We start from the raw sequence: 52,576 nt of genomic DNA on the forward strand, positions 1-52,576 counted from the left end.
TGCGGCCAATCCGTGGCGAAGAAGCGGGAATAATCCTGCGCGCGCTTGTCCTTGTTCCAACTGTCGAAGGCCTCGTCGATCACCAGCATGCCGAGTTCGTCGGCGGCGTCGAGCGTGGCCTGGCTTGCCGGATTGTGCGCGCTGCGGATGGCATTGTAGCCTGCCGCCTTCATCAGCGCGACTTTGCGCCGGTCGGCATCCGGAAACCCCGCGGCGCCGAGCATATAATTGTCGTGGTGAATGTTCCCGCCGCGCAAGACCACCCGCTTGCCGTTGATCCGAAGACCGTTCGTCGCATCGACGGTGATGGTGCGGATGCCGACCCGGGTTTGGTGCCTGTCGGTGACGACGCCGCCCATCCGCGTCTCCTGCACCAGCGTGTAGAGATTGGGAGAAGCGGGCGACCACAAGGCCGGGCGCGGGATCGCGAGCGATTGGTCCCATTCGCCGCTCGCCCCTGCTCCTAGAGCTTGGCGCCGACTGGCCTGCGCCACCACCCGGCCATTCGCCGCGACTATCTTGGACACGAGTTCGACCGATTGCGTCCGGGCCGCGCAGTTGCTCGCCGACGCCCGGATCGCGACCATACCCATGTCCGGCGCCGCCTTGGGCGTGGTCACGAAGACCGAATCCGGATCGATATGAACGCAATCGAGGATCTGTAGCGTGACCGGCCGGATGATGCCCGATCCCGCATACCAACGCGACGATGGGTCCGCGTGATTGACGCGCAGAGCGATTACATTGTCGCCGGCCCGCAGCTTGCCGGTAAGATCGACCGTGAACGCGGTGTAGCCATAATGGTGCTTGGCAATCCGGCGGCCGTTCACCCAGATCGTGGCGTCCATATAGACGCCCTCGAATTTGAGCCGAACGATCTTGCGCATCGCGGATGCGTCGAGTTTCAGATGGCGGCGATACCAGCCGATGCCGCCCGGCAGATAGCCCGAATCCTGGCCGGCGGTGGCGCGTCGATCGAATGGCCCGGCGCCGTCGCGCCCGTCCATGATCGACCAGTCATGCGGTACCACGACCGGCTTCCAGTCGCGATCATCGAAAGCAGGGGCTTCGGCACCTTGCACCTCGCCCCGGGCAAACAGCCAGTTCTGGGACAGGCTGCGCGTCTCCGCGAACGCCGGAGTTGCCAACGCCCAGACGAGCCACGCGACGGCAAGCCCCCATACTACCCCCAGCGGTCGCAACATTTGTTTCCTCCAACGGTGCTGGTCTGCGCCGCGGCCTGGACCAAGCCGTGTCCGCGGATTCGTAGTACCGGGATAGAGACGCCGCTCTGCCGCAGAGGCACCGCGCATCGCTTCTGATAGCTTTATCGTACTTGGCCATCTGGCCCGGACAAGCTGCCGGGTTCCAAATAAGAACGAAATGTTGCGAACCGGACCAGAAGGGGGTGAAGCGGTCTTCCAAGCACCGACTTCGCGGACGCCGTGCTTGTCCGCGAGCAAAGGCGCAAGTTCGTCAGTTATCACGGAATGGATGAACGTTGCGCCCGCGACCTACCGCCCAGTCGCCTCGCGCTGCGTTTCCAGCACATGCGGATCGCTGGCCAGTTTGTGGATATAGGCGCGCCGCGCGTCGGCTCCGCCCTTGATCCCGTCATAGTCCTTGCGCTGAGCGTCGGTCAGGACGATCTTGGCATAGCCGCGATCGATCATGCAACGACGTATGTCCTGGAACATCATTTCCTTGATACCTGCATATTGCTGGGCAGGTCTGGCGGCGGCTATCACCCTCTGCTCGTCAGCGGACCTGCTCATCGCACCCGATAAGTCCGGCTGGCCCATGGGTCCGGCGGCGGGGACGGTAGCCTGAGCGCTGGCGTCGAGTGCTTCCAGCTGCTTGGATGCGCGAGCCAGGGTCTTCACCTCCTCGGAATTGGCGACGTTTCTCGCCAGACCTTTCTTCCCGCATTCCAGAGCATCGCCGCGATATTGCTCGTAGGTGACGCCCGCTTTGGCCCAGATGGACTCTGGCGCCGCCTCCTTCGCGCTCGCGTTACCTGCCTGCACGCTCAGGAGAATGGCGCATCCCGCCAATACGCGGCCAAAAGGCGTGGGCGTTTTCTTTCGATTACCGTTCGCGACTGTCTTCATGATTTCGTTCTGCAATCTCATCGAGCGCCAGCCCCACGTTGAGCCACCGAAATTTCCGGCGCCCCGGCGAATGCCCGGAGATACTCCCCATGGAGAGGCATTGCATTGACGGCCGAACGCACCCTACCGTTGAAGGCGTCGAAATATGCGATGATCTCTTCGTCTGTCAGACGATCGATTTGAGGAACGAGGCCGTTCGCTCGGAGCCCCTGCCCATGCATTACCGACAGCCAACTGTTATAGGTGAAGAACTCTCCCGGTCGAATGAATAGTCTGCCATGTGGGGCGAACATATCTATTCGCCTCTGAAGTGAATCCGGAACGGACATATATTTGCAATATTTCCAGAATGACGTGTCTTCTCGCTCAGTTACCTTGTAGTGGAGAACTATGAAATCTCTGATCTGCTCGATTTCGAGCTCCACTTCCGAGTTGTAGGAGTCGATTTCGGACTGGTCGAAATTTTTGTCGGGAAAATAGGTTAGAAGTTTGAAAACGGATGTTTGAACGAGGTGAATGTTCGTGGATTCCAGCGGCTCGAGAAATCCCGAGGCTAGTCCGATTGAGACGCAATTCTTGACCCAGACCTCGCGGCGACGCCCAGGCGTAAACTTGATGCGCCTGGGGGGAGCCAACGGTTCTCCATCAAGCGCGCCGAGCAGCTTCTTTTCTACCGCATCGTCACTTTCGGCGAAGGCGCTGCTATATACCATCCCGTTGCCGGTGCGATGTTGCAGCGGAATGCGCCAACGCCAGCCCGATCCCTCGGCGATCGCTTTGGTATAGGGGGTCGGCGCCTGCACCCTGGCGCAAGGAACCGCAATCGCCCGATCACAGGGGAGCCAGTGCGTCCACTCCTCGTAAGGGCTGTTCAAGGTCTTTTCGATAAGCAGGCCATGCAGGCCCGTGCAATCGATGAAGAGATCGGCCTCGAACTCGCGCCCATCCTGTAAACGAACCGATTTGATAAATCCGTTTTCGGCATTCTGCTCGACATGCACGATCCGGCCACTCACATGCTGCACGCCGCGCTTGATGGCATAGGTGCGAAGATAGTCGGCATAAAGTGCCGCGTCGAAATGGAAGGCATAGAAGTGCGACGGCAGGCCGGTCTGCTCGACCGCTTGTGGATGACGAAACCGATTATGCCGTGCCGCTATCGCGCCAACGTTGCTGTCTTCGAGCAGCGTGTCGGTGCCTTGGGCCGCCATGAGCTGGGCGTACCGCAAGTACATGTGATAAAAGGAAACGTCTTTGTAATTGGGACCGAAATGAGCAAAAGAGTGGAAATAGCTATCTCCGACATTGCGCCAATTGACGAACTCGATCCCGAGTTTGAATGTCGCGTTGCAATGCCTCATGAAATCGGCCTGATCGAGACCGAGCATCTGATTGAATACATGGATGAACGGGACGGTCGCCTCGCCAACGCCGATTGTGCCGATTTCGGGAGACTCGATAAGCTCTATTTCGAGGCCAGCATCGGCCAAATCGGCACTGAGGGCCGCCGCTGTCATCCAACCCGCCGTACCTCCGCCGGCGATCAGCACCTTACGTACCGCGTTCGAGTTATGGGGCGCTTTCAAATCCTTTTCAGACATGCTCGTCCTTTCACATCGGCCGGACCATGGCACACCGAAACGGTCTGCCATGGCCCAGCGGATGTCCAATCAGAATTTTGCCCGGAGGGTCGCGTTTATGCGGCGATCGCTCATGTTGGTGTCATAGGGCAGGAAGACGCCGGCCAAGGGCTCCTGAACCGTCTTGGACTTTGTATTAAGAAGGTTTCCGACCGAGGTGTTCAATACGAATCTGTCGTTGATCTTAAAGTCGAAGCTAAAGTCGACATAGCCCGCCGCCTTTGCCCACAATGGAACCATGTTGTATACCTGAAAATTATACGTCGACGAGAAGTCAGTCGGACTTAAAATTACGTTATATGGGTTCCCGCCTGAAGTCGCCCAAGACAGGGGGTTGACGTTGGTGGACAGTAGTTGCTTGGAGCGCCAGTTATAAGCCAGACGCATGTTTACACGGCCACGGCTGTATAGCAGTTCGGCATTATACGAATATTTTGATAAATTGAAGAACGGCAGGCCTTTGATATCGTTGCCGAGAACGTCCGTGGCCTTGGGTCCCGGATTCGTGCTGTCGACGAAGGTGAAGCTGCCGTTGATGCCAAAACCGCTGAGAAGGCCCGGCAGTTTGTCGAAGAAGGTGCGTGCGCCCACTTCGAAGCCCTTGATGTTCACGCCTTTGGTGGAAGTCTCGTTCTGTAGATACGTCCATGGCAGATCGTGCATAGATACCTGATTGTTGCCATCAACCAGCGGAGTCGGCTGGTTCTGCACGAACGACGTAAATATGGGTTGGTCCTTGATCTGCTTGGCAAACAAGCTGAGATAGACCATCGAGCCGTTCCGGGGATACCATTCGAGCGATAGATCTTCGCTCCGGATCATGGTCGGCTTCAGCCGGGCCCCCGCAGCCGTGATGCTGAAGTTCGTTAGGTACGGAAAGCTGATGGGGGTGCCGCCGCCCGGAGGCGTAACGGAGTAGTTCAGAGTATTCGCGCCAATGGAGCCACCGGCCCGGACGTCGTTGAGATTGGGCGGCGAGACTGCTTCCGCAGCCGCAGCCCTCATCACGAAGTTCGGCGTAACATCGAATTTGATGTTGAACGCGGGTAGAACACGGAAGAACGAATAGTCGAGCGACCGGGGAGTACTGGACGACGGGCTAGAATAGATCGTCGAAGGGTCGCCCGTTCCGCCAGCGAGTTGCGCTTGGATATAGGCGTCCGCGGCGGCCTGGCTCAGGAAAAAATTGGTAATCTGGTTTTGGCTGAGCTGTCCCGAGCTGTGGATTTCCGCCGCGACGAATCTGACACCAATGCTGCCAGAGAAACGAGGGATGATGCCCATGTTATCGTGTCCGAACTTCAGCTGGATATAACCCGCGTAGTTCTTGATTCTGGTGTTGACCGGCCCATTTGTATTAAGAAGATGGGCATTATAATAATCCTGCGGCGTTCCGCCAGGAATTCTTTGGCCATAAGTACTCAGCAGATGATACCAATCATAATTTTTCATGACACTTTCGGATGGCATCAACACCGCGCCCGGTGACGGGACTCTCCCTCCGAAGTATTGAGGGAAGTTATAGAGTTGATAGTCGTTGGGCGAGCCATCCGGCGCCACGGTGTGGGTTGGAGTGTTGTCGCCACTGAGATAATATTTAATGCCCGCCCAAGGCTGAGCCAGCGGAGCCCAATAGGTTCCAGTGTCGACATCACTTTCGTTGCGCACCGACGCCCGGGCGCCGACCGAAACGCTTCTGAAGAAAGAATCGCTGCCGAAATCGTAATCCACGTCCACATTGGCGGCGAACATGTGTCCTTTATTGTCGATCCCGTGATTCGCCAACGTACTCCAATAGGCGGCTGTCGTATCCGCCAGAGCGGCAGCATCGAATCCGCCCACCACCGGAATGGACTTCCTCAAATCGAAGCTGGCGGACGCGAGATTGTTGGCTTCCTGCACGATCGAGGCGTACAGGCTTTTGCTTTTGGCCTGTGACGAAACATACTGCAGTCCGCCGCGGACCCGCACCTTATCGCCGGGCGTCCACAAGAACGTTTGCGAAATATCAAGCGTTGAACTCTTGCTGTGGCTGACGGAGCGAGAGCCGGTAAATCCTTGAATGTTGTCCAGCGGTGCGGTGCAGCCATAGATGCCGTTAGCCCAGTCGGCGGTGGTTTGAGAAACCGGCCCGCCATATCCTGCCTGGGAGCCACAATCGGTCGTCGGCGCCGGCGACCATCCTGGCGAATATTGTTGGAGCCAGGTATTTCCGGGCGTGCCGTAAACGATCTGTCCAGTCGCTCCATAGCGCAGCGAACCGGCGATCATCGCACCATTTGAGTCAAACGTGGGATTGACCGGAATATAGACTGCGTTTTGCTGGGGTGACGTCCCGAAGCCGGCTTGAGCAACTTGGCTATCCTGAACGTATTGGGAATAGAATACCGTGTTGGTAAAGGTCAGATTAGGATTCGGTCTCCATTGCAACGCCTGATAGGCGCCATAACGGTCTCGCTTAAAGCTACTGTTGCTCCAATTATACCCATAAGGGATCAGGCCCACGTTAGGCACCTTGACGGTGCCCCCCGCACCGTCCGGGACGGTGGCGACGTAGGGCGAACCGGGAGCATATTCAGCATAGAAGGGGCGTATCGCCAGATCGCTGCTCTGCGAGTCGTAACGCGAAAAGGCGAAGTCGTACAGAACGCCGAACTCGCCGATGCTCGTGTCCCATTTCTTCGTGAACAGAACGGACGCGCTGGGAGAGAATTTCCTGGCCATATCGCCATAGCTGCCACCGACCGTGAGGTCGATTTCCGGCTTGCTGTAATCAAACGGAAGCCGCGTCCGCAGATCGACCGCCGAAGCGCCGCCCTCGATGAGAGTGGCGAGCGAACCCTTGTAGACATCGACGGCGCTCATCAACTCAGGTGTTACGTCGCCCCAGCTAATCGCGCTGGCGCCGTTCGCGCTGAAGACTTGGCGCCCGTTGAGCATGCTGGAGTTAAAGGGCAAACCGCGCACGGAAATGCCGGTGCCTTCGATCTGGAAGCTCGGGTTACCCTGATCGGCCGAGAAGCGCGACAGGGTGACGCCCGACACGCGCTGAAGTACTTCGGTGATCGACGTGTCGGGGAGCTTGCCAGCCTGATCGGCAACGACGGAGTCGACGATAGTATCGGAATTTCGTTTGATCTCGATCGCATCGTTCAGCGCCTTCCGGCGTGCGGTGACGATGATGTCGGTCACGGCGTCGTCGCTCTTATCTTTCTTATCTTTCGCCTTGGCGGGCTTATCCGCGGCGGCATCGTCGGAGGTCTTCGCTTCGGTGCTTTGGGCCCATGCGGGCTGAGCCAGGCCGAGGCCTCCCAGGATCAGTGCCGAAATGCTGGCCTCGATCAGCAGGTTACGTGATTTCATCTACCCCTCCCATTCATCTTATTGATTAAGTTTGAATATTCCTCGCGGACCTGCCCGACAGGTGAGCGGCCTCTTGCCGCTTCATTCCGTTCGCCCGCGCGTCGATCACGGGACATTTGCTGCGATGATCTCTCGCCCGTCACGGCTTCAGGCCAACCCGCCCGAGGCGACCGCGGCTCCGCGCTTCAACCATGCGCGATCGCGGCATCCGACCTTGGTACCGCTACCATTTTTGGGCGCGAAAATCGGCGTCGCCGGTTTTGAAGCCCATCCTTGCGAGTTAAATCTGATCTGGGCGGCGCAGGGATAATGGCGCACCAGCGCTTGGGAGCGTGTGCCGGAGATCGCCTGGTCAATCCTCACTTTTCGACCCCTCCATTCAGATGGTAAGGGGGGAGGTGTCGCTCTGATCGGCATCATCTCTCCCCAACACGGCTCGTCCGTTCTTCCGACCCGCGAGGGTCGGCGCGTCTTCGCCATTCCTTATCAAACGACACAATTTTTCCGCCGCGTCCATGTATTGGATCGGCGGGTGCGCCAAAATTGGCGGAAAATGGCAGTGAAGAAGGGGGTCAGAATCCGTCCTGCCAATCCTCAGGCCGGCTTGCTGTTGATGAGTCCGGTTTGCAACATTTCATGCAAATGCCGATCTGCCAGCCTTGGTCGGGGGCCGGTACGCCCATAAGCAGCCAGCATGCGATCTCAGGCATGGCGAATCGTCGAATCACCCGCCAGGGTCGCTCGTGCCATCAGTTAATACTATAATATTGCCATGGCGATACTTGGGCAGAAGTCATTGCATTCGTTCGGCGACGCGCAAGGATGGCTTGGCTGGATATTGTGTGACTAGAATGAAGAGCGCTGGGGAGTGAGAAGGAAGCCGCATGTCTTGCCCGCCGGGATGGCAGCATGCGCGACCCCCGGTGCCTGGAGTCCCTAGATGCTGTCCGGCGACGGGCGTGACGTAAACGCGCTTTCTCGCCGCGAATGCGGTATAGACCATATTCAATTATGAGCTCCGTGCAGTCCAACTCCTCGATCTTGGCCAATGACGTGCGACAGCGGGCCCAGTCCGTCGGAGCGGACGGCGCCTGGTATCGCGCTTGGCGCGCCTGGCTTCGCCCGGCGGCCCTTATCTTCGCGATCTGGACATCGGTCGGCCTATTCCTGTCCTTGCCGGATATGCTGAGGGGCTTTCAATGGGACCACTTCATCGGGAAGATAATCGATTCCTGGGCCTGGGCGCTGCTTACGCCGGCACTGCTGCTGATCGACAGAAAGATCGTGCCGAAGGACCAGAACATCTTCCGCCTCAGCCTGCTCTTTCTTCTCCTGAGCGTCCCTTTCAGCCTAGTTCACACGTATCTCTCGGGACTTCTTCTTCTTCCGGTACCTCAAGTCTGGTGGAATCCGTTAACAAACAGCGAGTTCGCAGTGTATTATTTCCTGGGCGGCTGGCAGACTTACTGCGCCGCCGTAGGCATATTTCAATCATTCAGATACTATAACCGCTATTTGACAGGACAGCTCGAATTGGGGCGCGTGGAGACGAACCTGCTTGAGTGGCGTTTGAATGCGTTGCGCCTCCACCTCGAGCCGCATTTTCTCTTCAACACGCTGAATGCCATTTCATCAGAAGTCGGCACGAACCCTGAATTGGCGCGCAACATGATCGGTGATCTGGCCGCGCTGCTCCGGCGCTCGCTCGATTGCAAGGACATGCTGGAAATACCGCTGGCGCAGGAATTGGCGCTTCTGGAACATTATATCTCGATCCAGCGATTTCGCTTCGGGGACAGGATCCAAATCGAACTGGACATGGAGCCGGAGGCGCTAACGGCGATGGTCCCCTCGATGCTGCTCCAGCCCCTGGTCGAAAACGCCATTCGCCACGGTCTGGAAGGTCGCCTTTCTGGAGGAGCAATCGATATTTTGGCCCGGCGGACTGCGGGGCAGCTGCAAATCCGGGTGCTTGACGACGGGGTTGGACTGCCCGCGAACTGGCGGAAGGAGACCTCGACCGGCCTGGGTATCCGTGTGACGTGTGAACGCCTTGCTGCGCTCTATCCAGACCTGGGTGAACAAGCTCTCATAATCCAGCCTCGTCCGGGTGGTGGAACCGAGGTGGCGATCTGCCTGCCACTAAGCGAAGGGCGGCGATAAGGGGATGAAATCGCAACTTGGACCGATCACCGCTCTTGTCGTCGATGACGAGGCGCCGGCGCGCAAACGGCTGACGGATCTGCTGGCCAAGGACCGTAGCGTCGGCAAGATTCTTGAAGCAAGGAATGGCGTCGATGCGGTTGCGTTGATCCAGGACATGCGCCCGGACATCGTATTCCTCGATGTCCAGATGCCCGGTGTTGATGGCTTTGGCGTGATCGACGCCCTGGGTGCTGAAAACATGCCGTTGACGGTATTCGTCACGGCCTATGACCAGTTCGCGCTTCAGGCGTTCGATGCGGAGGCCGTCGATTATCTGCTCAAGCCGTTCGGCGACTCTCGCTATGAGAAGATGATGGAGCGCGTCAAAAAGCGGTTGGGCGAATTGCGCGCGGAAAATGCGGACGACGCAAATTCCTTTGGCCCGGAACTCCTCAAGCTGGCTGCAAAGCGTGCGAAGCCGGGCGAGATTTGGGAATGGATGGTCGTCAAGAAGCGGGACGCGACCCAGTTCGTGATGACGCAGGACATCGACTGGATCGAAGCGGCCGGTGTGTATGTGACACTGCACGTAGGGGCAGAGGAATTCCTCTACCGGGCCGGGCTGACCACAGTTGTGAATCGGCTCGACCCCTTTCGGTTCATCCGCATCCATCGATCCAGTGTCGTGAATCTAAGGTCGGTCGCGTTTCTCGAGCGCCGTTCGCATGGCGAGTTCGAGGTGGTGCTGAAGGATGGCACGCGCCTGATGCTCAGCCGGAGTTACCGGGATGAGGTCGAAGCGATGCTGGGGCAATCGCTCTGAACTAGCTAAATTTCCTATGCGCGGATGAGTGTCCGCCGAGGACGGTGGCAAGAGCGTGCTGCGAATAGGGCGGATCCGGCTATTCGCAATCAATACGCGATCGCCGAGAACCTGAAGTACGCCATGTCTCCGTCAAAGAGCAGCGCGATTGAGCCCCGATTCGCGTTTTGCCCGCGGCTATTCTTACCGGCTTGCCGTCACCCGAGCCGTTTTACCCGACCAATTTGCCGGTCGAGAACAATCTCTGCAAAGCTGTCTGCGTTTCGCTATAACTCCTTGGGAGCGGCGTTGCGACAAATCGTCGTAGCTGCGATGAGTAACAAATTTCTCGGGACAATATTTAGATGTAACCTAGTTGATCTAAGTATCCCCAGAGCATAACTTGCATGGTATTCGCGCTATCTTTGGTAAATCTGAGTTGGCGATGAAGGCTGATCAGATAGATCCGGCTGGCGCGCACAATTACATGAGTTTGGACGAGCCTTCCTCTTGGGCCGGGAATAACATCCCGGCCCAGCTTTTTGCCCATCGGGCTCTGACGAGGTGGGACGTGGCGGCGGCTGGGAAGACAGGTCGGCCCCATTCGGTGTGTAAGAGCGCGCGCAGGAACGACAGAAGCCGCTGAAGCGGATAAAGCGGATAAACAACTCTGGGAGAGAATTTCGTGAAGAGATGCCGGTACGTCGTCCTTTCCTGTGGAGGTCTGGCGCTTGCGAGCCTGACATTGTCGGCGTTCGCGCAGTCCGCAGCGCCTGCGCCGCGCGTGCTGCAGGTGGATCGGGCGACGGCAGATGCTCCGGTCGATCGCTTTTTCGATCTTTCCGTGGGATCCGATTATCCCGGAACGCTGATCCGCGACGACAGCATGGCCCAGCTCAAGACCGCGACGGGCGAACTGGGATTCCGCTACATTCGCTTCCACGCCATCTTCCATGACGTGCTCAAGACGGTGCAGGTGAAAAACGGACAAATCGTCTACGACTGGACGCGTATCGACGAACTTTACGACAAGTTGCTCGCCCGCAACGTCAAGCCTTTCGTCGAGCTCGGTTTCACCCCGGAAGCGCTCAAGACCTCGGACAATTCGATCTTCTATTGGAAGGGCAATACGTCGCATCCGAAGCTCGATGCCTGGGCACACCTGATCGACGCGTTCGCTCGGCATATTCGGCAGCGTTATGGCGACGACGAGGTACGGAGCTGGTATTTCGAAGTCTGGAACGAGCCCAATCTCGATGGTTTCTGGGAAAAGGCCGACCGCGACGCGTATTTCGCGCTTTATGACGTGACGGCGCGTGCGCTGAAGGCGGTGGATCCCGCGCTCCGCGTGGGCGGCCCATCGACCGCCGGCGCGGCCTGGGTGCCCGAATTCCTCGATCATGTCGCTGCGAACCGGGTGCCGGTCGATTTCGTCACCACGCACACTTATGGCGTGGACGGCGGCTTTCTCGACGAACAGGGCAAGGGCGACACCAAGCTCTCGTCTTCACCCGACGCGATCATCGGTGACGTTCGCAGGGTGCGCGCGCAAATCCAGGCGTCGCGCTTTCCCAATCTGCCGCTTTATTTCACCGAGTGGAGCACCAGCTACACGCCGCGGGACGCCGTGCACGACAGCTATGTGAGCGCACCCTATATTCTCACCAAGCTCAAGGGGGTCGAAGGTTCGGTCCAGGGCATGAGCTATTGGACCTATAGCGACCTGTTCGAAGAACCCGGTCCGCCCACGGCGCCGTTCCAGGGAGGCTTCGGGCTGATGAACCCCGAGGGAGTCCGCAAGCCCGCCTGGTTTGCCTACAAATATCTCCATGCACTCCGGGGCCAGAAGATATCGGTGAGGGATCCCTACAGCATGGCCGCGGTCGATGGATCCGGACTAACCTTGCTGGTGTGGGATTGGCACCAGCCCGACCAGAAGCTCAGCAACCGCCCGTTCTACAGCCGATTGGTGGAGTCATCGCCCGCCGCGCCGGTCAGCGCGCGCTTCGTGCATGTCCAGCCGGGGCGGTATCGTCTGCGGACCTACCGGACCGGCTACCGCCATAACGACGCCTATTCGGCCTATATCGATATGAAGATGCCGCAGAAGCTTTCGGCGGCCCAGCTGGAGCAATTGCAAGGGCTGACGCGGGACGTGGCCGAACGCGACGTCATCGTCACTGTCCCCAAAAGCGGATCCCTGAATATCGAGGCGCCCATGCGGACCAACGATATCCTGCTCATGCGGCTCGAACGCGTCGGCGCTAAGCAAGCCCAGTAGAACCTTGGGGGAAGGCGGGGGGATGGGGGCGCCGTGAGATGCCGGTCGCCCCGCAAATCACTGTGCTTGGCCCGTATTTAGCGCTTGCCCGTAATCGTCCCCCTGGCGACGACCGAAACGGCTGACGGCGAGGTAGAGAAAAGAATGACACGCAACGCCCATCGACTTCTCGTCCTGCTTGCGGTCCCGGGCATGGCAGCGCTCGGCGCCGCGCAGGCGCCGGCGAACGATGAGGCGCAGACCCCAGCGCGGCACTATCTCTCCCAGCCGCTCGTCACCTCGCCCTATACCGCGGATCCCGCGGCTCATGTGTTCGACGGCAAACTCTATGTTTATGCCAGCCACGACACCGAGGAGGGGCCGCCGCTCCCCGACGTCGAGCCCTTCAAGAACAGTGAGGGCGGGGCGTTCAAGATGCGCGACTATGTCGTGCTGAGCATGTCGCGTCCCAACGGGCCGGTTCAGGTGCATCGCAATGTGCTCGACATTGCGAACGTACCCTGGGCGGCGCGACAGATGTGGGCGCCCGACGCTGCCTATCGCAACGGGACCTATTACCTCTATTTCCCGGCCAAGGACCGCGCCGGCGCCTTTCGTATCGGCGTCGCTACGTCGAAGCAGCCGGCCGGACCGTTCAAGGCCCGGCCCCAGCCAATCAAGGGCAGCTTCTCGATCGATCCCGCGGTGTTCGTCGACGATGACGGCAGCAGCTATATGTATTTCGGCGGGTTGTCGGGCGGGCAGCTTCAGAAGAATGTCGGCGGCGTCTACGATCCGAACGGCCCTGCCGGCGATCCGCGGGGCCAGAACGAGCAGGCCTTCATGCCACAGGTGGCGAAGCTTCGCGGGGACATGCTCGAATTCGCGGAAAAACCGCGCGAGGCGCTGATCGTCGACGAACATGGCAAACCGCTCACCAGCGGTGATGGCACGCGGCGCTTCTTCGAAGCCTCGTGGATGCACAAATATCGCGGGAAATATTATCTCAGCTATTCCACCGGAGGCTCGCATCTCATCGCCTATGCGGTGGGGACGTCGCCTTACGGGCCCTTTACCTACAAGGGCAATGTCCTGCTGCCCGTGCAGGGCTGGACCACGCACCACTCGATCGTTCAGTATAAGGGGCGTTGGTGGCTATTTTATGCGGACACCCAGATCTCGGACAAGACCTGGCTGCGCAACGTCAAAGTGACCGAGCTTTTCTACAATCCCGACGGCACGATCCGCACCATCGATCCGTTCGGGATGCCTAAATGATACGTTCCGCGCACGAGCGGGCAGACGGAATATTCTGTAGCGGCGTAGGAGCGCCGGCCAACGCGCTCCAGCATAGAGGAGATTAATCGCCTTGAGGTCCCAGCCCGATCGCGCCCGCCACTCGCGCCGCCAATTCCTCGCCAGTGCCGGCGCTGGCGCGTTGGTTGCAGGCTGGACCGGAACTATATCCGCCGTGGCCTTGGCGGATGCGCCGCAAAATCCCGTCGGGCGGCCCGTGGCCAAGTTGCAGCCATTCGACATGGCCGACGTGACGCTGGGGGACGGACCTTTCCTCCATGCCCAGCGAATGACCGAGGCGTATCTCCTGAAGTTGCAGCCCGACCGGCTGCTGCACAATTTCCGGTTGAACGCGGGCCTGCAGCCCAAGGCCCCGATTTATGGCGGCTGGGAGTCCAAGCCCGAATGGGCGGAGATTAATTGCCACGGGCACACTCTCGGCCATTACCTCTCGGCCTGCGCGTCGGCCTATCGCTCGACCCGCGACAGGCGGTTCAAACAGCGGATCGACTATATCGCCGGCGAACTGGCAGCGTGCCAGAAGGCGGCGGGCTCCGGCTTGGTCTGCGCATTTCCGAAGGGTGCGGCGCTGGTTTCGGCGCATCTGCGCGGGGAAAAGATCACCGGAGTTCCCTGGTACACGCTGCACAAGGTCTATGCGGGCTTGCGCGACGCGGCGCTGCTCGCAGACAGCGAGGCGTCCCGGGCGGTGCTGGTGCGGCTGGCGGACTGGGGTGTGGTCGCCACCCGCCCGCTGACCGATACGGAGTTCGAGGCCATGCTCGGTACCGAGCATGGCGGCATGAACGAGATCTATGCCGACCTCCATTTCATGACCGGCAATCCCGAATATCTTACCATCGCACAGCGTTTTTCGCACAAGGCAATCATGGAGCCGCTGGCGGAGGGCCGCGACTATCTGGACGGGCTGCACGCGAACACGCAGGTACCCAAGATCGTCGGTTTCCAGCGCGTCTATGAGGCGACCGGAGATACCAAATATCGCGCCGCCGCCGCGTTTTTCTGGGAGACGGTGACACGCACGCGCTCATTCGCCAGCGGCGGACATGGCGACAACGAGCACTTCTTTGCGATGGCGGATTTCAGCAAGCACGTCTTCTCGGCCAAGGGATCGGAGACATGTTGCCAGTATAACATGCTCAAATTGACCCGGGCCTTGTTCCTGCACGACCCCCGGGCAGAATATGCCGATTACTATGAGCGTACGCTCTATAACGGGATCCTCGCCTCTCAGGACCCGGATTCCGGGATGGCCACCTATTTTCAGGGCGCCCGCCCGGGTTATATGAAGCTCTACCACACCCCCGAGGATTCCTTCTGGTGCTGCACTGGAACGGGCATGGAAAATCACGTCAAGTATCGGGACGCGATCTACTTCCACGACGGTGACGCGCTCTATGTGAATCTTTTCGTGCCATCCTCGGTGAGGTGGAAAGAGAAGGGAGCGGTGCTGTCCCAGGCCACCACCTTCCCCGAGGCGCCGACGACCACGCTGCGCTGGAAGCTGCTGCGACCGACACAACTGGCACTGAAGCTGCGTCACCCACGCTGGAGCCGAACCGCGATCGTCCTCATCAACGGCGTGGAGGCTGCACGCTCGACTACGCCCGGTAGCTATGTTGAGTTAAAACGCACCTGGAGGAGCGGCGACGAGGTCGAACTGCGGCTTGCCATGGAAACATCAGCTGAGAGTGCGCCTGCGGCTCCCGACATCGTCGCATTCACTTACGGACCGTTGGTACTTGCCGGCGCATTGGGGCGGGAAGGGTTGGCGCCAGGCACGGACATCATCGTGAATGAGCGCAAATATGGCAGTTATAACGATACCCCCTTCACGGCGCCGACCCTTGCCGGCGACCCACGGGCGCTAGCAAAAGGGATCCGCGCCGGGGATAAACCGCTGGAATTCACGATCGCCTCGGCGGAAGGGGAGCCGGTACGGCTGATCCCATATTACCGTATCGCGCACGAGCGATACGCGACCTATTGGCAGGTCAGGCCTGGCAGGGCCTGATCGGCGGATCAGTTCCGTTCTCGCGACTCCTATTTGACGAGTTCTACGCCATACGGGGCCAGCGCGACGGTGCCGGCATAGCGCTTGTGCGACAGCATGCCCGTCTTCACGCCATGGAACGACACGGTGATCGGGCCCTGGGTCGTGTTGACGTAAAGCGTACGCCCATCGATCTCACGCGCAATCACGCCGGGCGGCGTCGAAGGGCCGCGTTTTATGCCAAGGGCGGGATAGAGCGACCGCACCAGCGGCCCGAGCAGTTCGGCTTGCGGCGCGGTGGCGACGTAGATCGCCTCGCCCTTGCCGAAATGATTGACGGTGATCGCGGCGCTCTTTTGCGGCGTGCTCTCGAATGTCGCCAGCGGCTTGGCGGTGCCAAGCTCGAGCACTTCATAATAAGGGTCGCTGCCGGTCAGCGTCTGCCCCTTGAAGGTGACCTTCAAGGGCTGATCAGCGCGATAGAACGCGTTGGTCCGCAGCCCGAAAACGTCGCTCAACCGACCGGGCAAGGATGTTTCGAACCATTTGCCGGTCTCATCGACCTTCGCCGAATAGCCGGTCATGATCACCGTGCCGCCATTGGCGACATATTGTCGCACGGCCGCCGCGGTCGGCTCGTCCATCACATAGCTGCTGGGAAGGATCGCGAGCTTGTAGCGATCGAGCGCATCGTGCCCGAAGTCGATGACCGCGGCGTCGATATTGTCTTCGAAGAATGGACGGAAGGCCGCCTGGGCCTGGCCGGTGTAATTGCCCTTGAAATATTCCGGCATCGTGTTCGGTCCGGGAGGCGGGCTGGTCAGCCAAAGGTTTTGGAACGAGAAGTTCACCGCGACCTCGGGCTGGCGATAGCGCGGGAACCCCAGCGTCTTCATGGTCTGGAATTCGCGCGCGATCTGGGCGAACTCGTCGACCTTCCAAGACGGGCGGCCATCGTGATCGACCAGGCCGAATAATGCCTGCTCTTCGCCGCCGATATGCGAATTGAACGTCCAGGCGAGGAAGGTTTGCGTGTAATAGATCAGACCGAAATAGGCCCACATCCGGGATCGGCCGGGCGTGCCATAATAACCGCCCCCGCCGGCGGTGAACTCATTGAACCAAAGCGGTGTGTCATGCCCCGCCCGGTTTGACATCGCCTCGAATGCGGCGCCGCCCGGATCGCTGGGGTAAAAGCCTTGCGCGCCATAGGTCGAGATCTTTTCCCACGAGCGCAGATAGTCGAATCCCTTGGTGCCGGCCGTCGGCCAGAAGTTGGAAGCGACGGGAAGGTTCGGCGCATATTGCTTGCGCACCGCTTCCAGCTCCTCGAGCGCGCCGATCGTGTCGTCGGACCAGTAGCGGCGCAGGTCGAGATAGCGCTCGTTCGGACCAGGACCGCGTTCATAGGGCAGGTCCACCTGATCCCAGCTGTTGATGCGGCGCGACCAGCGCTGGGTCGCCCAGGCTTTGTTGAGCGCCTCGATAGAGCCGTAACGACGTTTGAGCCAGGCGACGAAACGATCTCGATCGGCCGCGGAATAGGACATGTGCCCGTTTCCGATCTCATTGTCGTAACCCACCGCGATCACTGCGGGATTGTGGGCGTATCGCTCCAGTATCTTCTGGGCGAGGCGTCGCGCCAGGCGGCGATAGTCCGGATCGCTGATATTGTCCCAATAGCGGCTCGCCGCGTTGATCCTGACACCGTCCTGGTTGACGATATCCACGCCGGGATAGTGTTTATGCATCCAGATCGGCGCCGGTTCACCAGGGATATCGACGATGACGCGGATGCCGGCCTGGTGCATCTGATCGATCACCTTGTCGAACCATTCGAACGTGAAGCGGCCTTCTTCCGGCTCGAACGAGTCCCAGGACAGATCGCCCATCCGCACCAGGTTGAACCCCGCGACCTTCATGATCGCGATGTCCTGCCGAATCTGGTCCGGGCTGCGATCGACCGGTTGGTAGCAGGTGCCGACGAATAACTGGCCCTTTCCTGGCCATTCGGGGTGCCCGACCGCGCTCTGCGCGCGCGCCGGCGCGGTGAAACCGTCCGGTGCCAAGCCATTAGAAGCAACGAGCGCGAGGGTAATGGCGGCGAGGCTAGCCGAGCGGCGGTGCATGGTAAGTCCTTCGATGGATCGATGGTCGAAACGGCCGGGGCAATTGCTCGCGCCGGCCCGGCGCTGTTTGGGTGTCAGGCCAAATGTATCTTGAAAACGCTGGCGTGGCGGGTCGGCAGACGGCCGGGAACGTCGATCGAAAGGGCTTTGGCGGTCTGGCGAAATCCAACCGAGCCAGCGCCAAGCAGTTCGACGCCGACCACGCGGCCCTGAGCATGAGGCGCGCCGACCCGCAACGAAGCGATCTCCGTCACCTTCGACGGTTCGCCAAGCGTAATCGCGTAGAGCGCCTTGCCCTTGACCGTGAAGCGGATGTCGCGCGCCGAATAATCGACCTGCTCCTTGAACATGCCCGCTTCGGCCTCGGTTGGCCCCTCGCCATAAATGGCCCATGGACGTGTGCCGTGGATTGCCTCGGCGTTGACCGCCATCCACGCCGAGAGCTCGGTCAGGAGCTCATCCGATTCCGGCGGCAGCGATCCGTCCGCGTAGAGGACCACATTCAACAGCATGTTGCCGTTCTTGCTGACGATGTCGGCAAGCATGGTCAGGATTTCACCGGGCGTCTTGTATTTGTAATTGTCGCTGTAGAACCAGTCGCCGTTGGAGGTGTCGGTCTGCCAGGGTAGGGGGTTGATGCCGTTGAGCACGCCGCGCTCGACGTCCTGCACCATTCCTTCCTTGAAGAACTCGCCCGTGCCGCTGTCCTTGCAATTATATACCGCCTCGAGGTGCCCTGTGCGGGCGATGCTGCTATTGTAGAGATGGGCGACCAGCGTGCGGCCGACCCCGCCGAACGGCAGTCCGCCATCCGAATAGAGAAGGTCCGGCTGGTAACTGTCGACGAGATCGCGGATCCGTTTCAACCAGAGCTGATGGTAAGCAAGATTGGTGGTGTACCAGCTTTCCCTGGTGTTGCGGAACGGCTCGTCGCGATTGTCGTGATAGAGATCGGCATAGGCCGGATCGGCGCCGTCATAGGGGACGCCAAGCTTGGGCCAGAACTGATCGTAGAGATGGTTCGGATACGACCAGCAATAGCTGGCGCCGAGATGCTCGGAAACGCCGAAGCGGAGTCCTTCCCGCTTCGCCGCCGCCTGCCAGGCGCCGACGACGTCGCGCTTCGGCCCCATGGCGGCGGCATTCCAACGGTGATGTTTCGAGTTCCAAAGGTCGAAATTGTCGTGGTGCACGCCCATCGATACGAAATATTTCGCGCCTGCCGCCGCATAGCGCGCCATCAGCGCGTCCGGATTCCAGCGCTCGGCCTTCCACAGCGGGATGAGGTCCTTATAGCCCTTTTCCGACGGATGGCCGTAGGTCTTGAGATGGTGATCGTAGTGCGGATGGCCCGGCACGTACATGAAACGGGCGTACCAATCCCCCTGGCGCGGCACTGCTTGCGGGCCCCAATGTGCCCAGATGCCGAACTTCGCGTCTCTGAACCAACCCGGCGTCCGGTAGGTTTTGAGCGATTCCGGCGTCGCGTTGAACGGGCCGCGCGTAATGTCGCGTTCGGTCGCTGAGGGTGCCGCCGCTGCGGGTTCGATCCGGCCTAGCGCTCCAGCGCCAAGGGCAAGAAACGGGCCGCCCAAAATCTCGCGTTTGCTGAACCTCGTCATCTCTCTCCCCCGGCGGTGCGCGCTTTCCGGTCTAGCCGTCGCAGATGGCTCACGGATCATTTTCACTGGTGCAATATTATTCTCTTTGATGCAATCCGGCTAGTATGAGAACGCAGGCAAGTGGTGTTTGATCTGGATCGAAGCCTGGCCGCCAGCGGGCTCAAAGAAGATGCGGAAACGGGCGCGGTTCGCCCGCCGATGCCGATACCAGCCTTCCGACTTGTGCTGCGCCGCAGGCCGGGCGATCACGCCTTTGACAGAGAGCATGGAGAGATTGAGGCCGCGATGGGACGAACAGGGGTGAAAGGAACCTACGCCGCTCCGGCGATCCAAAAAGCCTTCGAGGTGATCGAACTGCTGGTGAAATGGCCGCAGGGAGCTTTGGTTAGTGAGATGGCAGCCGATCTAGGGCGTACCGTCGGGGAGTTGTTTCGCATCGTGGTCGTGATGGAGCAGCTGGGATATCTTCAGAAATCGCAGACGACCGACCGCTACACGGTCACCTACAAGCTCCTCGACCTCGCCTACCGGGCGACACCGTCGCAGGATCTCGTCCGGGCGGCGCTGCCGGAAATGCAGGTATTGGCAATGGAAGCCGGCCAGTCCTGCCATCTGGTCGTGCCGAACGGCGGTCGCGGCATCGTGATAGCGCGCGAAGAACAGCCCGGTACGCGTGGCTTCGCGCTCAAGGTAGGCGCTCATATCGACATCGTGGCAAGCTGCTCCGGCCAGGTCATCCTGGCATTTTCAAACGACCAGCGCCGCGAGCAGATTGTGCGCGCCGCGGAAAGCGAGCGTGGCGTCGAGGTGGACCGCGCCTGGCTGACGGAGCGAAAGGAAGCGATCCGTGCTGCCGGCTTCGATCTGCGCAAGAGTCCGATCACCTACGGCGTGACCGACATCAGCTTTCCGGTCTTCGGTTTTGATCGCGAGGTCATTGCGGCGTTGACCATTCCCTTCCTCGAACTGATCGACGGTTCGCAGAAAGTCCATATCGAGGCGGCATGCGATCTCCTCCGCTTGGCCACGATGCGAGTGTCGGATCGGCTAGGCTATCAACCGGTCTGACTTCTCCGCGATCTACGATGACCTGATCGCAATCGCGTCGGGTCGGCGTATCCGGTCCGAGACACTCGGCCTCGGGAATGCGAATTCCTGTCTTGCGAACTTGGCGTCAGATCGTAAGTAAAAGCCGTTAGCGCTAGCGATAACAAACTTGCATATACGGAAATAACCGTGCGATGGGCGATGTCCTGGAGGGACCGATCGTTATGCGCGCCATTGTTTGCCGTGAGCCATTTCACCTCGACCTAATCGCGCGCGATAAACCGCAGCCGGGACCTGGCGAGGCGCTGATCCACATTCGGCATGTCGGCCTGTGCGGCACCGACTTCCATATCTTCGCCGGGAAACATCCCTTTCTGGATTACCCGCGGATCATGGGCCACGAATTAGGCGGCGAAATTGTTGCCCTGGGCGAGGGGACGTCTCTGCGCATCGGGCAACAGGTCGCGATCAATCCCTATCTCGCGTGCGGCCATTGCGTGGCGTGCCGTCGCGACAAGCCCAACGCTTGCGTCAACATTCGCGTGCTCGGTGTCCATATCGATGGCGGCATGTGCGAATTCCTGGCCGTGCCGCAAACAGCGGTGATCGATGCGGAAGGCCTCTCGCCGGTGCAGGCGGCGATGGTCGAGTTCCTAGCAGTAGGAGCGCATGCGGCCGCCCGCGCACCTAGCGGGGGCGACCATATGCTCGTTGTCGGCGCAGGGCCGATCGGTGTCGCGACCGCGCTGTTTGCGAGGCTGGATGGAAGAAAGCCGCTACTCGTCGATCGGCTGCCTGCTCGGGTCACCTTCGTTCGCGACCGCCTCGGGCTGGACGGGATCGTCGCGGATGACGCGCTTGATCAGACGCTTGCCGACTGGACCAACGGCGACATGTTCGACGTCGTGGTCGACGCCACCGGGTCTCTGGCGGCGATGCGTCGCAGCTTGTCGTTCGTCGCACATGGCGGCGCCCTGGTGTTGGTCGGCGTCGCGCAGGGCGAGCTCAGTTTCGAAGACCCGGAGCTCCACAAGCGCGAAACGACGCTGATCGCGAGCCGAAATGCACTGGCTGAGGACTTCTCGCGGGTGATCGACGCGATCAAGTCCGGTGCGATTCCGACCGACGTCCTGCACACCCACAGCATCGCGGCCGACGAATTGCCGCTGCGCCTGCCCGAATTGGTCCGCGATGCCGACAGCATTCTCAAGGTCGTTGCGTCGTTCTGATCGCCGCTGTGACCTGTGGCCGCTCGATCCCAACATTCTCCTGTAGCGCGCGGCGCACGTTTCGATTTTCCCGGCTAGGGAAGAGCGCGAATCTGATTTGGTTGGGCAATAATGCCCAGCTTACCCGACCAAGCATTAGAATGGAGCGGCCATCGGAACTGTGCTGGACGAGGAAGGTAGAAAATCGCTGGCAGGATGACCAGGAGGGACCTGATCGAGAGGGCTGGCACGGCGGTTCCGAACATCGTGGGACGCTCTTTGGCCAGGTGATAGCTTTCGGCCAGTGCGTCGGTCTGCAGCCCTTCGATCAGAACGCTGACTGTCACGAGCCCGCGAGAAACCGAGCCGGTGTCGCAATGCGCTGTAAGCCGATTCCCGGAGTGAAACTGACACAGCGTCCGACGATCGCGGGCGTTATTCGATTAGGCGAAACCTTATCGCCGTACCGCCGCCGGGTGCGAGGTCGAGCGGCAGCACGTCGGTCCACCTCACGATCTTCTTCTCGATCGTGATAGGCAGCGGATTGACGCGGTAATCGGCGTCTGGCCCGTCACGATAAATCTGGGCCTCGTACTTCCTCCCAGGCGCCAGGAAGGAGAGCGGCTGCTTGAGCGATCGTGCATTCTCGTCGGTGATCGCGCCCAGGAACCAATCCTGTCCATGACGCGACCGGCGCGCGACGACGACGTAATCGCCGATCTCTGACTGCAAGGTTTTTGACGTCTCCCAATCGGTCGGCACGTCGCGGATGAACTGGAACGCGCCCAGATTCTTCTCGTAATTTTCGGGCAGATCGGCGGCCATCTGGATCGGGCTGTAGAGCACGACATATTCGGCCAATTGGGTCGCCAAGGTGGATTGCACACGCCGCGTCACATCGTCCTTGCCGTGCGCGACGTCGAAGATGCCGGGGGTGAAATCCATCGGTCCGCCGAGTAACCGCGTGAACGGCAGGATCGTCATATGCTCGGGCGGATTGGTCGGCACGCCCCAGGCGTTATATTCCTGCCCGCGCGCACCTTCGCGAGCGACCATATTGGGCCAGGTGCGGCGCAGGCCAGTGTCCTTGACCGGCTCGTGCGCGTCGATGGCGATGCGGTATTTGGCGGCGGTCTCGGCGACCAGAAAATTGTGGCGCACCATGAATTGGCCGGCGAACCACTCGCCCTTGCCGTCGCGGTCGAGGATGTCGCCGGCATGGCGGACATAGCCGGTCTTCACCGCATGCACGCCATAGCTATTGTAGAACTTCATCGCGTCGTCGAGCTGGTTCTCGTAATTGATCACCGCGCCGCCGGTCTCATTATGCCCGATCAGCTGGACGCCCTTCGACTTGGCGTAAGCGGTGATCGCGGCGATGTCGAAATCGGGATAGGGCTTGGTGAAGCTGAACTTGTCGCCATTGGTGATCCAGTCGCCGTCCCAGCCGAGATTCCAGCCTTCGACCAGCACGCCGCTGAAGCCGTATTTGGCGGCGAAATCGATATAGCGTTCGACGTTCGCGGTGGTCGCGCCGTGACGCATCCCGCTGCCCCAGGTGGTCTTGTCGAGATGCATTTCCCACCACACGCCGACATATTTGCCGGGGGTGAACCACTTCTGGATGTCGGGGATCTTGCTCGGCTCGTTGAGGTTGAGCTCGATCCGGCTATCGGCCAGCGCGCCCGGCGTTTCGCCGATCAGCACCGTCCGCCACGGCGTGGTGAAAGCGCCGGTCTTCTTCGCCAAGGTGCCGTCGGGCCATGGCATCAGCCAGGCGGTCAGCGTGCCTTCGCCATTGCCCTGGAGCAGCATCGACGGGAAATCGATCATCGCCGCTTCGTGGAACGACAAATAGAGGCCGTTGGCGCCCTTCATCGTCAGCGGCGTTTCGGCCAAAGTGATGCGGCGCGCGTCGGTCTGGGTGTAGAGATATTCGTCGCGTTCCTGGCCCAGCCCTTGATACCACCAGGCCTGATAGGCGCCGAGCGTGTGGAACTGGGTGCGCTCGGCGGTGACTGCAACGTCCTGACCGGCGGGGATGCCAGCATAGTCGTAGCGGAAGCCAAAGCCGTCATCGAACAGCCGGAAGGTGACGTCGACCGCCTTGTTGAGCGCGGTGTCGCCGCTCAGCGTCACGGTCAATTGAGTGTGGTTGTCGCGGATCACCCGCTGCTCGCCCCACGGCTGTTCCCAGCTCGTGTCCGACGCGCCGCGGCGCGGATTGCCGATCGCGGTGTAGCGTGCCGCGAGCTCGCCCTTGAACGTCAGGCCGAGCTCGGATGGTGCGAGCACGACCGCGCCCTTGCGCGTAACCTCGTAAAGCGCCTGGCCGTTGTCGACCCACACGCAGACCTCGATCACCTTGCCCGGCGATTGCGCGCATTCGCGCGTGGCGGCCGCGGCGGAGGCGGTCCAGCCGAGCGCGGCGATCAGGGCAAGCGAACGAAGGATCATCGGGTCTTTCCTTGGGGAGAGTCAGGAGGATTTGAGCAAGGCGGTACGAAGCTGCTGGCGCAGCGCCGCGCGGGCGGACGGGGACATCGGACCGAGCGGTCCCTGCAATGGGGCGGGGATATGCGAGAGGGCGTCGCCGCGCTTGGCGAATACGTATGCCGCGATCATCTCGTGCCAGTAATCGCGCTCGCTCGGCGGCAAGTCGCGAAACGCGAGCAGGGCGGTCAGGAAGGCGTCGTTCGGCGCGTCGCCGCCGCCCCACCAGTAATTGACCATCGCATTATACGGATCGAGCGAGGTGACATGGTGCCACCAATAGCGCGGCATGAAAAGTGCTTCGCCCGGCTCGAGAAACGCCACGCGCGCGGCGGCGATCGCTTCGGCGTAGCGCGGGAAGCGCGTTAGGTCTGGGGCTTCGGGATCGACCAGCGAGAGGGGCGGGGGATTGTCGGGCGGGCCGACATAGAGGTTGCCGACCTGATCGGGCGGGAACAGCACGAAGCGGCGGCGCCCGGCAATGACGCAGGCGAGGTTATGGTCGCGGTCGTTGTGCGTGCGCGTATGCACCGCGCCGCCCAGCCATAGCCGCGGGCCGACCCCGGGCAGGAGCGGCATCGGATTGTGCTCGACGAAATCGGGCATCGCCTGGTCGAGCCGCAGCATCTGGATCGCCAGGGTCGGCGCGTCGCGCTGGCCGATCAGGCTCTCGATCCGGTCGAGCGTGGCGCCGAGCGATGCCTGGCGCTTGGTGAAGGTAAATTCGCGCAGATCGGGGCCGTAAGCGAACTGGCCTTTGTGGCGAGCGGGCGCCTCCATAGCGGGCACCGCCGTGCCGCGATCGAGGCGGCGGAAATAGGCGTCGAGCGTCGTCGCCCCCTGCATGCCGGCGGCGAGCGCAGGCCAGGTGTCGAACAGCCGCTGGACGATCACCGGCTCGCCCGCGGCCACGATCGCGGCGAAGTCCTCCGCGCCGGTGACGCTGCGCCTGGCGATGCGCGGCAGGGCGTCGAGCGCAGCGGGATCGCGCGCCAGGCGGACGGGCTCAACCATTGGCCGTCCCCAGCGCCTGGGCATGCGTCGGCTGGCGCAGCACCGCGTCCCTGACGAAGCCGAGCATGGTCTGGAACTGCGCCTTGACCGTGTCGGGCGACGTCGCGTCGATCCGCGGCGGATAGCTTTCGGGCGTGACGCCGAGACCGATCAGCAGCGCCCGCCAATTGTCGGTCGGGATGCTGTCGTCCTCCATCGGCGGCACCTCACCTCGCGCGCGGAAGGTAGCGACGATATGCGCAAGCTCGGGCGGCTGTGGCGCCGCGCGGCCGGTGTCCCAGAACAGCCCGGGATAGGGGGCGAGCGCGTAGAAGGCGGTCTGATAGTCGCGCAGCCGCTCGAACGACGAGCGCATTAGGCGATTATATTCGTCGCGGCTCGGGGCGACGTCCTGCCCGGTCGGGAAATAGGTGAGCAGGGTGATCAACCCTAGCTGGACCGCGTGGAGGTCGAGATTGTGGATCGGGTCGAGCGCGCAGGCCGCGGTGCCGATCGCGACGCAATTCTGCGCCCAGGCCTGCTCGCGCCGCCCGGGATCGGACGGACGCAGGATCGGATCGGCGAGCGTCAGCCCGGCCGCGGCGCCGAGCCGGTCCAGCGCGTCCTCGGGCTCGGTAAGCGCGCTCGAGAAAGCGTGGATGACATGGGTCGCTGCCTGGGTCGGATAGAGTGCGGCCCAGCCCGGATGCCAGGCGCGTAGTTCGGCATAGGTCGGGATCGGCGCGAAGGGTTGCGCGCGGGCCGCGAACACGCGGTCGGCCGGGAAGTGCGCGCGCCAGCTTTGCTGTTCGATCCCGAGCGTCTTGCCGATCAATGCCGCGTCGCTGCCGGTCGCGTCGACGAACAGCTCGCCCGCGACGCGCTCGCCATCGGCGACCAATGCGATGATGTCGCCGTCGTTGCCGCGCTCGATCGCGATATGGTTGGCGGTCCGCATCGCCACGCCGATCCGCGCCGCGACGCTCTTCAACCCGGCGGCATAAGCAATGGCGGGCAAATGATAGCCGTAATCGGCGCGGCCATAGGCCTCGCTCGCTTCGTCGGGAATCATCACCCGGCCCTGGCGCGCGGCGGCGGCGGTCAGCGAGAATTGCTCGAGGGGGACGTCGAGCCCGAGCCCGCGCGCCTTCACCCAGTAAGCGAAGAAGTCGTTGCCCTCGATCGGCGGGCCATAGGCACCATAGGCATTGAAGAAAGGTCCGTGGCCGCCGAGCATGTCGCGGATATTCTGGCCGAGTGAGAAGGCGCCGCCGGTCGCGCGCAGCAGCCCGGCTTCGTCGAGCCGCAACCTGGTGTGGAGCGCCTCGATCCCCGGCAATGTCGCATAGACGTCGCTGACGTGGAGCAGACTCGGCAGCTCGATCGCAGTGATCGCCACGTCGGCGGGCTTGAGCGCGGCCTGGAGCACGCTGGCGGCGAGCCAGAGTGGCGCATCGCGGCCGAGCAGGACGAGGCTCTGGACGCGCGCGCTCATGCCGCCGGCTCCAGCACCGGGGCGGGGCAATAGGATCGGATGAAGTCGCCGTGCGCGGTCATGTCGGCGGCGTTGACCTCGATCCGATATTTGAGGTCGGCGAGCCTGGCTTCGAGATCGTCGAGCGGGACCGCCTCGGCCAGCGGGTTCCAGGCGGCGGGCAGCACGCCCTGGCCGACCAGCACCGCGAGCCAGCTGTCGCGCGAGAACAGGCCGTAGCGATAATCGGGCGCGGCGGCGGAGGCGCGGAACAAGGCGATCTTGTGCGCCAGGCTTTCGGGCAGCTCCATGTTGCGGACATGGTCCCACAATGGCTGTCCGTGCCGCCGGTTGGCGGTGTAATGGAGCACCAGGAAATCGCGGGTGCGGTCGTAATGCACCTCGAACAGGCGGTTATACTCGGCTGCCAGCCGCGGATCGATTCCGCTGCGACGCGTCGGCATCAGGCCGATCAAATCCATCACCGCGGCCTGAATCAGGAAGATCGAGGTGGATTCTAGCGGCTCCAGAAAGCCACTGGCGAGCCCGACCGCGACGCAATTGCCCGCCCAGGCGGCGGCGCGGCGCCCGGCCTGGAAGCGCAGCAGCCGCGGCTCGGCGAGCGGCGGCGCGTCGAGCGCGCCGAGCAGCACGTCGCGCGCGTGCTCCTCATCGGTGAAGTGGCTCGAAAAGACATAGCCGTTGCCGGTGCGGTGCTGCAGCCCGATCCGCCACGTCCATCCTGCCTCCTGCGCGGTCAGCCGGGTGAAGGGGAGCAGCGGCTCGGTGCGCATGTTGGGCACGGCCAGCGCGCGGTCGCAGGGCAGCCAATGGCTCCAATCCTGCCAGCCGACCTCCATCGTCCCGCCGACCAGCAGCGAGCGGAAACCCGAGCAATCGACGAACAGGTCGCCGGCGATCGCCGTGCCTGAGGCGAGCGTCAGCGACGCGACATGGCCAGTGGCAGTATCGCGCGCGACATCGACTACTTTGCCCTCGATCCGCGTGACCCCGAGCGGCATGGCCCAGCGGCGCAGGAATTGCGCGTAGAGCGCGGCGTCGAAATGATAGGCGTAAGCGTAGGTCGCGCGGATCGACTTCGGGTCTTCGTTGGGGAATTCGAACGCGTTGTTGCGGCACGCGGCGATCGCGAACGAATAATCGTGCAGTTCGGAGGCACGGCCGGCGGCGTGCGCGCGAGCCCAATGGTGCTGGAAATCGACCCCCGCCCAGGGCTCGCCGAATGTGCCGAACGGATGGACGTAGCGCTCGCCGGGCTGGTCCCAGCCGACGAACTCGATACCGATTTTGAACGCGGCCTGGGTCTCGCGCATGAACTGCGCCTCGTCGATCCCCAGCGTATCGTTGAACACCTTGATATGCGGCAGCGTGGCTTCGCCGACGCCGACCGTGCCGATCTCATCCGATTCGATCAGCGTGATCGTGTAATCTTGCGCGGGCAGCAGTTTGACCAGCGCCGACGCCGCCATCCAGCCGGCGGTGCCGCCGCCGACGATCACCACCTTCAATGGATCGGGCTTCAGCGATTCTGGTCCTGGTGCCGGCGCCATGATGGTTTTCCCTCACAAAAATTGGGCGCCGCCGTCCCTGGGAGGGTGGCGGCGGCGCCCAGTGGAGGAAATCAGAACTTGAACCGGCCGCCAACCGAGAAGCGGCGGTCGACCACGCCCCAATTGGCATCCATGAACACCGGCTTGGCGCCCGGCGTCGCCTTGGAGTCGCCGAAGATCTGCTGCTGATAGACTGTCCGGGTGTTGAGCAGGTTCGAGCCTTCCAGCAGGAACTCGAAATTCTTGACCACCGACACGCGCAACGACCCGTCGAGGAACCCGGCGGCTTTCTGAAACACCGGCAGGCCGACGCAGCAGTCGAGGTTGTTGGTCAGGAAGCGCGACCGCCAATTGTAGGCGACGCGGAGCGCGACCGGGCCCTTTTCGTACAAGCCGACCAGGTTGAACGAATGTTTCGAGATGCCCGCCAGCATGTGCGAGTCGATCACCGCGCCGCGCCCACCGCTGACGTCGAGGCCAGCGCCCTGGCCGCCGGTGCCGCCGGCGTCGAGCGCGCCCACCGCGATCAGGTTCGAATTGTTGATCCCCGATTGCGAGACGAAAGTATAATTGGCCTGGATGCCCAGACCCGACAACAGGCCGGGCAGGAAGTCGAAGAAGGTCTGGTAACCGACCTCGAACCCCTTGAGCTCGCCCCCGCTCTTTTCGTTGCGAGGGCCGCGCAGCAGCACCGTCTGGGTCGATCCGTTATTCGTGAACTGGCGCTCGAACTGGCCGTACGAGATCGCATTGTGCAGTTTCTTGTAGAACAGATCGACCGTGAACGAGGACGACTTGCCCATATAGCGTTCGAAGGTGAGGTCGAACTGGTCGGCGGTCATCGGCTTCAACCCGGCATAGCCAGACTCAGCGTTGAACACGAAATTGTAGCCAGTGACGTTGGCGGCAACGTGTGCCGCCGTTGGCGAGTTATAAACGATGTACGGCGAGTCCGGCCCGGTGTTGATGATCGGCGAATTGATCGACACGAAGTTCCTGAGCAGCCCGAAATCGGGCCGTGACAAGCCGCGCGAATAACCGAAGCGGATATAGGTCTTGGAGTCGAGGCCGAACCGGACGTTAAAGCTCGGCAGCACGTTGGTGTAGGACGCCTTGAGCGTGTTGGCCGATCCGCCGCCAGCTGCGAAGGCCAGGACTTGCGGCGTCAAATAGCAACTTGGCTGCACGATCGCGGTACCGGACACCGGTGTCGCGCAGGACGGCAACAGGTTGAGCGCGGTGCTGGTCGGATAGGCGACCGCGCCGTTACTCGTCACTTCGGTGCGGATTACGCGGACCCCGATATTGCCCTTGATGCGAACGCCGCCGCCGAAGATCGGCTGGTCGCCGCCGAAATTGAGCATGGCATAAGCCGCTTTGGTCCGTTCGGACGTCCTGGTCACTTCCGACGGCGTGAAGCAATTGTCGACCGTCGCCTCGGGCCGGTCGCAAATCGCGGTATAGCCGGGCGCGATCGGCGAATTGGTGGTGGCGCCGCTCAATGACTGGAGCAGCTTGGGGAAGTTCTGCAGCGTGTCGCGGTTCAGATAGACCAGCGGGCCATTGTTATAGGCGCTGCCATTGTAGAAATTGCTGCCCAGGCTGGTCGATTCCCAGATGCCCGCGCCATAACCCTTGAAGTTCGAATTGCACGCCGCGGCCGGATTGGGAGTCGTGTTGTCGGCGTTGAAGCCGGCACCGTTGCAATTCCAGCTGGCTGCGATCGGGGTCCAATTGAAGGTCGAATAGCGGACCGTCTGGTTGCGATCGGCGTAGCGCACGCCGACCTTGAGCGAGTCGAGCCAGCTGCCCTTGTCGAAATCATATTGCAGGTCGCCCTTGAACGCCCATTCGTCGGCGTCGTTATCCTCGACATGGCCCTGGATGAACGGGATCCAGTAATTGTGCGGATTGGCGAGCCCGCCGGCCGCGTAATTGACGTTCGATCCAGGCAGCAGTTTGATCTCGGGCGCGTTGCCGTCGGTCAGACTGTACTGGTAATTGGCCATCGATCCGACCGCGACCAGGATGTCGTTATTGTTGGTCGACGCGGTGATGCGCTGACCGTCGAGCGTCAGCTTGAGATTGTCGGTGATCTTCCAATCGATATTGGCCGAGAAGTCGCGCGTGCCTTCGCTATGGTCGAAGTTGCGCGCCTCGTTCTGGAAATAGAGGCCGTCGCGAAGCGTCGTGCAATGACCGGTGCCGCAATTGTTGACGAACGGCATGCCGGGCACCGCCGAGCCTGTGTTGATCGCGTCTTGGTCGTTGCCGCTCCAGCTTCCGTTCCAACTGCCATGACCCTGGGTCAGCACGCCCGATCGCAGCATGCCGTTCGAGCCAAAGACCAGCGCTCCGCTCCCGTCGGCCGCGCCGAGGATCGTCGAGCTGCGCGGGTTGAACGCCGGCGTGCCGTAGGCATTGCCCTCCAAAATCGCGTGTGAAGCGCGTTCGAGCCAGGCGTTGTGATATTTTGAATCGGTATATTGCACGGTCAGCAGGAAACGTTCGGACTTGTCCTGGAACTGGCCGGCAAGCGCGATGCCGCGCCGCGTGCGGTCATAATCGACCTGCGAATAGCGGATGCCGTCGGGGGCATATGCCCAGCCGGTGCCGCCGAACGGATTGGCGGTACAGCCGATCGCGCCGTCCGACCCGACATTGGCGGTGCCGTCGGGCTTGAACGCACCTGCCGAACAATAGGTGTCGATCTTGTCGAAGATCACGCTTTCGGTCCGCGTGATCACATGGCTGCGTGCGAAGTCGGCGAGGAAGCCGAACTTGCCGATCTCGGTGTCGAACGTGTCGCTGATCAGCGCCGAATATTCGCCGGTCCACTTTTTCGAGCGGTCGCCATAATCGGCCTTGGCGTTGCCGGTGACGACCAGCCCGTTCTGGTCGAACGGCAGACGTGTGCGCAGGTCGACGGTGCCGGCGATACCGCCCTCGATCATGTCGGCGGTCAAATTCTTGTAGACATCGACGCGCGACATCAGTTCGGGCGAGATGTCGTTGAAGTTGAGCCCGCGCGCGGCGTCGGCGGAGAAACTGTCACGGCCGTTGAACTCGGTGCGGACCTGGGTCAGGCCGCGGACCAGCACGCCGGCGGCTTCACCCGAGGGGTGGGTCGAATCGTCGGTCGACTGCAGCCGCGAAACGGTGATGCCGGGAACGCGCGAGAGCGCGCCCGACACCGACGTGTCGGGGAAGGCGCCGATATCGGTCGCGCTGATCGAATCGACGATCGTCGCCGCATTGCGCTTGGTCTCGGCCGCATCGCCGAGCGCGCGGCGCACACCGACGATCAGGATGTCGTTATCGTCCGCGGCCGAAGAGCCACTATCCGCTTGCGGCGCCGCGGTCGGGCTGGTGGCGGCTTCCGGCGCAGTCTGCGCTTGCGCGCCAGTCGCGGCGAACATCGCCAGCGTCATCAGCGAGGTGCCGCTCCACAGAAGGCCGCGGCTACGGCTCGAACCCAGTTGCTTCATCGATCACTCCCCTAATGCACGCCCCTCATGCGGAGGCTTTATCCCGTTGCTCGCGCGGCCGAGCTGCATGCCCGGCGCGCGGCGCGAATCACCTTCTGTGGAATTCCTGCGGCGCGTCGTCGCGTGCCATCTGCCCCTTCATCCCTCCTGCGCGGCCCGGCTTTGTGCGGCGCGCGCGACTCCATCGATTGCAATTTAATGCAACGATTTGCGCTTTGTTGCGTAGATTTTCACGACGCGCAAGCGCTGTTTTACGGCGTAGTCACTAGCGAGTCGCTAAATTCCGGAGAGTGTTACGCAAATTCATCCATGCAAAATTTGCATAAACCGTTTTCAAGATTCGGGGATGAAGAGTGCGGCCAGCGCCGCGGCCGCCATCGCCGCCGCCGCCAGTCCCAGAGCGAGGATCGCCTGATTGCCGAGCCAATGGTGGACGATCGCGCCGAGCAGGGTCGCCGCGAAAAGCTGGGGCAGCACCAGGAACATATTGTGGATGCCCATATAGACGCCCATTTTCCGGGGCGGCACCGCGCTGGCGAGCATCGCATAAGGCAGCGACAGGATTGCCGCCCAGGCGCAGCCGATGCCGATTGTCGGCAGCCACAGCAAATAGGGATCGTCGACCAGCACGAACCCGGCTAGCCCCAGCGCACCGAGCGCGAGGCTGAGCGTATAGACGTTGCGGCGACCGATCCGCGCGGCGAGCGAGGGCAAAGCCAGCGCCGCGATCGCCGCCACGCCGTTATAGCCGGCGAACAATATGCCCACCCAATCGGCACCAGCATTGTACGCCGCCGAGCTCGCGTCGGCAGTGTGGTAATGGTGTGCTGCGACCGCCGGGACGGTGTAGATCCACATCGCGAACAAGGCGGTCCAGGTGAAGAATTGGACCAGCGCGAGGTGCCGCAGCACGCGCGGCATGTGCAATATGTCCTCGACGATCTCGAACACGCCGAGCGAATGCCGTCCGCCACGCCGCATCGCCACCGCGGCGAGTTGCGCGAGGCCGAACACGAAGGCGATCGCGGCAAGCACGTAGATTTCGCGCTCGAGCTGCTCTGCGAACGCGAAGCCGGCGATCGCGCCGCCGCCGAGCATCCACAATGTTCCACTACGCGCTAGCGTCGCAGCGCCAGTCGTGCTCGGCACCGCATGGTCGACCAGATCGGGCGCGTCGGCGGCAAGGCTTTCGGGCGGGCGTTCGGTCGTGGTGGCGACCGTCCAGGCGACCGCCGTGAGCAGCCCGACCGCGCCGATATAGAAGGTCAGCCGGACCGAAGGCGGCAGCACGCCGGGCGGAGCGGTCGCGGCGACGCCGAACCAATGGGTCAGGATCCAGGGCAGCGCCGAGGCGAACACCGCGCCCGCGCCGATGAAGAACACCTGGACCGCGAACCCTTCGGTGCGCTGATCTTCCGGCAAGGCGTCGGCGACGAGCGCCCGGAACGGCTCGGCGGCGACGTTGATCGAGGCGGTGAGCAGCCACAGAGCGAGGCTGGCGGTCCAGATGCTGGCGGCATTGGGCATCGCGACGAGCGCGATCGCGGTCAGGATCGATCCCGCCAGCAGGAACGGCCGCCGCCGCCCGAGCGGCCCCCAGGTGCGGTCGCTCCAATGCCCGATCAGCGGCTGGACGAGCAGCCCGGTGATCGGCGCCGCGATCCACAGGATCGGCAATTGGTCGAGCTGGGCACCGAGCGTCTGGAAGATCCGGCTGGTGCTGCCGTTCTGCAATCCCCAGACGATCTGCACCCCGAACAGGCCGCAGCACATGTTCCAGATTTGCCCGATCGTCAGCCGCGGCCGCCGCGTCGGCGCCGGTGGTGAAATGCCCGCGTCCCCCTCGTTCGCTTGCAAAACCTGCCCTTCGCTCCTTAAGTCGGCGCCGGTTAGCGGGTCAGCTTGAGCGTAATGGGCACCAACAGCAACAACAATACAACGCTGCAAGACCTCGCCAAACTGGCGGGCGTCTCGGTGTCGACGGTGTCGCGCGCGCTCAACGACGAGCCGGTGATCAGCGCCAAGACCAAGCAGCGCATCTGGGCGCTGGCGCGCGAGCACGATTATCCATTCCGCCATTACATGCCCGCAGCACCAATCGGTGCCGAGGGATCGATCGCGATCGTCACCCCGCACATGCGCGGCCGGCCCGTGCCGCTGACTCACCCATTCTTCCTCGAGCTGATCGCGCAGATCGGCGAGGCGGCGCGCGCGCGGTCGTGCGACTTCATCGTCAGCCACACCTCGCCGGAAAATTATGACGACCTTGTCCATGCCGTGACCACTAGCCGCGCCAGCGGGGTGATCTTCCTGGGCCAAGGGATGCTCCACGATCAGCTCAACCAGCTCGCGACCTCGACCAATGGGCATTTCGTGGTGTGGGGCGCGCATATGCCGGGGCAGAAATATTGCTCGGTTGGGTCGGACAATATGCTCGGCGGCCGGCGCGCGACGTCGCACTTGGCGCGCATGGGACGGCGCAACATCATGTTCCTCGGCGGCAGCGACCCCGAGGCGCTACAACGCCGCCGCGGCTATATGGAGGGCGTGAAGGAAAGCGGGCTGGAGGCCGACCCCAATTTAATCGTCTCAGTCGAATTCGAGCTCGAAGCTGCCGAGGCGGCCGTGGCGCGGCTGCTCCATCGCGGTGTGGTGTTCGACGGCATCGTCGCGACGAGCGACTTGATCGCGTTGGGCGCGATCCGCGCGATCAAGCGCGCGGGGCGCGACGTGCCAGGCGACGTGTCCGTGGTCGGGTATGATGACATGTTGCTCAGCCGGCTGAGCACGCCAACGCTGAGCACCATCCGCCAGGATACTGCTGAAGCGGGACGCTTGCTGGTTTCCCGCATACTCGATTTCTCCCCGGATCATTTGCCAGTTCACCTGCCGACCGACCTGATCGTGCGCGAATCCTGTGGCGGGTGACGACGTCGCTATGACCTGAGCGCTGTCGGGCGGGCGGCTGTGCCTTTCCCGTCGCCGCCTGCCGATAACCGGTAACGCCGCCTCAATGCGGGTCTCGATAGCGCTATTTCTCGTGGAAAGTTTGGTGACCCCTACGGGAATCGAACCCGTGTTTCAGCCGTGAAAGGGCCGCGTCCTAACCGCTAGACGAAGGGGCCGAGCGTGTCGGCGCGGGGGAGCGGTTAGGGAAAGCGAGGCGATCGGTCAAGCGTTGTGCGCGTTTGTCGCGCTCAATCCGCCCAAGCGGCGTCATCGAGATGCAGTTCGGCGGCGGGACGCGATCCCCAGTCGTCGACTTTGGGTCGTCCGGCGAGCCATAATTTGCGGTCTCGCGGCGCCTGTAAGAGTGTCTGGCCGAGCAACGTGTCGGCCGAGCGGAACGCCATCGCCTTGAGGCTGCGGCCATCGTCGCCGGCGACGATGGCGCGGACATGGCCATTGCCGACCACGTCGACGCGGACGATCCGGAACGGCCCGGCGGCGACGCGCGGCGCCGGCCATCCCATGCCATAGGGGCCGCCCGCTTCCATCGTCTCGCACAGACCGGGGGTCACGCCGCCCGGCGCGAGCAGGGCATCGACCAGCAAGGCGCGGTCCTCGCGTGCCAGCGCCACCGCGGCGGCGAGACGTTCTTCGAGGAACGCGGCAAATTCGGGAATGCGATCGGCCTCGATCGTCAGCCCGGCCGCCATTGCGTGCCCGCCACCGGCGACGAGCAGACCCATCTCCTTCGCCGCCAGCACAATGGCGCCGAGGTCGACGCCAGTAATCGATCGGCCGGATCCCTTGCCTGTGCCGGCGTCGTCTACCGCGATGACGATGGCGGGAATACCGAGCTTTTCCTTGAGCCGTCCCGCCACGATGCCGATCACGCCGGGGTGCCAGCCTCGGCCGGCGACCACGGCGACGGCGCCGCCATGGGGCAGCAGCTCGGCCTGTTCCTGAACGATCGACTCGATCGCGCGGCGCTCCTCGTTGAGGCGGTCGAGTTCGGCAGCGATGGTGCGCGCTTCGTTGACGTCCTCGGTGGTGAGCAACCGCACGCCGAGATCGGCGCGCCCAACGCGGCCGCCCGCATTGATCCGCGGGCCCAGCGCGAAGCCGAGGTCGCTGCAAGTCGGCGCGCGGGTCAGCCGCGACGCCTCGACCAAGGCGGCAAGGCCGACATTGCCGCGCTGTGCCATCACTTTCAGCCCCTGGGCCACGAATGCGCGGTTGAGGCCCTTCAACTGCGCGACGTCGGCAACCGTGCCGAGCGCGACCAGATCGAGCAGGTCGAGCAATTTCGGTTCGGCCCGGCCGGTGAAGAAGCCGCGCCCGCGCAACTCGCGCAGCAACGCCGCGCCGAGCAGAAACGCCACCCCAACTGCCGCGAGGTGGCCGTGCGCGGCGCCATCGCCCTCATCGAGCCGATTGGGATTCACCAGAGCATGCGCATGGGGCAAAGCGGCTGCGCATTTGTGATGATCGACAACGATCACGTCGACCCCGGCCTCGCGCGCCATGTCGAGCGCCTCGAATGCCTGGGCGCCGCAATCGACCGTGACGATCAGCGTGGCGCCGCCGCCGGCGATCCGCACCAGCGCTTCACCCGATGGGCCGTACCCCTCCATCAACCGGTCCGGGATATAGGCAGCCGGCGCGAGGCCCAGGTCGCGCAGCAACCGGATCATTAGTGCCGCAGAAGTTGCGCCATCGACGTCGTAATCGCCGAATATCGTGACCTGTTCGTTCGTCTGGACGGCGTCGGCCAGGCGGCGCGCGGCTTTGTCCATGTCGTTGAAGATCGAGGGGTCGGGCATGAACCCGCGAATGCTTGGCGACCGATTGGCCTCGATCGCCTCTCGCCCCACGCCGCGCGCGAGCAGCAATTGCGTCACCAGATCGTCGGGCTGGAATCCCGGATCGCGCGCGTCGGCGGCCAAAGCGCGCCAGCGCCAGGCCTGGCCAAGAAACGATCGGGAGATGCCGGCGACATGATCCATCGCCAGCGGCTTAGCCGCGTGGGGTCCGGTAGGCTAGGCGGCTTACGGCGAGCGGTCGCCAGACGTCAAACTTGAGTGATGTGCGTGTCGGTCCGACTGCGGTCGAGTTTCCAGCCCGACAGCGTCCAAACCATCGGCCGGCCGCAACCGGCGCACTCGCCGATATATCGGCCGTCCTCAGGACGAGAACTGGCCGGGTCGCGGCGGTGCATCCCGACCGCGCACCCTAGTAATTGCCACGACATTACGCATGCACCTTGTCCCGCACGCTCCGCTAAACGAAGCCGATGCATGCGGAGTTCCGGCGCTGCGGCATTTCGCTCGCCATCGTACCCCATAAGGGGTCGCGCCCAGCGTGAGGTCCCGCGCGGTAGTCTTAATAGACCGCCCAATCGTTCTCGCGGAACCACTTGGTGATGATGTATTTGACGCCCTTCACCACCGGCATGCCTTCGTGCAGCGTCAGCGTATTGGGGCTGCCGTCTGGGTTCATGTTGTTCCAGGCGAGCAGCAGACCGCGGCGGGGCGCGACGCGCAGGCCGGCTTGCGGGAACCAGGTTGCGCCGCCTTCCTCGACATCGTTCAGATAGATCATCGCGGTCCAGGTGCGCTGGCCGCCTGTCCGCTTCATCTCGGCCCAATATTTCTGGTTTTCGTGGAAGAAATCGTGGTGCGCGCGGAAATGCTGGCCCGGTGCATAGCGCTGCCCCTGCATCGTCTCGCCTTTCGCCGGCGGAATGCCGAGCAGATTGGCGATCGAGGTGTCGATCGGTGCAACATCGGGCGAATAGCGATCCATGTCGCAGCTTTCGCTGGTCCGGAATCCGTAATCCTCGCGATCGGCCAGCAAGGTCGACGGACGGCGGTTGCCGTCGATGATCTTGATGAGCATCTCGCACTGCGCGGGGGTGAGGAAGTTCATGTAATAATAGGCTTGGGCCGCGCCGACCATCGCCGCCTGGACGTTGGGATTGGCGTCCAATCGCGCCGCCACTTCACTCCCGACGCGGCCGCGCTCCTTCGAGGTGCCGCCTGAGGGGTTCTTCTTCCTGCCGAACATGGCGCGGTTTCTTCGCGTCTCGCGCAAAAAAGGCAAGGGCCCGGAGACGAATCTCCGAACCCTTGCCCAGCGTGACGACCGTCTTACCAGAAGATGTCGTAGACTGTGTCGACAACCTCGCCGGTGTAGATATCCACCAACAGGGCGTCATTGTAATAGCGCACCCAACGATAGGGGCCGTATACATCCGGCAGGCGGTAATCGTACGGGTCGTCGATCCAATAGCTCTGGTTGAACAGGATCGAATTGAGGATCACGCCGGCCGAGAAACGGCGATAGCCATAGCTCCAGCCATAAGGCGCATAGTAACGCGGCAGCCGATAGGCGTTACGATTGTACGAGCGATAATTCTGCCAGTTGTAACGGTTGTCGTTACGCCAGCCGCGATTCCAGTTGCCGCCACGATCGCGGTCGTTGCCGCGCCAGCGATTGTCACCGCGTGCATTGCCGTTCCAGCCGCGATTGTCGTCGCGGTTACCCCGCCAGTTACGATCCTGGCGATTGTCGCCGCCGTTCCAGTTGCGGCCATCGCGACTGTCGGTGCCGCCGCGGTTGCGCCAGTCGCGATAGCTATCGCGCTGACCGTCCAGGCGCGGCGCCGGCGCCGGGGTCACGGCCCCGTTATTGCCCCCGTTGTCGCCTGCACGGTTGCCGCGATAGCCACGCCAACCGCCATTGTCCCCGCCCCAGCGGCCGCCGCGTGCCTGCGGATTGGCATTGGGCACGGCGGGCGTAGCCGCCCCGCCATTGCCGCCGCGCCAGCCGCCATTGCCGCCGCCGTTCCAGCGGGGAGCGGGGGCAGGGGCGGGCGTTGGCGCCGGAGATGCGCTGCCGCCATTGTTGCGGCCGCCATCGCCGCCACGATTGCCCCGCCAGCCGCCATGGTCGCCGCGCGATTGATTCGAGTTCGCGCCGGCGTCACCGCCGCGACCGCGCCAGCCGCGATCCTGCGCCGAGGCGATCGCGGGCGTCATTGCCGCCGCGGCCATCAGCGCGATAAGAATAGTCCTGCGCATTAAATTTCTCCACTCGCCGGCGCACATGCCGGCCCAACGATAGTCGGGTTCTAGGCGAGTCGCACTGATCCTTTCCTGAATTGGTCTGACAGCCAATTGAAAGAATCGGCTAAGGCGTCGGGGTGAGTGCGGGCACGACGCGAGCCGCGTCCTTCGGGTCGATTCCCGGTCGCGGACCGGTCGCGACGGTGTCGTCGCCGCGCTGGATGCGGCCTGCGCGCTGGATCGCCTCGACCAAGCGGGGATAGACGCCGCAGCGGCAGATATTAGCGATGCTCTGGCGGATCTGCTCCTCCGACGGGCGCGGATTGTTCCTGAGCAACACCGACGCGGCCATGATCATTCCGGGGATGCAGAAGCCGCACTGGCTGACATTCTCGGCCAGGAACGCCACCTGGATCGGATGGCTGCGATCGTGCGACAGGCCTTCGATCGTGGTGACAACACTGCCTTCGATCGATCCGATCGGCACCAGGCACGATTTCTTCGCCGCGCCGTCGACGTCGACGATGCATGAGCCGCAATGCCCGGTGCCGCAGCCATATTTGGTGCCGGTCAGGTTGGACGCGTCGCGCAATGCCCACAGCAGAGGCGTCGCCGGGTCCATGCGGTATTCGACCGGTTGATTGTTGACGGTGAACTTGGTCACGCCCGAAATGTAGGCGGAAACGCGCCGTTTCCGCTAGCGGCATTGTTGCGCGGCCGGGTCGAGGCGATATCCGCTCGATGACCTTACCCACGTTGTTCATTCCGCATGGCGGCGGCCCCTGCTTCTTCATGGACCCCGATGGCGGCCCGTCGGATCCGATGTGGCAGCCGATGGAGCATTATCTCGCCGGACTGATCGATAGCCTGCCCGAACGGCCGCGCGCGATCCTATTGGTATCGGGGCATTGGGAAGAGGACGAGATCACCGTCCATACCGGCGCGCGACCCGAGCTGTTGTTCGACTATTATGGCTTTCCCGAGCATACGTATCATTTGCGCTGGAACGCGCCGGGCGCGCCCGACGTTGCGCGACGCGCGGCAGCACTGTTGCGTGGGGCAGGTTTTACCACCCGTGAGGAAAATGCGCGCGGCTGGGATCATGGCGTGTTCATCCCGATGAAGGTCGCGGTGCCCGGTGCCGACATCCCGCTCGCGCAGATGTCGCTGCGCGCCGATCTCGATCCCGCCGACCATATCGCAATCGGGCGGGCGCTGGCCCCGTTGCGCGACGAAGGCGTGCTGATCGTCGGATCGGGGATGAGCTTTCACAATCTGCGCGCGCGCGGTTCGGCAGTTGTCGCGCCTTCGGCGGAATGGGACGCGGCGTTGACCGCGGCGGTGACAGATCCCGACCCGGTGCGCCGAGCGGAACGCGTCGCCGGTTGGCGGGCGTTGCCGCATGCGCAGTTCGCCCATCCACGCGAGGAGCATTTGCTGCCGCTGATGGTCGCATTGGGAGCGGGCGGCGACGAGAAAGCGGTCCGCGACCATGAAAGTAACGTGCTCGGCTGGGCCGTTTCGGGCTACAGATTCGGTTGAGAGCGTTCTCAATTTCCCTTCACTAGGCGATTGCGGTCGCCGCCCAGCTAGGCCATCAAGGCGCTCCAAACCGGTCTCGGGCCGGACCCCAGGGAGAGTGCTTTTTCATGGCCATGGACACGAGCGCAGCGGCGCCGGCGACGGGAGATACGCATACAGGGGTGAACGCACCCGGCCTGCAGGTGTTTGTTTTCGCGCTGTTCTTCATCTTCGGCGGCATCACCAGCCTGAACGATGTCATTATTCCGAAGCTGAAAGAGCTGTTCACGCTCAACTACACGCAGGCGATGCTGGTGCAGTTCTGCTTCTTCACGGCCTATGCCTTGATCGGCATTCCGGGCGCGATGCTGGTCAAACGGATCGGCTACATGCGCGGTGCGGCAGCCGGGTTGCTGACGATGATGGTGGGCTGCCTGTTGTTCATCCCGGCGTCCAACACCGCCACTTATGGTCTCTTCCTGTTCGCACTCTTCGTGCTCGCGACGGGCGTCGTGCTCGTCCAGATTGTCGCGAACCCGCTGATCACGTTGCTCGGCAAGCCGGAGACGGCGTCGAGCCGGCTCACTTTCGCGCAGGCGTTCAATTCGCTGGGAACGACGATCTTTCCGATCGTGGGCGCGATCTTGATTCTCGGAAGCCTCACCAAAGTCAGCGCCGCGGATCTCTCGGGCCCGGCGCTCGATGCGTATCGTACCGCCGAAAGCCAGGCGATCGTCCATGGCTATCTTGGCCTGGCGGTGGCGTTGGCGATCGTCGCGGCGGTCGTGTGGATGTTCCGGAACAAGTTGAAGGGCGAAGCGCATCAGGCGGGCAGCGGCCTTGCCGGGATCGATCTGCTGGGGCGCCCGCGTTTCGCCTTCGGCGCGTTGTGCATCTTTCTCTATGTCGGCGCCGAGGTGTCGATCGGTTCGCTGATCGTCAATTATCTCAAGCAATCCAGCGTCATGGGCCTGTCCACCGAATCGGCAGGCAAGCTGATCTTCGTCTATTGGCTGTGCGCGATGATTGGGCGTTTCATCGGCGCGGTGGTGTTGCGGTTCATCAATCCGGGCAAGGTCCTGGCGAGCGTTGCGGTGGGCGCGATCGTGCTCATCCTGGTTTCTACCCACACGACTGGCACGACGGCCGGCTACAGCTTGTTGCTGATCGGCCTGATGAACTCGATCATGTTTCCGACGATCTTCACGCTCGCCTGCGAAAAGCTGGGGGCTCGTGCGGCCGATGGCTCGGGAATCATTAACGTAGCGATTTTCGGCGGTGCGGTATTGCCGGTCGCGACCGGCTTTCTCGCCGACGCGACGGGCAGCCTTGCGCTGGCGCTGATCCTGCCGGGCGTCTGCTATGCGATCATTACGGCATTCGGCATCTATGCGCGCAACCCCGCGCAGGATTATGCCGACGCTTGATCACCCTTGCCGTGCCTCGCCGAAGCGGGGCACGGCAAACAGGAGAGGGCCGGTGATGCGAACAGGATTGTTCATGGCGATCGCGATGTCGATGGTCGCGCCCGTAGCCATCGCCGCACCCGCTGACATTCCGCTAACTGGTGCGAACGGTGGCAAGGCGACGACGCTGCGTCGCGGGCAAGCTGCCCGGGTCGAGCTGCAAACCAATGCCAGTACGGGCTATACGTGGAAGGTCGACGCCGATCGCGGGATCAGCGTCACGCTGGTGGCGGCGGTCGCGACGGTCGCCACGCGGCGTGGAATGGTCGGCGCGCCGTCGGTTGCGGCCTATCGCATCGTCGGCACCCGGCGGGGCATGTACCGGATCGTGTTCCGGTACATGCGCCCATGGGAAGGCAAGGCGGTCCGGACGCTGACGTACATCCTCCGGATCGTCTGATTCCTCGTCAGTGGATGCTCAGGCCGGCTTGGCGCCCGGTGTTCCGCATTTCACGAAATGGCCTTTGGCGTTGCGGCACTTGCCGGTGGCCGCGGGCTTGGGCTTCGGACAGGCGATGAAGTGACCCTTGGCGTCACGGCAACGGTTGGCGGCCATCGATGGCGTCGCGACCATCGCGACGGCGGCAAGCACGAAAGCGATCCGTAGCATAAACGACTTCTCCTGCCCGTGAGTGGGATTTGGAGACTGCGCGCGATGCCGACGGTCTGCAAGCTGCCTGTCGACGCGGCGCCAAGCGAGGCGTGAGGACGGACCAGGCCTAGAAAGCCGCGATCCCGGTGATCGCTCTACCGAGGATCAACGCATGGACGTCGTGTGCGCCCTCGTAGGTGTTGACCGTCTCCAGGTTCATGAGGTGGCGCATCACCTGATATTCGCCCGAAATGCCGTTGCCGCCATGCATGTCGCGGCTCATCCGCGCGATATCGAGTGCCTTGCCGACATTGTTGCGCTTGACGATCGAGATCATCTCGGGCGCGAACCGGCCCTCATCCATCAGCCGCCCGACGCGCAGCGACGCCTGCAGGCCGAGCGCGATCTCGGTTTCCATGTCGGCGAGTTTCTTCTGGAACAGCTGGTTGGCGGCGAGCGGCTTGTCGAACTGCTTGCGGTCGAGCCCGTATTGCCGTGCCGCATGCATGCAGAATTCGGCCGCGCCCAGCGACCCCCAGCTGATCCCGTAGCGCGCGCGGTTGAGGCAGCCGAAAGGTCCTTTCAGTCCTTGAACCTCGGGCAGTAGCGCCTCCTCGCCAACCTCGACCTCATCCATCATCACCATGCCGGTGATCGACGCGCGGAGGCTCAATTTGCCTTCGATCTTGGGCGCGCTGAGACCCTTCATGCCCTTTTCGAGCACGAAGCCGCGAATGCCGCCGCCATGCGCGTCGGACTTGGCCCAGATCACGAACACGTCGGCGATCGGCGAATTGGAAATCCAGGTCTTGGCGCCCGACAACGAATAACCGTCAGCGGTCTTGGTCGCGCGCGTGGTCATGCCACCCGGGTCGGAGCCCGCATCGGGCTCGGTCAGGCCGAAACAGCCGATCCATTCGCCGCTCGCCAGCCTGGGCAGATACTTATGCTTCTGCTCCTCCGAGCCGTAAGCGTAGATCGGGTACATGACGAGGCTCGACTGGACCGACATCATCGACCGATAGCCGGAATCGATCCGCTCGACCTCGCGCGCGACCAGCCCGTAGGACACGTAATTCGCGCCGACGCCGCCATATTCCTCGGGGATCGTCGGCCCGAGCAGGCCGAGCGCGCCCATCTCGCGGAAAATCTCCGGGTCGGTCGTCTCGTTGGCAAAGGCGTCGATGATGCGCGGCGCGAGCTTGTCCTGGGCATAAGCGCGCGCGGTATCGCGGATCATCCGCTCGTCCTCGCTCAACTGGTCGTCGAGCAGGAACGGATCCGCCCAATCGAAATGCGCCATGCCAGCCATGATAATCTCCTCGTCTCCCACCGCATTGTCCCGCCCGGCGGCTTGAGGCAAGGGGGTGACATGAGCTTTCGTCCCCGCCGCAGCGCGCTGTTCCTGCCCGCGAGCAATCCGCGCGCGATCGAAAAGGCGAGAGGACTCGCCGCCGATGTGGTCATCCTCGACCTGGAGGATGCCGTCGCGCCGGACGTGAAAGCCGCGGCGCGCGAGGCGGCGATAACGGCGGCCGACCAAGGGTTCGGGACGCGCGAAGTGGTGATCCGGGTGAACGGCCTCGACACCGAATGGGGAGCGGCGGACCTTGCGGCAGTGCGGGGGGCGACGGCGACCGTGTTGGTACCCAAGATACGCAATGCGGGCGACGTCGAAACATGCCGCGACCCTCTCGGCGCCGATACGCCACTTTGGGTGATGATCGAGACATGCGAGGCGCTCGGCCGGTTGCAGGATATCGCCGAGGCGGATGTGCAGGGATTCGTGCTCGGCGTGAACGATCTGGCGCTCGAGTTCGGCGCGCGGCCGGGATCGGACCGCGCCTGGCTAGCGCCGGTCCAGGCAAGCGTGCTGGCGGCGGCGCGGTCGCGGGGGCTGGTCGCGCTCGATGGGGTCTGCAACGATTTTTCGGATGATGCGCGACTCGAGGCCGAATGCGCGGCAGCGGCGGCGATGGGATATGACGGCAAGTCGCTGATCCATCCTCGTCAGATCGACATCTGCCACGCGGCATTTAGCCCCGATGCGGAGGCGATCGCATGGGCGACCCGCGTGCGCGACGCGTTCGCCGGCAGCGATGGTGGGGTGATCCAGGTCGACGGCAAGATGGTGGAAGCGCTGCACCTCGTGCAGGCGGAGCGGATTTTGGGGATGGTGTCGTGAGAATAGCAGGCGTCGAGCTGGGCGGAACCAAGTGCGTGTGCGTGTTGTCGCAGGATGGCGCGACCATCGTCGAGGCGCGGCGGGTCGACACGACCGATCCCGACACGACGATGGCGGCGATAGAGCAAGCGCTCGACCAATGGCGGGGTTTCGACGCGATCGGCATTGCGAGCTTCGGGCCGATCGGAATCGATACCACTGCGGCCAGCTATGGCCATATCACCGCGACGACCAAGCCGGGCTGGGCCAACACCGACGTCGCGGGGCGATTGCAGCGCCGCTACGGGGTCCCAACGGTCTTCCATACCGATGTCGTCGGCGCTGGCCTGGCCGAGGGCCAATGGGGTGCGGCCAAGGGGCTGCGCGACCATGCTTATATCACCATAGGCACCGGCGTCGGCGTCGGGCTGATCAGCCAGGATAAGCCGGTGGTCGGGCTGACTCACCAGGAATTGGGGCATGTCCGTCCGGTGCGGATGGCCGGCGACGATTGGTCCGGCATCTGCTCGTTTCACGGCGATTGCGTCGAGGGATTGGCGTCGGGGCCCGCGATCAAGGCACGCGCCGGCGTCGCCGCCAATGAGATTGCCGAGCATTCGCCGATCTGGCCCCAGATTGCGCATCCGATCGCGCAACTCTGCCATACGCTGGTGCTGACCGGCATTCCGCGCCGGATCGTCTTCGGCGGCGGTGTCGCGCTGGGTGTGCCCTGGCTGCTGCCGATGGTGCGTCGGATGCTGGATGAAAGCCTGGGCAGTTATGGCGATCGCTCGCTGCTCGGCGATCTCGATGCCTATATCGTCCCGGCTGCGCTCGGCGCCGAGGCGGGACCGCTGGGCGCGATCCTGCTCGGACAACACGCGCTCGGCTAGGGGCGATTCAGCGCGTCTGAACCAGAACGCCGGCAACCTGCTAAAGATCGTTTACGGCGCCTTAACCCCGTCCGCTTACGTCTCCGCAATGACCTTGGGGCGTCGTGTACGTCCCGCCAAGCGAGGGACAGCGCGCGGTGCGAATTCTGATCGTCGACGACGAACCGGCAATGCATGACTCCTACCGGCACTGCTTCGAGCCGGTGGCGACCAATCATGACGCGCTGAGCGACATGGCCGTAGAACTGTTTGGCGACGCGTCCGTGCCGGTTTCGGAGCCAGCCGGCGCGGCGTTCGACACCGTTCATTGCAACCAGGGCCTGGACGCGGTTGCAGCGGTCGAGGATGCGATCATCGACGGCAATCCGTTTGCGGTTGCCTTTATCGACGTCCGCATGCCGCCGGGGATCGACGGCAAGGAAACCGCGATGCGCATTCGCGCGCTCGATCCCAACATCAATCTCGTCATCGTCACCGGCTTTTCCGACTTCTCGCCGATCGAGATCTCAAAGGCAGCGGGGCCAGTCGACAAGATCTTCTATATCGCCAAACCGTTCGAAATCGCCGAGGTCGTGCAAACCGCGACCGCGCTTTCGCACCGTTGGCGGGCCGATCGCGAACTCGCCGCGGCAATGGCGAAGCTTGAGGAACAAGCGGTCGAACTCGCCGCCAACGAATCGAAGGCGCTGCACATGGCGACGCACGATTCGCTGACCGAGGCGCCCAATCGGCTCGCCTTCCTGAAGGCGCTAACCGACAAGGCCCGCAGCGGCGGGATGTTCGCGGCGGCAATGATCGATCTCGATCGATTCAAGATCGTCAATGACACGCTGGGGCATCTCGCGGGCGACGAACTGATCCGTGCGATTTACGCCATCCTGCAGCAATCGGCCCCGCCAGGCGCGATCGTCGCGCGGCTGGGCGGCGACGAGTTCGGCATCCTGTTCGACACGCTCGGCGAGCCGGCCGCGGTCATGGCGTGCGATCACCTCATCGCCGCCTGCACGTCCAGCTTCCGGATCATCGGCCATTCGGTCCAGGCATCGGCGTCGATCGGGCTTGCGATCGCCGAAGTCGACGGCAACCGCGATCCGACGGACGTGATGCGCAAAGCCGATCTCGCGCTCAACGATGCCAAGAAATCGGGCCGTGGCGTCGTTCGCGCCTATAATGAGGGCATGGACGAAAGCGTCCGTTTCCGCCGCCGCATCGAAGGCGGGCTGGGTCAGGCGATCGAGCGCGGCGAACTGAGCCTCGCTTATCAGCCGATCGTCGCGGGACACGATATGGAAGTGGTCGGGTTCGAGGCGCTGTTGCGCTGGAACACCGCCGAATTCGGACCGATCAGCCCGGCTTTGTTCATTCCCATCGCCGAAGAATCGAACCTGATCCACGAACTCGGCGACTGGGTGCTCGACGAGGCGCTGAAGGTGCTCGACCAATGGCCGGGGCAATATGTCTCGGTCAATTTCAGCCCGCGTCAGTTCCGCCGTCTGAACTTCGTCGGCCATGTCGTCGAACGCGTGATGCGCGCGGGGATCGCACCCGCCCGCGTGCAGATCGAGATCACCGAAACCGCGATCTTCGACAACGCCGAACGCGCGGCCGAGACGCTCTACAAATTGCGCCAGATGGGCTTCCGCATCGCGCTCGACGATTTCGGTACCGGTTATTCGTCGCTCTACAATATCCGCAAGTTCGCGCTCGATTGCCTGAAGATCGACAAGAGCTTCATCGACGGCATGGGTCGCGAGCGCGAGTCCGCCGCGATTGTCCAGTCGATCGTCCATCTCGGCCACGCGCTCGGATTGGGCGTGGTGGCGGAAGGGGTGGAGACCGATGCGCAGGTCCAGGCGCTTCGCCTCGCCGGCGCGAGCCATTTGCAGGGCTATTATTTCTCGCGGCCGGTCCCGGCCGATATCGCACGCGAGATCGCGCTGGAGCGCTATATCGGCGGCGAGGACGATCTCGACGGCGACGAATTCGCGATCCGGGCGGGCGACGGGACCAACGGCTGATGGTCCGGCTGCGCGCCGCGACCGGGCGCCGATTGTCGTTCGCGTCGCTCGGCGGCAAGCTGCTCCTGATCCTCGCATCGGTAGGGCTGGTTGGCTCGATTGCGCTGACGGTGCTGCTCGCCGTGGTCATCACCCCCAGCTTCAACGCGCTCGAACGCCAGGCGATCGACGGACACGTCCAGCGGACGCGCGCCGCGCTCACCGACTTCGCGAGCAAGGTCGAAAGCTCGGTGCGCGATTATGGCGACTGGAATTCCAGCTACGATTATATCGTCAAGCCGACGCGCGCATTCGAACAGGAAAGCTTTTCGCCGCTGGCGATGGCCAATCTCGACGTCGATGCCATGGCCTATCTGCGTCCCGATCGCAGCCTGGTGATCGCGCGCTGGATCGATCCGCGCACCGGCCGGGAGAATGACGCCCTACGCGACGCGATGGTCGCGGCGATCCGCCATGCTCCACTCGACGGCGCGATGAAGGGAAGCAATTCGGGCCATTTCTATATTCGCCTCGGCAAGATCGTGGCGGCGGTCGGCGTCGCCAAGGTCAGGAAAAGCGACGGCACCGGCACGCCGCGCGGCTATGTCGTCATGGCGCGCCGGATCACGTCGGCGCAGCTGGCGAAATTGCTCCAGGTGCCCGCGCGCCTGGATCTCGATGGCGTCCGTGGCGACCTCGTCACCACCAGTCCGACCACGATGCAGATCGCGGTGCCCGTGACCGGAGCGGAAGGCAGGCCGGTCGCGGTCGCCAGCTTCGTGGTGCCGCGCGACGTGTCGCAACTCGGGCGCCACATGCTCTGGCTCGCGGTGCTGGGATCGACCATTTTGCTCGCGCTCGTGCTCGCGGTGCTGAGTCGGATGTTCTCGCTTCTGGTGCTCAAACCGCTCGGCCGGGTCGAGGGGCATATGCAGCGCGTTCGCAACTCCGGCTCACTGACCGTGTTGCCCCAGGACGCCGCGCGCCGCGATGAGATCGCGTCGCTCGGCCGCAGCTTCAACGCGATGCTGGTCCAGCTCAAGGAGCTGCGCGAGCAAGTCGAGGCACAGGGCTTCGAGCTCGGCCGATCGGAAAGCGCGGTCGCGGTGATGCACAATGTGCGGAACGCGTTGAACCCGGTATCGACAATCTTGTCGGCCGGCATTGGCCAAGGCGCGCCGGTCGAGCGCGCGCTGATCGACCGTGCCTTGGCCGAACTGGTCTCCGCGGAGACTGCGCTCGAACGCCGCGAAAAACTGGCATCGTTTATCGCCACGGCCTTCGACGCCGAGGACAGGCAGCGTGAGGACCGGATCGGTCAGTTGCAGGTCGGTCGCGACGCGATGCGCCAGGTGTTGGAGATCATTGGCGCGCAACAACAGCTCGCGCATGAGCGGCCGCCGCTCGAAGAATGCGATGCGACGCAGATCATCGCGCAGAATGCCACGATCGCGCGACATTCCGGGAAAGGCGCGTCAATCGCGTTCAACTTCCCTGCGAAGAAGCACAAGGTGATGGCCAACCGCGTGCTGCTGAGTCAGGTCGTCGGAAATCTGTTCTCCAACGCCGCCGAGGCGATCTCCGCGGTGGGCGGGTCGGGCAGTATCAATGTCACGGTCACCGACACGAATGACGGTCGTGTGGAGATCGCGATCCACGATACGGGCGAGGGGTTCGATCCGGGCGGGACGCCACAATTGTTCCAGCGCGGCTTTTCGACCCGCCAGCACAAGTCGGGCGGATTTGGCCTGCATTGGTGCGCCAATTCGGTAACCGCGATGGAAGGCTCGTTGAGCCTCGAAAGCGATGGTGTCGGCCGTGGCGCGACCGCGCGTTTGGTGCTGCGTGCCCCGGCACGTGAAACAACGAAGACCGATCTCGCCGCCTGACGGCGTGCTTACTGTCGGGTTCTATCTAGAAAGCGCGGCTCGCTTGCCGTCCTCACGCGTTTAGGGGCGGGAGAGGAGCAGGTGATGACGGACCATTACAAGCGAGGACGGCGGCCGCCGGCCAGAACGGCCATGGAGAGCGCGCCAATCGACGTGCAGCATGGGCCAATCGGGAATGGACCGGGCTATTCCGGTCAGGAATATGACGCGGACGACTTCGCTGCCGATCGCGTGTTGAAGGAGAGCGCGGAAGGACCAAAGCGTTCCACCGAAGCCGCCGATGATCGCTTACCGCCCGAAAACGGCCGCCGGGCGTGGTTCGATGAGCGAACCGGAGAGGTGCACGGAAGCGGCGTAGGCGCCGGCGGCGGCAATCCGGGAGAGGATTTCGCCAGCGATCCGGCGGCTGGCGACGGTTACCCGCAGACCGGCCGCGGATCAGCGGAGGTTAATAAACCGGGCGGGCACTAAAATCGACGACGCCCGCCGACGGCGTCTGCACTGGTGCGACAATCGGCGTCGCGAAGATGAAGTCTCGGCTCGAGCCGCATCGCCTACCCGTCTAGACGGCTCGCCGTGGCGATCGGCCTCAGAGCGGCGACACGCCGAAATATTTGAGCAAGCCGAGCACGAGCAACAGGAGAGCGATCGCTACGATCACATTGGCGACGTTGAAACTGCTGCGTTCGACCACTGTGCGATCGTCGGTACGAATATCTGTCATCTGAACCTCCTACTTGCGCAATAGAACGCGATCGTAACACCGGCGGTTCCGTTGCCGGCTGACAGGGCTTGATCGCTCGCTACCGGCAGCACGCTTAGAGTCAGATCAGCGGCCGTTGCTGGCGCGTATCGAAATGGCCGCGTATCAGGTGAAGAGCCCGGGCCAGCCGAGGCATTTCGATCAGGCCACCGAGCGATATCCGCACTGCCTGATCCGTGCCGGCCGTGACACGAAAACGGCCGCCGGCCACGACCGACAGTCCACTCGGGCGCATCGCATCGGCGAGTTCGGCGCCATCGAGCCCGGTGGGCAGCGAGAGCCAGAGATGATAGCCCTGAGCATGCGCCTGATAGGGCAGTCCTTTCAGGATATCGGCAGCGATAGCCTGACGCCGCATCGCCTCGTTCCGCATCGCCTCGACCAATCGATCGTAACGGTCGTCATCGAGCCAGGTTCGCACCATGGCGGCGTTGAGCGGCGGCGCCATGATCGCGGTTTCGTGAACATCGGCAGCAAGACGGAGCGCGCCGCCGATATCGGGCGCGCGAACATAAGCGATGCGCAATGCTGGAGAGATGGTCTTGGAAACGCTCGCCACGTACCAGGTTCGTTCGGGCGCAAGAGCAGCGATTGGCACCGCGCACGGGGCGCACAGGGCGCCATAAACATCATCCTCAATCACCGTCAGATCGTTCGCCCGCGCGGCTTGGGCGATCGATTGACGCGTTGCTGCATCGAGCGTCATCGCGGTCGGATTGTCGTTGGTCGGCACCACATACAATGCGCGAATCCGTTCCGAGCGACAGGCCGCCGCCAAGACGTCGCCGTCGATCGTCGGCAGGGGGACCAGCCGCAATCCCAGCCGCGCGGCGAGCACCTTGAACCCCGAATAGACGAACCGTCCGCATGCGACGGCGTCGCCAGGGCGGAGCGCCGTGTTCACGATCGCATGAAGTGCGTTTTGCGCGCCGGCGGTAACGATCATTTGATCGTCCGATGCATCGACGCCGGAGCGGGCGATCAGCCGCGCGCCAGCAGCACGGTCCGCCGCACTTCCACCGGTGGGCTGGTATTGCATCCGCAATCCCGATCCATCCGCGAGCAACGTCGCGATGGTATCGCGCATCGCGCGGCCAAGCATATCGCCGGGTAATTCGGGCGGCATGTTCATGCCCGTATCGACCCGCGCGGCATCCTCGATCTGAGCGGGAGAAGCGCCCCGGACGAAGCTGCCGGCACGGCCATGCGCCTCGATCAAGCCGCGTTGCCGGACGGTCTCATAGGCCCTGGTAACGGTGGTGAGGTCGACGCCGAGCCGCGCTGCGAGATCGCGCTGTGGTGGCAAGCGATCGCCGCTGCTCAAAGTGCCGCGCTCGATCGCCGATCCGAGCGCATCGGCGATCGCCAGATATTTTGGCGCGCGCGCTTTGGTCAGGTCGGGCAACCACTCGTCAGTCATCGAAATTGCTGCCTTTGGTGCGGCCATGCAGCTGGTTCCACAGGCGTTCGGTGCCCGCTTCCTGCGACCGGTTGACATATTGCGACGCGACCAGCCAGCCTTTGATCGGCCGTAACGGCACCAGGCAACCCGCCACCATGATCGGCACCGACGTGACCAAATGAACCCATATCGGCGGGTTGTATGCCACTTGAATCCATACAACAATGAAGATCAGGGGCAAGGCGATCAGACATAAGGAAAAGAATGCGGGGCCATCGTCAGGCGCCGCGAACCGGTAATCCAATCCGCAACACTCGCAAGTATCGGTGACCTTCAACCACGATCTGAACATATGCCCCTTGCCACACCGTGGGCAGAGTCCCTTCCAACCCGTTTCGATGATCCAGCGGAACTTGTCGTTGCTATTTTGTACGGGTGGCATTTCGGGTGTCTCGGCACTGTATGGATATCGATCCATACATAGTGCAACTTTGCCCGCAGCGCGAGGGCTTTTGAGCTGCAAAACGCCGACAGGCGACTGCACTCCATGCATCGGGGGACCGATGCTGAGATGGGCTTGCGGGAGACGATCTCACGGCTGGTCGCGTTTAGGTCGCGATATCGGATGAACCGCGTGCCGGCGTCTTGCCGCTGCAACAGGCCGAGCGTATCGCTTCGCCAGCGAACCGAAAAAGCGGCGCGATCGAAGGGGTGTCTGGAAGGAACCCTTATGCGTTTCGCGTTTTCGCCCGCCGCCATCTGGACCATTATCGACAGCGCGAGAAATTGGCGGATCGCGCGCGATGCCGGCGATCCCGTTCAGCCGAGTCTGTACCGACGGCTCGAACGCTTCGGCGCTGGCCTGCTCGCGCCGGTCTTCGATAGCGTAATGACTCTGTTCGAGGCGGGCTTCCGGCGGCGTTTCCGTGCCGGCAGCCTGCTGGATATCGGATTATCGCGCGACGAACGTCATTTGCTCGCCCTGCTGGAGGGAGCCGACGCCAGCGCGATCGAGCGGTTCGACCCCAGCCTCGCGAGCACGATGCGAATAGCGCTCAGCTCCGCCCGGATCATGCTGTTGTCGGTCATCGGGGAGGTGATCGGGGTTCCATCCGCACCGGCATCGACCCCACTTTTCTTTCCGGCGACGGCTGCACAGCGGGTGCCGATATCCAACGCCCTTCACGTCTATTTCAAGCAATAATCAAACAGTCGCGGCC

38 protein-coding genes and 1 tRNA gene (1 of these 39 only partly in view) are annotated in these 52,576 nt (G+C 62.9%); 17 read left to right on the forward strand and 22 right to left on the reverse strand.

All coding sequences use genetic code 11. The features are described 5' to 3' along the window. The 4 genes from AC1DRD_RS05190 to AC1DRD_RS05205 form a co-directional block, all read right to left on the reverse strand. Positions 1–1,205 carry the 5' portion of a glycoside hydrolase family 2 TIM barrel-domain containing protein gene (locus AC1DRD_RS05190; protein WP_478040563.1) on the reverse strand. Its footprint begins 1,231 nt before the window's first position, so the window shows 1,205 of its 2,436 coding nt (coding positions 1–1,205); its start codon is at positions 1,203–1,205; the stop codon falls past the left edge of the window. A gap of 309 nt (positions 1,206–1,514) precedes the next feature. Continuing rightward, positions 1,515–2,111 (reverse strand): hypothetical protein, encoded by a 597-nt coding sequence (locus AC1DRD_RS05195; protein ID WP_478028623.1) that lies wholly within the window; start codon positions 2,109–2,111, stop codon positions 1,515–1,517. A gap of 17 nt (positions 2,112–2,128) precedes the next feature. Next, positions 2,129–3,712 (reverse strand): tryptophan halogenase family protein, encoded by a 1,584-nt coding sequence (locus tag AC1DRD_RS05200; RefSeq protein WP_478028624.1) that lies wholly within the window; start codon positions 3,710–3,712, stop codon positions 2,129–2,131. 69 nt (positions 3,713–3,781) lie between these two features. Continuing rightward, on the reverse strand, positions 3,782–7,114 hold the full coding sequence (locus AC1DRD_RS05205; protein ID WP_478040564.1) for a TonB-dependent receptor: 3,333 nt from the start codon (positions 7,112–7,114) through the stop codon (positions 3,782–3,784). A gap of 1,011 nt (positions 7,115–8,125) precedes the next feature. On the opposite strand from AC1DRD_RS05205, the gene AC1DRD_RS05210 reads away from it, so the two are divergent. The 5 genes from AC1DRD_RS05210 (at position 8,126) to AC1DRD_RS05230 (ending at position 15,652) form a co-directional block, all read left to right on the forward strand. Continuing rightward, entirely contained in the window at positions 8,126–9,277 is a 1,152-nt protein-coding gene (locus AC1DRD_RS05210; RefSeq protein WP_478040565.1) for a sensor histidine kinase, read from the forward strand. Between the two features lie 4 nt (positions 9,278–9,281). Further along, positions 9,282–10,082, forward strand: a complete 801-nt coding sequence (locus AC1DRD_RS05215; RefSeq protein WP_478028628.1) for a LytR/AlgR family response regulator transcription factor — start codon at positions 9,282–9,284, stop codon at positions 10,080–10,082. A 664-nt stretch (positions 10,083–10,746) separates the two neighbouring features. Further along, complete coding sequence (locus AC1DRD_RS05220) at positions 10,747–12,342, forward strand: GH39 family glycosyl hydrolase (RefSeq protein WP_478040566.1); 1,596 nt, start codon at positions 10,747–10,749, stop codon at positions 12,340–12,342. 144 nt (positions 12,343–12,486) lie between these two features. Then, entirely contained in the window at positions 12,487–13,599 is a 1,113-nt protein-coding gene (locus AC1DRD_RS05225) for a glycoside hydrolase family 43 protein (protein WP_478040567.1), read from the forward strand. 259 nt (positions 13,600–13,858) lie between these two features. Beyond that, complete coding sequence (locus tag AC1DRD_RS05230; protein ID WP_478040614.1) at positions 13,859–15,652, forward strand: glycoside hydrolase family 127 protein; 1,794 nt, start codon at positions 13,859–13,861, stop codon at positions 15,650–15,652. 29 nt (positions 15,653–15,681) lie between these two features. Here AC1DRD_RS05230 and AC1DRD_RS05235 read toward each other — a convergent pair whose 3' ends face one another. Beyond that, a complete protein-coding gene (locus AC1DRD_RS05235; protein ID WP_478040568.1) occupies positions 15,682–17,760 on the reverse strand; it encodes a beta-galactosidase in 2,079 nt (692 codons plus the stop codon). Positions 17,761–17,834: 74 nt separating this feature from the next. Continuing rightward, the gene (locus AC1DRD_RS05240; RefSeq protein WP_478040569.1) at positions 17,835–19,382 is read right to left on the reverse strand and encodes an alpha-L-fucosidase; all 1,548 of its coding nucleotides are present in this window, start codon (positions 19,380–19,382) and stop codon (positions 17,835–17,837) included. A gap of 120 nt (positions 19,383–19,502) precedes the next feature. Between AC1DRD_RS05240 and AC1DRD_RS05245 the strand changes: the two genes are divergently transcribed. Then, a complete protein-coding gene (locus tag AC1DRD_RS05245) occupies positions 19,503–20,450 on the forward strand; it encodes an IclR family transcriptional regulator (protein WP_478040570.1) in 948 nt (315 codons plus the stop codon). Between the two features lie 203 nt (positions 20,451–20,653). Beyond that, positions 20,654–21,658: a zinc-binding alcohol dehydrogenase family protein gene (locus AC1DRD_RS05250; RefSeq protein ID WP_478040571.1), complete on the forward strand. Its 1,005-nt coding sequence runs from the start codon at positions 20,654–20,656 to the stop codon at positions 21,656–21,658. A gap of 414 nt (positions 21,659–22,072) precedes the next feature. On the opposite strand, the gene AC1DRD_RS05255 is transcribed toward AC1DRD_RS05250, so the two are convergent. The 6 genes from AC1DRD_RS05255 to AC1DRD_RS05280 form a co-directional block, all read right to left on the reverse strand. Continuing rightward, the gene (locus tag AC1DRD_RS05255; protein WP_478040572.1) at positions 22,073–24,094 is read right to left on the reverse strand and encodes a glycoside hydrolase family 97 protein; all 2,022 of its coding nucleotides are present in this window, start codon (positions 24,092–24,094) and stop codon (positions 22,073–22,075) included. 21 nt (positions 24,095–24,115) lie between these two features. Next, on the reverse strand, positions 24,116–25,144 hold the full coding sequence (locus tag AC1DRD_RS05260; protein ID WP_478040573.1) for a cupin-like domain-containing protein: 1,029 nt from the start codon (positions 25,142–25,144) through the stop codon (positions 24,116–24,118). After that, complete coding sequence (locus tag AC1DRD_RS05265) at positions 25,137–26,618, reverse strand: tryptophan 7-halogenase (protein ID WP_478040574.1); 1,482 nt, start codon at positions 26,616–26,618, stop codon at positions 25,137–25,139. Before AC1DRD_RS05265 ends, AC1DRD_RS05260 begins: the two co-directional genes overlap by 8 nt. After that, positions 26,615–28,168: a tryptophan halogenase family protein gene (locus AC1DRD_RS05270; RefSeq protein ID WP_478040575.1), complete on the reverse strand. Its 1,554-nt coding sequence runs from the start codon at positions 28,166–28,168 to the stop codon at positions 26,615–26,617. Before AC1DRD_RS05270 ends, AC1DRD_RS05265 begins: the two co-directional genes overlap by 4 nt. Positions 28,169–28,239: 71 nt before the next feature. Then, entirely contained in the window at positions 28,240–31,656 is a 3,417-nt protein-coding gene (locus AC1DRD_RS05275; protein ID WP_478040576.1) for a TonB-dependent receptor, read from the reverse strand. Positions 31,657–31,989: 333 nt separating this feature from the next. Beyond that, positions 31,990–33,513, reverse strand: coding sequence for an MFS transporter (locus tag AC1DRD_RS05280; RefSeq protein WP_478040577.1), 1,524 nt, complete (start codon positions 33,511–33,513; stop codon positions 31,990–31,992). A gap of 54 nt (positions 33,514–33,567) precedes the next feature. On the opposite strand from AC1DRD_RS05280, the gene AC1DRD_RS05285 reads away from it, so the two are divergent. Further along, on the forward strand, positions 33,568–34,584 hold the full coding sequence (locus tag AC1DRD_RS05285) for a LacI family DNA-binding transcriptional regulator (RefSeq protein ID WP_478029017.1): 1,017 nt from the start codon (positions 33,568–33,570) through the stop codon (positions 34,582–34,584). 122 nt (positions 34,585–34,706) lie between these two features. Here AC1DRD_RS05285 and AC1DRD_RS05290 read toward each other — a convergent pair. The 5 genes from AC1DRD_RS05290 to AC1DRD_RS05310 form a co-directional block, all read right to left on the reverse strand. Continuing rightward, a tRNA-Glu gene (locus tag AC1DRD_RS05290) sits at positions 34,707–34,781 on the reverse strand. 72 nt (positions 34,782–34,853) lie between these two features. Continuing rightward, complete coding sequence (gene recJ, locus AC1DRD_RS05295) at positions 34,854–36,608, reverse strand: single-stranded-DNA-specific exonuclease RecJ (protein ID WP_478040578.1); 1,755 nt, start codon at positions 36,606–36,608, stop codon at positions 34,854–34,856. A gap of 376 nt (positions 36,609–36,984) precedes the next feature. Then, positions 36,985–37,668: a prolyl hydroxylase family protein gene (locus AC1DRD_RS05300; protein ID WP_066816337.1), complete on the reverse strand. Its 684-nt coding sequence runs from the start codon at positions 37,666–37,668 to the stop codon at positions 36,985–36,987. A gap of 83 nt (positions 37,669–37,751) precedes the next feature. Continuing rightward, the gene (locus AC1DRD_RS05305; protein ID WP_478040579.1) at positions 37,752–38,684 is read right to left on the reverse strand and encodes an RcnB family protein; all 933 of its coding nucleotides are present in this window, start codon (positions 38,682–38,684) and stop codon (positions 37,752–37,754) included. Positions 38,685–38,793: 109 nt separating this feature from the next. Then, positions 38,794–39,333 carry a (2Fe-2S)-binding protein gene (locus AC1DRD_RS05310; protein WP_478040580.1) on the reverse strand — a complete coding sequence of 180 codons (540 nt, stop codon included), beginning with the start codon at positions 39,331–39,333 and terminating at the stop codon, positions 38,794–38,796. Positions 39,334–39,410: 77 nt separating this feature from the next. Between AC1DRD_RS05310 and AC1DRD_RS05315 the strand changes: the two genes are divergently transcribed. The 3 genes from AC1DRD_RS05315 (at position 39,411) to AC1DRD_RS05325 (ending at position 42,056) form a co-directional block, all read left to right on the forward strand. After that, the gene (locus tag AC1DRD_RS05315) at positions 39,411–40,211 is read left to right on the forward strand and encodes a DODA-type extradiol aromatic ring-opening family dioxygenase (RefSeq protein ID WP_478040581.1); all 801 of its coding nucleotides are present in this window, start codon (positions 39,411–39,413) and stop codon (positions 40,209–40,211) included. Between the two features lie 107 nt (positions 40,212–40,318). Then, on the forward strand, positions 40,319–41,617 hold the full coding sequence (locus AC1DRD_RS05320; RefSeq protein WP_478040582.1) for a sugar MFS transporter: 1,299 nt from the start codon (positions 40,319–40,321) through the stop codon (positions 41,615–41,617). Positions 41,618–41,672: 55 nt separating this feature from the next. After that, positions 41,673–42,056 (forward strand): protease inhibitor I42 family protein, encoded by a 384-nt coding sequence (locus AC1DRD_RS05325; protein ID WP_478040615.1) that lies wholly within the window; start codon positions 41,673–41,675, stop codon positions 42,054–42,056. A gap of 18 nt (positions 42,057–42,074) precedes the next feature. Here the strand turns inward: AC1DRD_RS05325 and AC1DRD_RS05330 are convergent, their stop codons facing one another. Next, complete coding sequence (locus AC1DRD_RS05330) at positions 42,075–42,266, reverse strand: hypothetical protein (protein WP_478028644.1); 192 nt, start codon at positions 42,264–42,266, stop codon at positions 42,075–42,077. Positions 42,267–42,375: 109 nt separating this feature from the next. Further along, positions 42,376–43,560 carry an acyl-CoA dehydrogenase gene (locus tag AC1DRD_RS05335; RefSeq protein ID WP_478040583.1) on the reverse strand — a complete coding sequence of 395 codons (1,185 nt, stop codon included), beginning with the start codon at positions 43,558–43,560 and terminating at the stop codon, positions 42,376–42,378. 60 nt (positions 43,561–43,620) lie between these two features. On the opposite strand from AC1DRD_RS05335, the gene AC1DRD_RS05340 reads away from it, so the two are divergent. The 5 genes from AC1DRD_RS05340 to AC1DRD_RS05360 all read left to right on the forward strand — a co-directional run bounded on the left by AC1DRD_RS05340 (position 43,621) and on the right by AC1DRD_RS05360 (position 49,662). Next, a complete protein-coding gene (locus tag AC1DRD_RS05340) occupies positions 43,621–44,433 on the forward strand; it encodes an HpcH/HpaI aldolase/citrate lyase family protein (RefSeq protein ID WP_478040584.1) in 813 nt (270 codons plus the stop codon). Continuing rightward, the gene (locus tag AC1DRD_RS05345; protein ID WP_478040585.1) at positions 44,430–45,305 is read left to right on the forward strand and encodes an ROK family protein; all 876 of its coding nucleotides are present in this window, start codon (positions 44,430–44,432) and stop codon (positions 45,303–45,305) included. The genes AC1DRD_RS05340 and AC1DRD_RS05345 overlap by 4 nt, the downstream gene beginning before the upstream one ends. A 137-nt stretch (positions 45,306–45,442) precedes the next feature. After that, positions 45,443–47,323, forward strand: coding sequence for a GGDEF/EAL domain-containing response regulator (locus tag AC1DRD_RS05350; protein ID WP_478040586.1), 1,881 nt, complete (start codon positions 45,443–45,445; stop codon positions 47,321–47,323). Then, positions 47,323–49,191, forward strand: coding sequence for a CHASE4 domain-containing protein (locus AC1DRD_RS05355; protein WP_478040587.1), 1,869 nt, complete (start codon positions 47,323–47,325; stop codon positions 49,189–49,191). The genes AC1DRD_RS05350 and AC1DRD_RS05355 overlap by 1 nt, the downstream gene beginning before the upstream one ends. Before the next feature lie 84 nt (positions 49,192–49,275). Continuing rightward, positions 49,276–49,662: a hypothetical protein gene (locus AC1DRD_RS05360; RefSeq protein ID WP_478040588.1), complete on the forward strand. Its 387-nt coding sequence runs from the start codon at positions 49,276–49,278 to the stop codon at positions 49,660–49,662. Between the two features lie 118 nt (positions 49,663–49,780). On the opposite strand, the gene AC1DRD_RS05365 is transcribed toward AC1DRD_RS05360, so the two are convergent. The 3 genes from AC1DRD_RS05365 to AC1DRD_RS05375 all read right to left on the reverse strand — a co-directional run bounded on the left by AC1DRD_RS05365 (position 49,781) and on the right by AC1DRD_RS05375 (position 51,798). Further along, a complete protein-coding gene (locus AC1DRD_RS05365; protein ID WP_478028650.1) occupies positions 49,781–49,915 on the reverse strand; it encodes a hypothetical protein in 135 nt (44 codons plus the stop codon). Positions 49,916–50,015: 100 nt separating this feature from the next. Continuing rightward, on the reverse strand, positions 50,016–51,374 hold the full coding sequence (locus AC1DRD_RS05370) for an aminotransferase-like domain-containing protein (protein WP_478040589.1): 1,359 nt from the start codon (positions 51,372–51,374) through the stop codon (positions 50,016–50,018). Continuing rightward, positions 51,367–51,798, reverse strand: coding sequence for a DUF983 domain-containing protein (locus AC1DRD_RS05375; protein ID WP_478028652.1), 432 nt, complete (start codon positions 51,796–51,798; stop codon positions 51,367–51,369). Before AC1DRD_RS05375 ends, AC1DRD_RS05370 begins: the two co-directional genes overlap by 8 nt. Positions 51,799–52,086: 288 nt before the next feature. Between AC1DRD_RS05375 and AC1DRD_RS05380 the strand changes: the two genes are divergently transcribed. Next, a complete protein-coding gene (locus tag AC1DRD_RS05380) occupies positions 52,087–52,560 on the forward strand; it encodes a hypothetical protein (protein WP_478040590.1) in 474 nt (157 codons plus the stop codon). Positions 52,561–52,576 lie beyond the last annotated feature (16 nt).

Source organism: Sphingomonas sp. P4_G2 (assembly GCF_056401155.1).

Excerpts from the sequence above, each read along its gene's own strand:
- AC1DRD_RS05195 (WP_478028623.1), bottom strand. The coding sequence starts at position 2,111 with ATGAAGACAGTCGCGAACGGTAATCGAAAGAAAACGCCCACGCCTTTT.
- AC1DRD_RS05200 (WP_478028624.1), bottom strand. The coding sequence starts at position 3,712 with ATGTCTGAAAAGGATTTGAAAGCGCCCCATAACTCGAACGCGGTACGT.
- AC1DRD_RS05205 (WP_478040564.1), bottom strand. The coding sequence starts at position 7,114 with ATGAAATCACGTAACCTGCTGATCGAGGCCAGCATTTCGGCACTGATC.
- AC1DRD_RS05210 (WP_478040565.1), top strand. The coding sequence starts at position 8,126 with ATGAGCTCCGTGCAGTCCAACTCCTCGATCTTGGCCAATGACGTGCGA.
- AC1DRD_RS05215 (WP_478028628.1), top strand. The coding sequence starts at position 9,282 with ATGAAATCGCAACTTGGACCGATCACCGCTCTTGTCGTCGATGACGAG.
- AC1DRD_RS05225 (WP_478040567.1), top strand. The coding sequence starts at position 12,487 with ATGACACGCAACGCCCATCGACTTCTCGTCCTGCTTGCGGTCCCGGGC.
- AC1DRD_RS05230 (WP_478040614.1), top strand. The coding sequence starts at position 13,859 with ATGGCCGACGTGACGCTGGGGGACGGACCTTTCCTCCATGCCCAGCGA.
- AC1DRD_RS05235 (WP_478040568.1), bottom strand. The coding sequence starts at position 17,760 with ATGCACCGCCGCTCGGCTAGCCTCGCCGCCATTACCCTCGCGCTCGTT.
- AC1DRD_RS05240 (WP_478040569.1), bottom strand. The coding sequence starts at position 19,382 with ATGACGAGGTTCAGCAAACGCGAGATTTTGGGCGGCCCGTTTCTTGCC.
- AC1DRD_RS05250 (WP_478040571.1), top strand. The coding sequence starts at position 20,654 with ATGCGCGCCATTGTTTGCCGTGAGCCATTTCACCTCGACCTAATCGCG.
- AC1DRD_RS05255 (WP_478040572.1), bottom strand. The coding sequence starts at position 24,094 with ATGATCCTTCGTTCGCTTGCCCTGATCGCCGCGCTCGGCTGGACCGCC.
- AC1DRD_RS05260 (WP_478040573.1), bottom strand. The coding sequence starts at position 25,144 with ATGGTTGAGCCCGTCCGCCTGGCGCGCGATCCCGCTGCGCTCGACGCC.
- AC1DRD_RS05265 (WP_478040574.1), bottom strand. The coding sequence starts at position 26,618 with ATGAGCGCGCGCGTCCAGAGCCTCGTCCTGCTCGGCCGCGATGCGCCA.
- AC1DRD_RS05270 (WP_478040575.1), bottom strand. The coding sequence starts at position 28,168 with ATGGCGCCGGCACCAGGACCAGAATCGCTGAAGCCCGATCCATTGAAG.
- AC1DRD_RS05275 (WP_478040576.1), bottom strand. The coding sequence starts at position 31,656 with ATGAAGCAACTGGGTTCGAGCCGTAGCCGCGGCCTTCTGTGGAGCGGC.
- AC1DRD_RS05285 (WP_478029017.1), top strand. The coding sequence starts at position 33,568 with ATGGGCACCAACAGCAACAACAATACAACGCTGCAAGACCTCGCCAAA.
- recJ (WP_478040578.1), bottom strand. The coding sequence starts at position 36,608 with ATGGATCATGTCGCCGGCATCTCCCGATCGTTTCTTGGCCAGGCCTGG.
- AC1DRD_RS05300 (WP_066816337.1), bottom strand. The coding sequence starts at position 37,668 with ATGTTCGGCAGGAAGAAGAACCCCTCAGGCGGCACCTCGAAGGAGCGC.
- AC1DRD_RS05305 (WP_478040579.1), bottom strand. The coding sequence starts at position 38,684 with ATGCGCAGGACTATTCTTATCGCGCTGATGGCCGCGGCGGCAATGACG.
- AC1DRD_RS05315 (WP_478040581.1), top strand. The coding sequence starts at position 39,411 with ATGACCTTACCCACGTTGTTCATTCCGCATGGCGGCGGCCCCTGCTTC.
- AC1DRD_RS05320 (WP_478040582.1), top strand. The coding sequence starts at position 40,319 with ATGGCCATGGACACGAGCGCAGCGGCGCCGGCGACGGGAGATACGCAT.
- AC1DRD_RS05325 (WP_478040615.1), top strand. The coding sequence starts at position 41,673 with ATGCGAACAGGATTGTTCATGGCGATCGCGATGTCGATGGTCGCGCCC.
- AC1DRD_RS05330 (WP_478028644.1), bottom strand. The coding sequence starts at position 42,266 with ATGCTACGGATCGCTTTCGTGCTTGCCGCCGTCGCGATGGTCGCGACG.
- AC1DRD_RS05335 (WP_478040583.1), bottom strand. The coding sequence starts at position 43,560 with ATGGCTGGCATGGCGCATTTCGATTGGGCGGATCCGTTCCTGCTCGAC.
- AC1DRD_RS05340 (WP_478040584.1), top strand. The coding sequence starts at position 43,621 with ATGAGCTTTCGTCCCCGCCGCAGCGCGCTGTTCCTGCCCGCGAGCAAT.
- AC1DRD_RS05355 (WP_478040587.1), top strand. The coding sequence starts at position 47,323 with ATGGTCCGGCTGCGCGCCGCGACCGGGCGCCGATTGTCGTTCGCGTCG.
- AC1DRD_RS05360 (WP_478040588.1), top strand. The coding sequence starts at position 49,276 with ATGACGGACCATTACAAGCGAGGACGGCGGCCGCCGGCCAGAACGGCC.
- AC1DRD_RS05365 (WP_478028650.1), bottom strand. The coding sequence starts at position 49,915 with ATGACAGATATTCGTACCGACGATCGCACAGTGGTCGAACGCAGCAGT.
- AC1DRD_RS05370 (WP_478040589.1), bottom strand. The coding sequence starts at position 51,374 with ATGACTGACGAGTGGTTGCCCGACCTGACCAAAGCGCGCGCGCCAAAA.
- AC1DRD_RS05375 (WP_478028652.1), bottom strand. The coding sequence starts at position 51,798 with ATGCCACCCGTACAAAATAGCAACGACAAGTTCCGCTGGATCATCGAA.
- AC1DRD_RS05380 (WP_478040590.1), top strand. The coding sequence starts at position 52,087 with ATGCGTTTCGCGTTTTCGCCCGCCGCCATCTGGACCATTATCGACAGC.